This window comes from Vibrio sp. QJM3NY_15 (assembly GCF_057785995.1).
The window spans coordinates 2,191,519-2,249,189 of sequence record NZ_CM173517.1; the positions used below are offsets into that span (position 1 = coordinate 2,191,519).

A 57,671-nucleotide genomic window follows, 5' to 3' on the forward strand; every position below is an offset into this window, starting at 1 on the left:
TATCATATAAACAAGGGCTATTAATTAGCCCTTGTTGCATTGAGCCAAAGGCCATATCTCCCTTAAAATCGTCACATACCATCCAACGTATTTATCTAATCGACTGATATATAAGCAAAGTTAACTGGATAGACCATTAGAACGAAGTTAGTTAGCTATAATCCACCCCAGATTTGATGACTAATAGCGATACTATGTTTCTGACACCTTACTTTTCTACTGAAGACAATCAATTTCAATTCACTCGTGAACAGGCTAGCCACTTTGCTAAAAAAGTAGCCGCTGACTTCAACCCAATTCACGATGAAGACAACAAACGCTTCTGCGTGCCTGGCGATCTTTTGTTTGCAGTACTTCTGCAAAAAGAAGGTATCAGCCAAAAAATGCGTTTTGATTTTTCAGGTATGGTGGGTAACGGTATTGCGCTAAGCGTTGACAACAAGTGTGAGAAAGAAAGCTCACTGGTTGACGAGAAAGGCAAAGAGTACCTACACATGTCTTGTGAAGGTGAAAAGAGCCACGATCAAGCATTCATCGAACACGTAGTAACAAACTACGTTAAGTTCTCTGGTATGAACTTCCCACACATCATGGTTCCTCTTATGGAAGAGCAACAGATGATGATCAACTGCCAACGCCCTCTTGTAATTTACGAGAGCATGGAAGTTGAATTTACTCGTCTAGACCTGTCTCACCCAGAAGTTGAATTCTCAGGTGCGACTTTTGATGTTGAAGGCAAGCGTGGCATCGTGACACTGAACTTCGATTTCAGAGAAGACGGCGAAGTGGTAGGTAAAGGCGTGAAACGCATGGTAGCAAGTGGTCTTAAGCCATACGACCAAGCTTCTGTCGACGACCTAGTAAACCGCTTCAACGAACGTAAAGAGATGTTTCTAGCTCAGTTCGCAGCTGCCGCTTAATCAACATCCTTATTTACATATCTCGATGTAAATAAGCTCTAGAATAAGATCAATAAAGCCCAGCTTGATATCCTCAAGCTGGGCTTTTTAGTTTTTAACCATCAAATTATATTTGTACTGGTTACTTTTTGAACTTCAGTGCCGAAGGTAACTTTCGTACAATCAAACCACCGAAAAGGACGAGTAACCAATGCCAAGACAGTGAACCACCGCTGCCGCCGCCTGAGCTTTTTGCGTTCTGCGTGCCCTCAGACTTAGATATCTTTATCTCATCGGTATACGCAAAGTTTGTAATCGTAACTCTGTCGTCCCCATCAGAACCAAACCAATCTTTCACATATTTAATCATAAAACTATTATTAGTATCTCGAACCAACGGTAGGTTCACCGAGCCAGCAAGCTCACCCGATTCTTTGTCGAATTCTTCTCCGTTGAGATAGAACTTAACGTAATCATGATCCAGTTCAGACGATAATGTAATATCGAAAGAGACCGTACCTGTAGGGATACCCTCAACAACCAACATTGTCGATTCACTATTACCTATTGATGGAGAGACGATTGTTGCTCCTTCGATACCCCACGCTTGTGTGCTGTAGACACCACTGTTTGGTATGCTGACATAAGAGTTCACAGTATTCGTTACAGATCTCGCCCCTATAACTGAAGCCGTTGAAGTAACCGTGCCTAACAATAAATCAGTGTCAACATTAATACCAAATTCATGTTCACCTATTGAGTTTAGGTCGTAACTCACCACAACTTCACAGCTTTGCCCTGCTGTTAAAGTGCTACATCCGTTGTCCGTTATAACGGTGTCGTAATAAGGTACAGGAGAAACATGATTTACTTCGATATTTTGATCAGACTTGTTGGTAAATTCAAAAGTATGTGAGACAGGCGCCAATAATCTTGCACCTAGCATTTCCATTTGACGATAACTAAACCCCGCTTTCTGTTCATTAATCCAATCATCAAAGTAACTAATATTGGTATAGACTCCGTAAGCGTTGGCCTTTGCACAACCGTCACCCCAACTTACAATGCCCAGTTGCTCATATTTTCCATTTGTCGACAAAACGATTGGACCACCACTGTCACCCTGACAAGAGTCATAACCACCGTCCCTGTAACCCGCACAGAATGCATCACTGCCAACAACGCCATAGACACGACTACATTCATACTGATTAACTAAAGGAACATCCACCTGATACAGTTCACTCTTGGATAGGGAACCATCTGATGGGTCCTGATCTCCCCAACCCATTACCGTTAGCATCTGACCATCATTGAGGTTATCGCGAACGTAGCCATCAACGAGATTCACCACTGACTCCGATGGCTTATCTACAAGCTCGATAATCGCTATATCACTGTCGTTCGTTTTATAGTTATAGTATTGATGTAAATAAATATTCTCAACAGCGTATCTATGTTGTGCCGCTTGAGAAGCAGAAAGGTTGGATACGCCAATCACCACATCGAGATCTTCACGACCATTATCGTCCACGCAGTGAGCAGCAGTGAGGACATATCTCTCGCCAATGAAGCTCGCACCACAAAACTGACCGTCATAAGCGTTCACGTTTCTTGAGACTAGCGCAGCCATAAATGGCCAATTTCCTTGTGTTGCTTCTTTACCGTTTATAATTCGAGCTGAAACATCTGCCAACACCGACGTTGAAGACAGACTCACTACACAGACACCTAGCGACAACCATTTCGCCTGAACAATTTTCATTACCTAGCCTTTATTCATTTTAATAATGAAGCGCAGACTATTTTATAAGAAATCAATATGAAACCTAAAACACATTAATTTGTGATATAGATCAACCAAACGATAATGATTATTATCTAATTGCTTGATTGTATCTGAATGCACATCAGATCCAGCGTCTAACCTTTTGTTTGTAATCAACATATTCCGCACCGAATAATTGCTCTAGAGCGCGTTCTTCTGGCTTAATTTGGAACTGATTCATGTAAATTACGAATACAAAACTGAACAAAACACTGAATAAGTTTTGGAAGAAGTAGCCAAAGCAAAACAGTAGGATAAATAGCCCTAGATACATTGGGTTTCGCGTGTAGCCAAAGATTCCACTGTCAACGACAGCAGAGGCGGTTTCGACTTTGATCGGATTAACGGTGGTTTTCTGTTTACGAAACTCCCATATGCCTGATACTCCAATAACGCCACTCAATACAATCCCGATACCGAGCACAGCCATTCCATAAGGCAGTGTCAATGTTCCTTGGCTCAACTGCTGAGCACAGAAGTACGAGGCCATGAATACAATAATGAATAGTGCAACGGGTGGTATTTTTAACTCTAGAAATCTCATAGCTTTCCTTATTAACAATTCCATTGTTAGTTTAGAAAAAAGCCCAGCAATTGCTGGGCTAAATGTATTAAAGAATTTTTGCGAGCGCCTGTAATGGGTGGGCAAGCTTCTCACCCTCAAAACGCTTCACTTGGCTTCGACAGGAATAACCCGTCACTAAGCAACGCTCTTTCGGTAAGTCTTGCATCCTTGGCTTCCAACTTAGACCGTATATATCTTTCGACATTTGTAGCTTATCGACTTCGTGCCCGAAGGTGCCCGCCATGCCACAACAGCCGACAGGAACGCTGGTTAACGCAGCACCAAAGTGTTTGAAGATAGCGCCCCACTCTTTTTCAGCGTTCGGCATTTTGGTCTTCTCAGTACAGTGAGCGAACAAGTACCACATCTCTTCACTTGCGGAACGAGCCTCAAACTCACCCAACGATGGCATTAACCATTCATGCACAGTCAGTACATCAAAGTCTCCACGCTTGTCAGCCAAGATCTCAACGTATTCATCGCGGTAACAAAGTACAAGAGCAGGATCAACACCCACCAAAGGTATACCGATATCAGCAACCATTGACAAGAAATCCGATGTTGATTTCGCTTCACGCGCAAAACGACTTAAGAAGCCTTTAATGTGGAGTGCTTTACCATTTGGTTTAAATGGCAGTAATACCGGAGTTTTACCAAGCTTTTGAGCCAGAGTGACGAAGTCTTCAACTACCTCTGCATCATAGAAGCTAGTAAACGGGTCTTGAACGATCAACACGTGCTGTTTCTTCTGCTCAGAAGAGAGCCCTTCTAGATATTGAAGATCGAAGAGTTGCAGCTCTTTGCTCGCCAGACGATTTTTTAGCGTAGGCACCGACATCAATGGTGCATCGACATAACCGACCGTTTTAGCCGTTGCGGTTTGTATCCACTTTTGACCCAAGGCAGCGTTAACAACCTTTGGCGCTTTCGCCATTAACGGCAGCATGGTTTCAATGTTAGCGACTAAATAGTCTTTTGCTGGGCGTTGGTAACGTGAGTAATAGATATTCAAGAATCGAGAACGGAAACTCGGCACATCGACTTTAATCGGACACTGGCTCGCACACGCTTTACACGCAAGACAACCGTTCATCGCTTCGTGAACTTCATGCGAGAAATCGTATTCATGGCGTTTGTTCATTGTATTACGAACACGTTCCACCATGGTTTTAACCGGAGTATTGTCCTTCAGCGCTTCTTGCTCTAAATCGAGAATATCGACGCCTTGTTCCGTTAACTGACGCAACCACTCTCTCACTAAGCCTGCGCGGCCTTTTGGCGAATGACGACGATCAGCCGTGACTTTCATCGAAGGGCACATTGGCGAGCTAGTATCGTAGTTGAAGCACAAGCCGTTACCGTTACATTCCATCGCTTGTTTGAAGCTATCACGAACTTGTACGTCGATCTGACGGTCATAGAAGCCACGCTTAGTATCGGTGACTTTCACCAATTCAGCGTCACTTTCCAATGGCGTACAGATCTTGCCTGGGTTCATCTTGTTGTGCGGGTCAAACGCCGCTTTAACACGTCTTAACTCAGTAAACAGCTCTTCACCAAAGAAGTCAGGGCCATACTCAGAACGGAAACCTTTACCGTGCTCACCCCACATCAAGCCGCCGTATTTCGCCACCAGCTTAACCACTTCATCAGAGACTTCGTGCATCAGTGCTTCTTGCATCGGGTCACACAGATCAAGTGCCGGACGAACGTGTAATACGCCCGCATCAACGTGACCAAACATGCCGTAGTTCAACTGTTTTGAATCGAGTAATACTCTAAATTCAGAGATGAAATCCGCCAAGTTTTCTGGTGGTACACAGGTATCTTCAGCAAAAGCGACCGGCTTAGCTCGGCCTTTCGCCGCACCTAACAGACCCACCGCTTTTTTACGCATGTTGTAGATTCGGCCAATGCTCGCTAAATCGCTGCACACTTGGAAGCCAATCACACCCGCTTCTTCGGTTTCTACCATGCTTTCAAGCTGTGCAGTCAACGCTTGAACTTGTTGTTCAACTTCCGCTTCATCTTGGCCTGCAAACTCAACCATGTTGATGCCAAGCATCTCTTTATTTGGAACATCCATCAACAAATCGCTCACGGTGTGCCAAACGATGTCTTGCTTCGCTAGGTTCAATACTCTTGAATCCACCGTTTCTACAGACAGCGCTTTCGCTTCGACCATGAACGGCGCATTACGCAGCGCAGAATCAAACGTGTTGTATTTCACGTTAACCAATGTGCGCGCTTTCGGAATCGGCGTGAGGTTCAGCTTTGCTTCCGTAATGAATGCTAATGAACCCTCTGCGCCACATAGGACACGAGTCAGGTCAAAGCTGTCATCTTCTTCGTTGATCGCATTCTTCAGGTCGTAGCCTGTAAGGAAGCGGTTTAACGGAGGGAATTTATTGAGGATTTGAGCGCGCTTGTCTCGACAAACGGCTTCAGTTACTGCAAGTGCATGGTGAGCAAATTCACCTTCAGCAGGCAAACCGTGTGATAAATCGGATTCGAGACATGAACCATCTGCGAAGACGGCTTGCAATGACAACACATGATCAGAGGTTTTGCCGTATTTCAAAGACCCTTGGCCAGAAGCATCGGTATTGACCATGCCACCTAAGGTTGCTCGGTTACTAGTTGAAAGGTCGGGAGAGAAAAAGTAGCCGTAGGGACGCACAGCATCGTTCAATTGGTCTTTAACGACACCAGACTGAACTCTCACCCAGCCCTCTTTTTCGTTAATTTCAAGAACGTTATTCATGTGGCGTGACATGTCAACCACGACACCTTTCGTCAAGGATTGACCGTTGGTTCCGGTACCGCCACCACGAGGGGAAAAAGTCACTCGTTCGTAAGCAGACTGAGCACCCACTTTACCGATCAAAACAACATCGTTTGTTGTCTTGGGAAGAATGACCGCCTGCGGCAATTGCTGGTACACACTGTTATCAGTCGCCACGGCCAAACGGCTCGAATATTGAGACTCAATGTCGCCAGTAAAGCCCGCTATTTTTAGTTCATCTAAAAAGCGTACGACAACTGGATCGACATCAGCATTGAGTTGAAGTCTTGGTAACATTTGCTTCCTGCCCCTACTTCGCTGATCCTATCAGCATTGGGTTATCTGAGATTTTTAGTAATTTTCTTTGAATTTCGTCACTTTACTACTATTAAGATCATATAAAAAGATGATCAAATCAGAATCTGAATGCAAGAATGGAGAAATAGTCACTTTCGTCTTAATTCAGTCGCAATATACTGAATAACATTTTGTTTAAGACATCTCCATGAGCACATAACAATGAAAAAAAACAAAACAGTCACAACTGAAGATATTCTTCTTAAGCTATGCCAATCAGTATCAAGCGTACTCACTTCAGCGACGGCTTCTCAGGTGTCCTATTCAGCTATGGTGCAAAAGATTAACAAGACCAGTCTTAAACCAGATTTTGGTTGCTTCGTTTTATTTGACGGCGGCTTTTCTGGTCTTGTTGTAATTAATTTTACGTCTAAAGCGGCGCTAGAGATCTATACCAATTACATGCGTAACATGGGCATGCCAGAAGATGAGCTCGCGGTACTTCACACGTCTGACGAAGTGGGCGATGTTTTGGGCGAATTAATGAACCAGTTGGTTGGTGATTTCACGAACAAAATTCGTAAAGAACTGCAAACTAACATCACGCAGAACCAACCGAAAATGCTCGCACTGAACAAGCAAGTTAACCTTTCTGTTGATACTAACCTTGATCGTCCACAAGCTCGTCGTGTGACTTTCTCGACTGCAAACAACAACATCTTCTATCTTGAGCTTGCAATGGATAAGACAGAATTCATCCAATTGGAAGAATTTGAAATCGCTGAAGACGAATGTCCAGATAGCATTCTTGAAGCGACTCAGAAAAAAATGCAAGAAGCGAACAAACCAGCACAAAGCTCAGGTAACGATGCAGCAGCAGATCTACTCGATGAACTTGGGATCTAGTTTGCTAAAGCTCTAGCCATAATGACAAATTGTGTCACTAACGCCATCAATGCTCTTGATGGCGTTTTTTATTGCCCCTCTACATCGCCTTCCACACTTGCATCAGAGCCCTTTTAATACGATCCAAGCCAGTTTGGGCTTTCTGTTATCTGACAAAACATGTAAAATGTCGGACTTTTCAAAATTTGCGGTAATGATTAAGTAGTCGATGGATAAGAAAAAAGCCCTAAAGAAAATAGCCAAGTGTCTTGAGCTTGGAAATTCAGCGAACGTCAACGAAGCGGCCAATGCAATAAAGATGGCGCATAACTTGATGCTGAAATATGGTCTCGAGAAAGACGATATTGAATTTATCAAAATGGGGAAAACTCAATCCAGTCACCTGTTGCCGGCAAACATCAGCTCTACTCTGTTGCGCGTTATTCGTGGTATCAACACTAAGTTTGGCGTAGAAGCCGTGTTACTGAACCACAAAGGCCTTAAGCGTGTGGAATTCATTGGCGAAGCTGACCGCGCGATCTTCGCTGCCTTCGCTTTCGACATCATTTATCGTGAATTGAACGAGCATACTGGCCAATTCAGAAACAGCTTTGCAGGATCAGGGACAGGTTCACTCGAAGTCACTCGTCGCGTAAATTCTTACGTTTCTGGCTGGGTAGAAGGTGCGCTTGAAAAGTTGCCAACCATTACCCCGGACGACGAGTCAAACAACAAAATCAATAACTATATTGATAAAGAATTTGAAAATATTGACCGTGAAACCTTCAAACAACAACTAAGAGAAGCGATGAAAAACCTCACCGCAGACTACGAAGTTGGTTTGAAGAAAGGTCGCAAGTTGTCTGTTAATCGTCCAGTTGGCGGTGCCCAAGCAGTTAAAAAGATAACTAAATCATAGTGCCACTTTACATTGCTTCAGCGTATTGATAAAAACCATCATTAAGACTTACAGGACTAATTGTTGTCATTCGTTACTTATATGTTTGACAGAAGTACATGATGGAGAAATACGTTGAAAAAAATCACACTAGCCCTAGCGCTTACTGTCGCTTTAACGGGTTGTCAGGCAACTCAACGCCAAAACGCTACAACTGGCGAATCTGAGACTAACTCTGCAACTCAAGGCGCTCTAATTGGTGCAATCGCTGGTGCCGTTGCTGGTGCTGCTACTGGTGACAACTCTAAAGATCGTGGTAAACGCGCACTGATTGGTGCGGCAGGTGGTGCAGCTGTTGGCGGTGGTATTGGTTACTACTTTGACCGACAAGAAGCAGCACTTCGCGAAGAGCTAATGAACTCTGGCGTTCAAGTAGAGCGTGTTGGTGAGAACCAGCTTCTACTTCGTCTAGAAAACGGCATTGGCTTCGAATCAAGCTCTTACGCTTTAGAATCAAGCATTCACAACACACTTCGCGGTGTTGCTCGTATCTTAGTTGAATACCCAGACACGAGCCTAGTGATCGAAGGTCACACTGACAGCACTGGCAGCGAATCATCGAACCAAATCCTTTCTGAGCGTCGCGCTGAATCTGTTCGTGCATTCTTGATTTCTCAAGATGTCGCTGCAGGCCGTGCTATTGCTCGTGGTAACGGTGAACGCTACCCTCTATGTGACAACAACACGTCTCAAGGTCGTGCTTGTAACCGTCGCGTAGAAATTCAAATCTTGCCGCTGAAGTAGCACGATTAAAGCCCAGTTACCTTTATCTATTGAATTAACCACTATATAGTTGCTTGTCAGTCGTATGGCTTATTTTAAGCGTTACGACTTAACACTCAGCCACATAGCGTATTCATACTGATACATCGGCACTGGGCTTTTTTACGAGACTTATCTTTTGCTTATCTTATCCAACTTCTGGTCATCGTCACTTCTTAGAACTCTATTTCTAGCCCTAGTCTTTTCCACGATACAATTGTTCGCCCCACATTTCGTTCATGCGAAAAGCAGCAGTGAACTCTCATTGGATCCACAACCTCAAGACTCAACGTCTCAGTATCGATTAGCCCAATCGTATGAGCTGGGTGCTGACGTGCCTAAAAACATCGATGACGCATTCTATTGGTATTCGCAATCAGCGGACAGCGGCAATGCAGATGCGCAGTTTAGACTTGGCGAATGGTACTTGGCGGGAACAAGCGTGGAGCAAGATAACAAACTCGCCTTAGAATGGTTCATCAAAGCGGCATTGAAAGGTAACAAGCAAGCGCCTCTAGAAGTAGCCAAGATCTATGAGTCCTCACTTGATAAAGATCTACTGCAACCGTTAGATGCAGCGCAGCTATGGTATGAAGCAGCTTTAAAAAACAATCCTGATGCAGAAGATGGCTACAATCGCGTTCTGGAAGCACAGTTCAACCAACAGCGTGCCAAGCAAATCTCTTCGATTGAGCAGCTCAATGACAACGTCAGTGCAGAAGCCAATACAAATCCACCAACTACCTTCCCTTCGACACTAACTTCTAGAGACCAAGCGACACACTCTAATCTAACAAGCTCTGACTATATGATTGGCGCAGTGCTGGCCGTTTTGATTGCAATAGTGAGTATCAGCGCGATTCTGGTTATCTCGCGAAAGCGACAAGGCCTGAAATCTGGTGAGTTGAATCAGCAGCAACAGACACTTGAAGCACAACTTAGTGCGAAAGACTTCACCATTAAGCAGCAAAAGCGTCAGCTTCAAACCATCTACAACGAATTGAAGAAGCAGAAAAACAACAAAGGTCTGAATGCTTTGCAAGTGGCCTGTGCTCTCTTTGGCTACACACCTAGATCTATTCCTGACCAAAAAAGCATTAAGATTCGATACAAACAACTCTCTAAAATCTATCACCCTGACGGTCATGGATGTGACGAAGAAATGAAACGTTTGAACAATGCGCTAAAAACCATTTTACAAAATGTTACAAAACCGTAAACAACTACACATATTCATTTTCCAAGATCGCAAAGATACCGATTTTATTAGTGTTGCAATCGATCCCCCTCTCAAAAACGGGTAACAAACTATTAACTAATGGGTCTTACTTGTGTCATAATTTGCGCCGAAAATACACCTGACTTAAACAGGTGAGGAGAAAATATGTTCACAATAGAAGGCGTTTGTGATTGGTGCAAAAAGCCAAGCCTAGTAAAAAAGCACGACTACCTAGATGGTAAGTGTCATCATGCATGTAAAGAGTGCAATGATATTGCAACCATTGATGTTCGCCAGTTCAATATTGGTGAAATGGAAATGAGAACAAAACTCTCCCAAGCAACACTGAGATAAGTAACACCGTTGAAATATAAGAAAGCGCCTAAGGCGCTTTTTTTGTATCTGGGGTTTATCTTCTTATCTTCTTATCTTCTTATCTTCTTATCTTCTTATCTTCTTATCTTCTTATCTTCTTATCTTCTTATCTTCTATACAGGTATATACAGTACTTTTCTGAAAAAACCACTGTATACACCTGTATAGAAATCACATTTCTTCAATTTATGAGACAAAATATAAAAATCAGTCGAATTTAATTTAACAATAAGTATCAACAACTTAAACAGCACCCCCTTACTTACCTGCAATAAAACGACCAATAATCCCGCAAAAACCGCTTGATCTTATAAGCAACAAAAACTACTGTATACACATACAGCATGTATATAAGGACAGCAAAATGATTCAAGCACACGTTAAAGCCCAACACTCTAGCCCGCTAGTTCACTGCGCATTTACATCAGTTTCTCGTAAAAGCAAAAACTCAAACGAGGAAGCGTTGTTCGCAAGAATGGCGTTGCTGTCCAATCAACATCAATGGCTGCTGTTTACTGCTCAAACGCCAAGACCATCTGCTAAGCAGCTTAAGCAACACAATGTTTGCTGCGAGCGTGTTATCCATATGAAAGCGTCGAACCAAATGAATGAAGTAGAGACAGTCGAGAAAGCAATACGCTCAGGAAACGCAAGCGCAATCGTTGCGAGTACGTCGATCGACTCATTCAGCCAACAATACCTAAGAACGTTAGGCCAACGCTTTCAATGCGAAGTGTTCTTCATGGATGAAACTTCAGAGCGTATTCATTAAGCCAACCTCGCTTAACAATTTAACTCACAAACTTAAGTTAACGTAACAGCATAGCCCCAAAACACAGCCCAACAGACTGCCTTCCCCTGCCCTACAATTTGCCAATTTTCTAGCGAATAGTTAGGCGGGGGTTTTTATTTGATCAATAGATTTAGCAATCGTTTGCTTTTTATCTGGAAGCAAATAGTAGATTGGGTATAATGCCCGTCTAATCATGTGCACACCGCACTTCTCTGTATGACGTTTGATAAAAGATAGGAATGTCTAAATGAGCCTTGCTGATCAAGTTCTTGCCGTAAATGATGACCTACCAATCCGTACTGATAAACCTGTCCACAGTGGCAAGGTTCGTTCGGTCTACTGGTTAACTGAAGAAGATAGCCAACGACTAATTAAAGAGAAAGGCTACAATGTAGCGCCCGATGCGCCTTTAGCCATCATGGTGATCAGTGACCGTATCTCTGCGTTTGATTGTATTTGGCGTGGTGAAGGTAATCTTAAAGGTGTTCCAGGTAAGGGAGCGGCTCTGAATGCTATCTCTAACCACTGGTTCAAATTGTTTAAAGACAACGGCCTTGCTGACAGTCACATTCTTGATATCCCTCATCCATTCGTATGGATTGTACAAAAAGCTCGCCCAGTCATGATCGAAGCGATTTGTCGTCAATACATCACAGGCTCTATGTGGCGTGCATACGCGAACGGCGAACGTGAATTCTGCGGTATCGAGATGCCTGAAGGCCTTGAGAAAGACAAGAAATTACCTGAGCTACTGATCACGCCTTCGACAAAAGGGATTTTGAAAGGGATTCCTGGCGTTCCAGAAGCGGATGATGTGAACATCACTCGCAACAACATCGAAGACAACTTCGCAGCGTTCAACTTTACTCAAGCAAGTGACATTGCGCATTACGAGAAACTTCTAAAAGAAGGCTTCAACGTAATTAGCCAAGCGCTAGCAAAAGTCGATCAAACCTTTGTCGATACGAAATTTGAGTTCGGGTACGTGAACGATGCTCAAGGCAAAGAAAAGCTTATCTACATGGATGAAGTGGGTACGCCAGATTCATCTCGTATTTGGGATACTCAAGAGTACAGCAAGGGCAACATCGTTGAGAATTCTAAAGAAGGATTCCGCCAGTTCTTACTTAACTACTTCCCTGACGCGGATATTCTTTTGAACAAAGAACGCATGCCAGAACGTGAAGCATTAGCTCGTGACAATGAACTTCCTTTGGATGCATTGATGTCTCTTTCTCGTACTTACCTTGATATCGCATCGAAAATCACCGGTGGTGAGATTGTATTAAGCGACAATCCGAAGCAAGAAATCATTGATGTACTTCGTGCCGATTACGGACTAATTGATTAGTCGACTAATCACATACTAGAAAGCTAGCTAGTAAGCACAAATTTTAGATACTAAAAGGGCCTCAATATTGAGGCCCTTTTTACAATGTATATTTAATCAAAGCTTGATAGTGAACTCTTCACCAGAGTTATCTGCAATCACCAAATGACTACGCGATTCAATATAATCAATCTGCTCGTCTTCAAGCGAATATGGCATGACAACCTTGAGCTCATTGATCCCTTCTAGCTTGGCAAGCTTAAGCAAGGTAACAATGTTCGACTCATCACTTTTACGCGTCGACATTGATTTCAATGCCATTTGCCATAAGCGATCTTCCGGGCTGGCGAGCTCTTTAATGCTATCTCTCCAGACAGTACTGAATACTGGCGCAATAGTGGTGAGAGCTTCCAGAAAAGTCCATTTTTTACTGCATGAGGCGCCAAGAAATGTTGTGTAATCGAACTCTACACGCGTCTCTTCCTGTTTATCCATGATGTCCCCCGACACTTTGGCAACACAATATACTCAATATCTATCAACTCTTTCTTTATAGCAATAGGATATAGAAGAATGGTCTTTTATGACCTTTTGATTGGTTAAAAAGGCATATAAAAATCAAACTTGTAACATAAAAAACACTGAAAAATCATATATGCACCTATTTGATTAATATTTTAGAGATAAAACTTATCCATCTATTTTATGTCGATAATCCGACTCGCTTTCTTATATTGAATCCGCCAACCAGACCATGTTGGAAGCTCCCAACGCTTAGGCGATAGCTTTCGACTCCCCGACTGATAATGCACATGAATTAGCTTTCTTGCAGGGAAGTATTCAACATCAAGATGTAAGTCAGCAAGGCTCAATGCAAACGGGTATTTTTCCGCAAACTCTGGATATAGCCAAATTGGAATTCCATCAAACGGCATATCAGAATGTTCAAACATTTCCAACTCGCAGACATCCGTGACACCTAACACTTCAAGTTGTTCTATAAACCATAGCTCAAAGTTCATTTGGTCAATTTCTGGTCTGTATTGGACTTGTTCATCGAGCCCAAGTTTCACATACAGCTGCCAATGTTTGATTTCTTGAGTACGAGCTTGTGCAAAACCGGGAAGATGGGCGCCTTTTAACACAAGATCGACGATTGGCTTTAATGATAACTGACCTTCTGCCGCAGTAAGCTTGCTCGTAATCGTACGGCCTGCGTACACCAAAGCCATCTCAGTAAAGACGCCATCATCATTAACCACGGTTTCACCTTGTTGCCACTCTCCCATCTCCGCTTCAATCATAAGATCCAAAGGAATAGGTGCAGTGACCGTAGCTAAGGTCAGTGTTTGCTTAACGCCTCTTCCCGGCAAACTATGGGTATCAAGCACCAACATCGCTTGTGCATTGTCCGGGAAACGATTCTGACGACCGAGCACCACCTCTAACGTTCCATTAGCAAAGGCTTCTTTTCGTTTCAGTCTGCGTACGAACACCAGTTCTGGGTGAAGTTGAACAATAGTGTTAAGCAGTTCAATGCGTTGGAAACGTGACGCGACTTCTAGCTGAGGAAGCTCAAACACCTCCCGCATTTGCTTAGCCAGTCCTTGTGCTTCATTCAGTGCCTGTTGGTCGATGTCTAAATGCGGATATTCGCGACCACGCACAATCTGAATCAACAGGCTTAAATCACACCCTTCTTTCTCTTTTTGCGCTAGTGCTTCAAGATGTTCTGCATTGTTCGGTAACTGATACAAGCGAGCCGGAACGGACAGCGCCGCCGTGAGATCCACCATCGCTTCTTTAAGTGCTTTGGTTTTGATTCGCGTGACAATATCGGCATACAAAGCATCAATCGGCAGCGGGTAGAGCTTTTTGCCGTGCTCAGTGATTTGATGGTCGGTATTAATCGCTTCCATCATCAACAAGGTTTGTGTTGCGCTGTTTAACGACTTCTCGGGGATTGGATCAAGAAAATATAAGCTCTCGATCGAGTTGCCACAACATGCCGCGGCCAACATAGGTTCGGTTAATTCTTCGCGTTGCAGTTCGGGCGGTGTCACTAACTCCAACACTGCATGCTCACCATATAGACGCACACAAACACCATCCATCACCCTGCCCGCACGACCAGCTCGTTGCTTGGCACTGGCTCGTGATATGGATTTAAGCATCAGAGTCGTTCTACCGTTTCGTTGAACGGTGCGTCTTTCTAATCCTGAATCTATCACAACACCAATGTCAGGAATGGTTAACGAAGTTTCTGCCACGTTGGTGGCAAGAATGACTTTCCTCAAACTGTCGCCGTCGTTTTTAATTTCGATATTACGACCAGCGAGCGCCAAATCTCGCTCTTTATCACTGACCGATGCGTGCAGTTTCACCACTTGGATATCTGGATTCTTTGCCAAGGCTTGTTCGCATTGCACGATCTCTTTTTTACCTGGCAGAAAAACCAACATATCGCCAGAAGAAGCGATCAATTGATGATTCACTTCTTCGGCGATGCGCTGCTCTAGATGTCGAATATCAGGCAGTATTCTGGATTCGTTCGCTCGGTGTTCAATATCCACTTGATAGGTGCGACCTTCGCAGCTTATCCGACCCGCATTCAAATAGTGAGCGAGACGTTCCCCTTCGATGGTTGCAGACGTGATCACCAAGCGATGGCTCTCTTTTTGTTTCAGAATCGCCACCAGCAAATCGATATCCCAACGCCTTTCGTGAAATTCATCGACAACGATGACATCAAAGCCAGCAAGCCCATCTTCAGATAGCCAGCGCAACGCGATACCGGGAGTAACAAAAACAACATTGGTTTGCTCGTTGTATTCCGATTCAAGCTTAATCGCATAACCCACTTTACTACCAAGCTTCTCGCCCGATTGCTGTGCGAGATATTTAGCCAGTGAAGTACACGCGATACGCCTTGGTTCAACCACCAGAACTCGCCCGTGTTGGGAAGCCCAAATTGGTAAGCGCGTAGATTTACCTGATCCGGTTTCAGCCTCTACGACAAGGTGAGAATCAACGATTTGTTCGTGGAATACGTTTTGATAAGCATCGATGGGCAGTAATGACATAAAGAGGGAAAGTCGCAAAAAGTGTGAGCAAAGTATAACGAATTATGACGTTCAAATTCGATAAGTGTGGGACATGGGTAAGAATATCATTTTGTTTGCAAAGATCGGAGGGAAACTATTTACAATTGAATAACTAAACCGTTATCATTTTTCAGTTACCCTTTCTCCCATATTAGGCATCCAATGAACAACGATAAACGCCCTCTATATATCCCTTACGCTGGTCCTGCTCTACTAAGTACCCCTCTTCTAAACAAAGGCAGTGCATTCTCTGCTGAAGAACGTAGCTCTTTTAACCTTGAAGGTTTGTTACCGGAAACAACCGAAACAATCCAAGAGCAAGTTGGACGTGCGTACAAGCAATATTGTAACTTCGAAAGTGATATGGATAAGCATATCTACCTTCGTAACATCCAAGACACAAATGAAACGCTTTTTTATCGTTTAGTTCAAAACCACATTTCTGAAATGATGCCTATCATTTACACGCCTACAGTTGGCGCAGCATGTGAGAACTTCTCAAATATTTACCGTCGTGGCCGTGGTCTGTTTATCTCATACCCAAACCGCGACCGTATCGATGATCTACTGAATAATGCGACAAACCACAACGTTAAAGTTATCGTGGTTACGGATGGTGAGCGCATTCTTGGTTTGGGAGACCAAGGCATCGGTGGTATGGGTATTCCAATTGGTAAGCTAGCACTTTACACAGCTTGTGGCGGTATCAGCCCAGCTTACATGCTACCAATCGTGCTTGATGTGGGTACCAACAACCCTCAACGTCTTGCAGACCCAATGTACATGGGCTGGCGTCACCCTCGTATCACAGGTGCTGATTACGATGCATTCGTTGAAGAGTTCATCCAAGCGGTTCAACGCCGTTGGCCAGATGCTCTAGTTCAGTTCGAAGATTTCGCACAAAAGAACGCAATGCCATTGCTTGAGCGCTACAAAGATCGCATCTGTTGTTTCAACGATGATATCCAAGGTACAGCAGCAGTAACAGTTGGTTCTCTACTTGCAGCATGTAAAGCAGCAAACACCAAACTTTCAGACCAACGTATTACCTTCTTAGGTGCGGGTTCTGCTGGTTGTGGTATTGCTGAAGCCATCATTGCTCAAATGGTGTCTGAAGGTATCAGCGATGCACAAGCTCGCTCTCAAGTTTACATGGTTGACCGTTGGGGTCTGCTACAGGAAGGCATGCAAAACTTGCTTGATTTCCAACAGCGCCTAGTACAAACCAACGCGAACACCAAAGATTGGGAAAGCGACGGTACGGGTTTCTCTCTACTAGACGTTGTTCGTCATGCTAAACCAACCGTATTGGTTGGTGTATCTGGCGCACCGGGTCTGTTTAGCAAAGAAGTCATCAAAGAGATGAACCTTCACTGTGAACGTCCTATCGTATTCCCACTATCAAACCCAACAAGCCGTGTTGAAGCAACACCAAACGACATTATTCGTTGGACTGATGGCCAAGCATTGGTTGCGACAGGTAGCCCGTTTGAACCAGTAACTCATAACGGCACCACTTACCCAATCGCTCAGTGTAACAACAGCTACATCTTCCCTGGCATCGGCCTTGGTGTATTGGCTGTGAATGCTTCACGCATCACTGATGAAATGCTGATGGAATCAAGCCGTGCGCTTGCAACGTGTTCTCCACTAGCCATCAATGGTTCAGGTGCTCTACTTCCACCATTGGAAGAGATCCACACCGTGTCTAAAAAGATCGCTCTTGCTGTTGGTAAGAAAGCTATCGAACAAGGTGTTGCACTAGAGATCACTGAAGAAGCACTACAACAAGCGATTGACCAGCACTTCTGGCAGCCGGTTTACCGTCGTTACAAGCGTACTGCATTCTAATAAAACGTGCTGTACTTTGAATAAAGCGTACTGCGCTTGGAATAAAGAGCGTTAACTACTCTTATAAGAGCCTCTGCAACTGCAGGGGCTTTTTTCTTTACATTGTCTTGTCTTTTTAACTGATTTTTCTCATTTTTATTTGGTATTATCGAGCACTCAAAAAATTATGCTCATGCACAAAGGACCTTACCGAGAGTGAAATTCGATTCTCATATCTTTCGCAACTACTTACCTAAAGCTTGCAAGAAACTGCAAGGCTTTTTGTATGGCTCTTTCCTAGTCTTTCTGGTGGGCAGCGCTGCGGTTATTGCGATCGATTTTTGGGTTTCATGGCAGGCTAAAGATCGCATCATCTACGAAATCGATGAAGTACCTGAACGCGAAGTCGCCGTTGTGCTTGGCACCAGCAAATATTTAGGCAGAACACTCAACGATTATTATAAATATCGAATTGAGGCCGCAATTGAGCTTTTTGATCGTGAGAAGGTCAATCAATTCTTACTTAGTGGTGACAATGCTCATCGTTCTTACAATGAACCTTGGACGATGAAACGCGACCTATTGAGAGCGGGTGTCCCCGACGAGCGTATCAATCTGGATTATGCTGGCTTTCGAACTTTGGATTCCATTGTTCGTGCTAAAAAGATATTCGATACCGATAACTTCCTCATCATCACTCAAGAATTTCACTGTGAAAGAGCACTGTTTATCGCAAATTCTTATGATATTCATGCGCAATGTTTGGCGGTTTCCGGTCCAACTCATCACTCAGGCCTCTCAATACGTTTAAGAGAAGTTTTTGCACGAACCAAAGCGTTTCTTGATCTGTATATTATGGGCACGACACCCAAATTTTTAGGGCCTAAAGAACCGATTCAGCCGAACCCAAAACAAGAATCATCCCCGATTCCTAGCCCGATTGCAGACCCAGCAGATACCGATGTGTAGAAACCTACACATTTTAAATTTGTTGCCTCACACTTCCCCACTGTTACACAAAAACACACCAACACGCCTTTATTAACTTAAGTAACATTCTCCCAACAAAGTCTGACCCTACATCAAGCCATACACCTCGAAGCTTTTTACTTTGAGGACTGTATAACTTGAAAACAAGATTCCTCGAAAATAATAAGCACCACTCAATGAAGTTGGTGCACCAATAAAACGAGGATAAACAAAAGGAGCGTCTTATGACGGCACTTGTTACTACACTGAAACACTGGTTGTTTACCCGCAACAGCATGATATTAATCGGCAATTTCGCGTTATTTGCACTTTTGATCAATACCCTCCCGTTCGAAACACAAGTGAACACTGGCCTAAGTATTCTCGTGTTTGTTGCGATCTTATGGTTAACCGAGGCTATCCACGTCAGCATCACCGCTTTGCTCGTTCCCCTATTGGCTGTCTTGTTCGGTGTATTTAACACGCCCGCTGCTTTGGCAAACTTTTCCAACCCAATCATCTTCCTATTTATGGGTGGTTTTGCCCTTGCCGCCGCACTCAACAAGCAAGAGCTAGATAAAGCGATTGCTGACAAAGTGCTGATACTAGCGAAAGGTAAAATGTCAGTGGCGGTATTCATGCTATTTGGTGTGAGTGCTGGATTATCAATGTGGATTTCAAACACAGCGACCACCGCGATGATGCTGCCTCTTGTTCTCGGTATCATGAACAAAGTCGACCAAAGTGAAGACCGCAACACCTACGTATTCGTACTACTAGGTATCGCTTACTGTGCATCGATCGGTGGTATTGCAACCGTGGTAGGTAGCCCACCGAACGCAATCGCAGCTGCAGAAGTTGGCCTGAGTTTTACTGAATGGATGGCGCTTGGCCTACCGATCACGATGATCTTACTGCCAGTCGCGATGATTATTCTGTATGTGATGACTAAGCCAAAGCTTGACCACAAATTCGAGCTAGACCACGCTCCTGTTGAATGGACGAACAGCAAGAAAATCACACTGTCTATCTTCCTTCTAACGGTAACGCTTTGGATATTCGGTAAGCCAATCAATGCAATGATCGGCGGCTTCTCGAAGTTTGATAGCTTGGTTGCGATTGGCGCGATTGTACTGCTTGGCGCTTCTAGAGCGGTCGAGTGGAAAGATGTTGAGAAGACAACGGATTGGGGCGTATTAATCCTATTCGGTGGCGGTATCTGTTTAAGTAACATTCTGAAAGCGACCGGAACCAGCGTATTCCTTGCGCACTCTCTTAGTGGCTTTTTAGAAACAGCTGGCGTACTTCTTACAATTCTAGCGGTAGTAGCGTTCGTCGTATTCCTAACTGAATTCGCAAGTAACACAGCCAGTGCTGCACTGCTTGTCCCAGTCTTCGCAACCATTGCTGAAGCACTAGGTATGTCGCCAGTTATCTTGTCAGCTCTGATTGCTGTTGCTGCTTCTTGTGCCTTCATGCTGCCAGTTGCGACACCGCCGAATGCGATTGTCTTTGCTTCTGGTCACATCAAGCAGAAAGAGATGATGCGAATCGGTATGGTGTTGAACCTAGTTTGTATCTTAATACTGACACTGTTCGCTTGGATCTTCTGGTAAGCACGAACGCCTTATAGTTAGGCTCTACCTAAACTGGCTGCAGCTCCCCCGCTCAGCCAGAATAAAAATAAAACGCTTTTCCCTTTTGGTGGCCCCGCGTCACCTTTTTTGTTTTGGCTACTGGCGAAATAAAACAGCTCATCACTCTTCAGAACAACCTCATTAAATCGCACTGGGCACTAAGCGCGTCCAACCTAACAGCAGCATAGAAGCACACATAACCCAAACAACAGTGGCTAATGAGAGTGTCGACACCAAGTTATAGCGATAACTGAACACATAAACCGCGCCAAGATAAGCCGCGTATGGCACAAGCGAAAACAGCCCAAATAGCGCCGTTGTGCGTAACTCCACCATAGTTTGTTCAGTACCAACAATGTAATGAGCAATCAAAGCAAAGGTAGGAAACAACGGCACTAAGCCAGCGATGTAAAAGCTCTTACTCTTCGACAACAGCGCAATCAGTAAAACGGCAGCCGCACCAAGCAAGCATTTAAAAAACAGTGAGATCATTTCAATACGTTATCCAATAAACCAATAAACCAATAAACCAATAAACCAACAAAGGCTCTAGAGGGTAAACTCATATAGCGCCCATAAAAACGCCACACGTCACATATGCACGTGTGGCTTATAAAGTAATCGACACAATTATCAGATTAGTGACTCAAGATCACCTGATTTCGCCCAGAATGCTTCGCTTGATATAAGGCTTCATCAGCGCGTGCGATCGTCTCCGTCACCCTCTCTTGCTTCATTTCAGCAATGCCAATACTGCAAGTGAGCGAGTCGCCATGGATCCAAAGATGTTGGCTAACCAAAAGTCGAATCTTCTCAGCCTTTCTTTGCGCTTCACCCGCTTCGGTTTCAGGGCAAAAAACGATAAACTCTTCACCGCCCCAACGCACCAATTTATCTGTCGCGCTGATAGAACTGCCCACCACCATACTGAACTCACGCAAAATATGGTCGCCCATTTGGTGTCCGTATTTGTCGTTCACACTCTTAAAGTAATCAATATCTAAATACAGCATGCTCAGCTTTCCATGGCCCTGCTTCACATGCTGTGACTGCATCTTCAACCAATCACGAATCGCGTGACGGTTGAGTATTCCAGTCAACTCATCTCGGTGAGCCATTTCTGAAAACTCGAAGTTTTGTTCTCTCAATGCTCGATTGACGTTCTTCAAGTGATGATGTCTTTTCTCTGCAATCACCATACGCTTTCTTGATCGGTGCAACTCTGAAAGCAGGAACACTGTGCCCGTACCTACCCAAACAAACAGCAAGATCATAAACAAGCTTTCACCCGTGATATACGTGCCTTCGAACTCAATACTGCGTATGACAATTCGATGGTGACCAAGCTTCGCACCCGATGCCGTCGCGAATTCGACCATGTTGACGTTCGAATACTCAGGCGCGGAATGCTCCAACGCAATATCGTTATCGGCGAGCCACCATGTCATCACTTGTAAATTGTCGATCGGAATCTCAATAACTCCGCCATCCACGCCAGGCGAAAACTCCATACCGTTGTACTTATGCGTGTACTCGTCATCAGGAATTGAGTAAGCGGGATTATAGTTGCGTAGATACGTTCTTAAACGACCGCTTGAATCCGCTTCCGCATGATAATCAATATTCACTCTAAAGGTGTGGTACTGAGAAAGGTCAAGGCCAACCGTGATGTCTGGGTTAATACGAATCGATAGGCCGCAATAAGGCCACGGATACTCTGACTCTTTAAGCTCACAATCGAGAATATACTGCCCATTTTGATAGGATAATTGGGACGTACTGACGCCTCTATCGACTTGATCGCTGGTCGCAATAAATTCATATTGGTCGGGCGTAATTGCCGTGATCACACGATTTCCGCTCACACGGTAATACTGGACAATCGCCAGTGTCGTGATAACTAAAAAGATGACTATTTTATGGATCCACTTCACGTCTAAGCTTCCGGCTTAAGGTCCCTATAGTTGGGATTTCACGATAAAAATAAGTTAGGTAAATTAGTGATCTTAATGCCAATAATTTACTAAAAAACGTTATATCACGCCTGAACAAAATGTCATACCATAATTTTATCCGCGAATTATTCACGCCGAGAATCAAGTAATATTGCGTATAAAAACAGGCTCTATTTGTTATACTCATCGCATAATCATCGTTAACCGTAGCGCCTGCTGACAGAGCGTCCGAGTCGACGAAATAATAATCAAAATACAACGAGTAATGTCATGTCTTTATTAGCAAAAGGAACACTCAAGAAAATGAGTGCTTCGCTCGATGGTGCGGTTACCTACCGTTTACCTGTCGGTGAAGAGTTTGTAGAGCTAAACCCTCTGATTGGTAAAACCATCAACCTCACTCACACCGGTAATATTTTTTGCTGCTCGTGTGGCAAGAAAACCAAGAAAAGCTACTCTCAAGGCCACTGCTTTGTGTGCATGAGAAAGTTAGCAAGCTGCGACATGTGCATCATGAAGCCAGAAACTTGCCACTACGATGAAGGCACGTGTCGTGAGCCTGAATGGGGCGAAGCGAACTGCATGGTTGATCACTTCGTTTACCTGTCGAACACATCAAGCCTTAAAGTGGGTATCACTCGTCATACTCAAATCCCGACTCGCTGGATTGACCAAGGTGCCACTCAAGGCCTACCAATCTTGAAAGTGAAAACTCGTCAGATCTCTGGCCTGATTGAAGTTGAGTTAGCGAAACATATTGCTGACAAAACTAACTGGCGCACCCTGCTAAAAGGCGATGGCGACGATATGGAGTTGGTAGAAAAAGCCAAAGAACTTTTGCCATTGGTTGAGGATAAAATCCAAGAGATCAAAGCGAAGTTTGGTGACGATGCTATCGAGATACTAAGTGAGAACATCACGTCACTCAGCTACCCAGTTGAACAGCACCCAGTGAAGATTGTCTCGCACAACTTTGATAAGAACCCAGAGGTGACAGGTGTACTTCAAGGCATTAAAGGCCAATACCTAATCCTAGATACGGGTGTGATTAACATCCGTAAATTTGGCTCTTACGAAGTTGAAGTGTCTGCATAATTTGTAGAGCTTAAGCGTTTCTCATAGTGAGAACAGCTTAGCTAATAGCCAAAACTAACAATGCCCTGAAGCGAACACTTCAGGGCATTTTCGTTAAGAAATGTCTTCATTTTGAAACATTAATTCGAGGAATTAATGCGCAACCACATCGCCACACACGCGATTCTTGCCAGCCGCTTTCGCTCGGTAAAGAGATTGGTCAGTTAGGTTAACCAGCGCGTCGATAGAAACAGTGCCCTCGCAAGCTCGACTATCACTCACTCCGATACTCACGCTCACATTAAAACGAACTTGCTCATCAATCTTAAATTCGGTTTGATTAAACTGTTGGCGAATCAGATCAGCGACTTGATGAGAAACTTGAGGTGACGCGTTAGGGATAAATACAATGAATTCTTCACCGCCCCATCGACCCGTTACACCACCCGCTTTCTCGACATTACGCTTGGTAATATTAGCCAAAGCGCAAATAACCTCGTCACCCACCATATGCCCGTAAGTATCATTGATCGATTTGAAGTCATCGATATCCAACAACATACATGCGAGATGAGTGCCTGAAGCAAGATGCTCCCGTAACCATTCATAAATGGCTCTTCGGTTAAGCAAATCAGTCATTTCATCGTAATTCGCTTGGTGAACCAACCGCTTTTCCAGCATCACTTTTTGAGTCACGTCTTCAAGCACAACCTGAACGGCTGGCTGATCTTTCCAAGTAATCGCATTGTCGTAAATATTAAAAAACCGATGAACACCGTCGAACCCAATATTTTCAACCACCGTGCTCGTACCCGACAGTTCACCAGACACAATCGCTTGATAGTGCTTATAAATGCCATCTGTATTTTGCTGTGGCACCAACTCAAGAATGGATTCCAACGCTAAGACTTGCTCGATGGAAGATCCACCTTGCAGTTTGACCCACGATTGATTGACCATCAACGGCTTAAAGTCTCGGTGAACCAAGATGCCCTGCCCTGATTGCATGATCATATCGTGGTACATCTGGTCTTGCTCACGCACCACATTTTGCAGCTGAATCGCAGGAGAAAGATCGATGACGGTTACTTGCAGTGCAGGCCTGCCTTGCCACTCAGTGACATGGTCAATAGAGAACACCGTAAACTCTCTGCCATTGCGATCAATATTGGTATAGGTATGAACCTGAGGGTCTCGTTGACCACCGACGGTTTCTAGATAATTCTTATAGGCCGCAACATGAAAATCTTCTGGAATGAGATCCAGAAAGCTATCAATATTAGACAGTAGTTCTTCGGGGGATGAGTACCCATAGATGCGAGCATAATTAGCGTCAACACTAACTACATTCATATCTTGAATAGTTATTACACCGTACGTGGATTCAAAATTTATTGAAGACATGGCCAACTCCGCACTCTCGCTATACTCTTCAAACTGGAGCATAACAACAAATCCTGCCAACGCTTCCACACAATCTATCACGCGTTAGGGACATTAATATTTCCTGTAGTATATCGTACTGTTGCGGGCTTCTCTACAATTCAATCACTAGCACGAGTCAACAAAAGTAGACAAGTCTCTCAATCCTATTGTTCGCGTCAGAAAACAGAAAAAGATAACCTATATCTATGTAACTATTATCTTTTTCTAATTTTGGTTTTAAATTGAACGACGTAAGCCGTTCGTTACTCATTCCAATCGGAAAAATAAGCGACTAAGAAGTCGATAGCCAGCCTTGCTCTTTGTGGAAGAAAGCGACGGTTCTGGTATACGATCCAACTGCTTGTACCTGCTCCCCAATATTCTTCTAGCACTGGAACAAGCTTTCCATTGGCAAGACCGCCATTGAAGCTGCTTTTGGGAAGATAAACAATGCCAAGCCCTTCTTCACAAGCTTTAAGTACCGCACTCGAGTTATTGCTTTTCCAACGCCCATGCACGCGCACCGCATTTAACGGTTTTCCGTCTTTCTCAAACAACCACTGATCACTGTTGGCAATAATACAGCTGTGCAACTTCAACTGTTCAGGCTGTGTTGGAGAACCGAATTGTTCGATGTAGTTCTGACTCGCGGCCGCTGCCATTGGGCGATCCACCAGCTTCCTTGCCACCAAACCCGAATCATCAAGTCGACCATAGCGAATCGCGAAATCAATACCATCTTCGATGAAGTTAACCATATTGGTATTGAAGTTCATTTCGATAGTCAGATCAGGGTGGTCTTTCGCAAATTCCATCAGCGCCGCGGCAACATGATTTTCAGCAAACGCACCCGCAGCACTCACACGCAAAGTACCACTCAGCTGAGCTTGTTGAGATGTGACTTGTTCATTCGCCTGTTGCAGCCCAATAACCAGATCTTTGCATTGCTGATAATAGGTATGCCCAGACTCAGTCAAACTCACCATACGAGTGGATCGAGCCAGTAAAGCCACACCCACCCGCTCTTCTAATCTCGATACTTGGCGACTGACATGGCTGGTACTGCACCCCAGTTGTTTCGCGGCCGCAGAAAAGCCGTGACACTCGGCTACCGCAACAAATTCATTAATACCTTCAAAGCTATCCATACTTCACCTGTTTACATCTAACGAGTTCACATCCGACTAATTCACATCCACTATTGCTATATAGCAATAATGTTTTGCCTACACAGCATATTATCACTCAAATGGTTTACTACTAGTATTACAGGTAACGAAACAGCGGTATCTAAATCAAAACAACGACGCTGAAACCAAACAAACGTGCTCAAAGGAACGAATCATGAAAAAAATACTAATCCCAGTAACTAACCACGCAACATTAGGCGATACAGACCAAGCGAACGGTACTTACGCTCCAGAACTGACTCATGCACTGAAAGAGATCATTGCTGCGGGTTTTGAGTACGACATCGCGTCTATCAAGGGTGGTAAAGGTCCACTGTATGGAACCGATATTGAAGGTGATTCAGTAAACGCAGAGATCTTGGCGGACGATGACTTCCAGAACCGTATTAACAACACAATTCCTGTAAGCCAAATTAACGTAGAAAGCTACGATGCCATCTTCTACCCAGGTGGATTCGGCCTACTTTCTGACTTAGCAACCGACGAGCAATTCGCAACGATTGCAGCTAAACATTATGAAGATGGCGGTGTGATCGCATCAGTATGTCACGGCCCAGCAGCACTGCTTCCGATTGTTCTGAGCAATGGCGAGAAGCTATTAAGCTCTAAATCGGTGACTGGCTTTACTCGTGAAGAAGAGATCGACTTTGGCACCATCAATGACATTCCGTTCTTATTGGAAGAGTCTCTTGCTCGTAGCGCAGCGCGTTTCAACAAGGTTCAACCTTGGCATGAGCTTGTGATTGTTGATGAGCGAGTGATTACCGGTCAGAACCCAACCAGTGCGCACGCAGTAGGTGCAGCTCTAGTTAAGCAGCTGTCTTAGTTCAATCACGGACTTTTCGATTAGCGATTAGCGATTAGCGATTAGCGGCTTTAGCCTTAATAGACTTTGCTAAACAAATATAAGTTAATGAAACAAAAAGAGCACACTTCCCACTCAATATTATTGAGAGAAGTATGCTCTTTTCTAATTCTGTAGCTATTAAGTGCTAGTGACTTCTTGCTAATTACTTCTGCTAGTGGCTTCGCAAGATCCCTTCAAGCACATTGAACAACAAGTCGATCTCTTCAATCGAGTTGTAATGCATACAACCAATACGCACCACGCCCTGCTCTTCAATACCCAACTGCTTCACCAGTCCTAATGCGTAGAAGTGACCATTCCACACACAGATATTATGCTCACCCAGCTTCTTAGCGATGAACTCTGGAGAATGGTTTTCAAACGTAACGGCAAAGGTTGGCGTTCTTAGATTCGAGTCAAACTCGGTTTTTCCGTAAAGCTTTGCCCCTTCAAGATCGGACAAGCGTTTCAGGAAGTACTCACTGAGTTGGCTTTCATGCTTATTATACAGCGCGTAGCTTTGCTCTAAACGAGAACGCAATGAATCGGCGGGATCGCCTAACTGCGCCAAGTAATCTACCGCCGCAATCACACCGGCAAGGCCTTCAAAACTTTGCGTGCCAGTCTCAAATCGACCTGGGCCGATATTGGTTGCAGGCTCTACCTTGTAAGGTTTTAGAGTATGAAGCCATTGAGGCGCAACATAAGCAATGCCAACATGCGGGCCGAAGAACTTATACGCTGAACACGCTAAGAAATCACAATTCAATTGCTGAACATCGATCAAATGGTGTGGCGCGTAATGCACGGCATCGACATAAACCTGCGCACCATGCTGATGTGCAAGCTCGATCACTTTTGCCATGTCGACAATAGAGCCCGTCGTATTCGAGGCAAACGTCACCGCGACAAGCTTGGTTTTCTCGTTAAGTAGCGATTCAAAATGTGCCATATCCAAACTGCAATCCGACTCGTCTACGCGAACTTGGCGAACAATCGCGCCTTTGTCGTCTGCCGCTTGCTGCCAGCTCGATACATTTGAGTAATGGTCTAACGCAGTGACGATAACTTCATCGCCCTCTTTCCAATCGCGGCTGATCGCTCGGCTTAGTTGGAAGGTCAGCGATGTCATATTCGCACCGAACACAACGTTGCCAGAAGACTCCGCATTAAGCAGTGCTTGCGCCGCTTCTCGCGCTTGCTGCATTAAGCTTGTGGTCTTTTGGCTAGAAAAATAGTGGCCGCCTAGGTTTGAATTGAAATGGCCTAGGTATTCGGTCATCGAAGCTAAAACATTTTCTGGCACCTGAGATCCACCCGGACCATCAAAAAAGGTCACAGGCTTACCGTTATGATATTGGCCTAAAGCACTAAACTGTTGGCGTACATCATTAAGAGTGAAGGACATTGCGCGCATCCTTAGCCGTTAGAACAAACACATCCATATAGCCCATCTTATCGTGGTCTATGGTACGAATCGGCTGTGCATTATGCCAAAGCTTACTGTCTGCCAGCATCGCAACCTCACCATCGCCTAATACTTTTCTAAAGAATGGCGCTTCATGTGAGTCTTGGTACAACATGATTTCGCCACCCACAATGTTATGTCGGTTCACACCAATTAAAGCGATGTGGTCAAAACCATCTTGGTGAACCCCTTCAGGAGCAACCTGTGTTTCTTCAAAAATAGCGGCAATACGAATTTGATGGATTTCGATTTCTTGCCCGTCTTCAAGTCCGTTGGTTTCAATAAACAGTTCACACATTTCTTGCATGCCTTCACTGCTTAGAATATTCGCTTCAATCGGCTCGAACTGACGAACAACGTCACCTTGAAAGTGATTAATGTTTTCAGACTGAACAAAGTTATGTTTGTCTTGCTCAACGACTTGTCCATTACTGAATTGAACCACCGAGTACCTTCTCAATCGAAACTGACCATCCGCATGCTCTGTGCTTGGAAGCTTAGAGAATGATGGTGACAACTCCTCAACCGCGTGGTTACTGAGGTTGGTAATATGTAGGGTATTTTCGTGAGCATGTAACATCATCGACTCCTTAATGATTGTTAATTAACTTTCGATATTTAACGTTTTGTTTACATAAAGGATACTTGAAGATCTTGTCAAATCAACATTAAACAATCATTTATCCCGTCAGATTTAATAATTCAGACACTAAATCTAACTTAAAAATCAAAACCAGTGTATAACACCAGAATAAAAGATGACCAACTCTTAAAACTAGCACACTCCACTAGCTAGTTATAAATCCCTACAAATTTAAATTTAACGATATTATTAACTAACAAACTATGTTTCATATTGTGTCAGCCCTTTCGCTTCAATACGCCAGCCTCCTTACCTGAGTTCAGGCATCACGTTCACCATCATTAATTTCTATGCTTTTGCACAATGAAATACGACCTATCTATCAGTTGCCAAGCTATTGATTATTTACACAACAAACTGAAATTGGTTAATTTATGAGTAAGCCAGAAACCAAACGCCTTTGCTTGCGCGTCTGGAACAGGTCGAGTTCGGGGGGAACTCGGCCGCCCTCAAATCAATTTGCTTCCTTTCAGGTCGTGGCTTCACTGTCCTTTCTCGTAATAAGCTTTTATCTAGAGTCTTGATGGCCTGAAGTGTGCTAGCGCTAGGTGCCCCCCTTTCTCTGACAGTTTGTTGAATAAGTTAGTTTTGCCTATACAAGCAACGTATTTAAACAAGTAGGATCACAGTAGTTAGTGAAATGTCCACTCAGGCTGGATCAGAGCACTACGGAACAATGTCATTGATAACGCATCACAGACCAGAGTCGCGGTCATTCTGGTGTTCATTGAGCAACCAACTGCTTGCCGTGAGTACAAGTCGATAACAACGGCTAAATACATCCCACCTTCACTTGTCGCTAGATAGGTAATATCTCCAGCCCATTTTTGGTTCGGTGCTGTCGCATTAGAGTCTTGCTCAAGCAAGTTCGGCGCAACAGGAAGCCGATGCTTGCTGTCTGCCGTACATTTGAACTTACGTGCGACAGCAGCGACACCGACTTTGTCTGCTAACTTAAGCGTTTCGACTTTAAATTCAGGAGTATGTTTGATTCGTGTTTTCTTAGTTGTCATTGTTCACCTCATTAGTGATTGTACTCACTTAACTCAGTGTCCAAATTCTGGTGCGAATCCAAGGATATGGTCGTTTTAATTCGCCAAGAAGGTGATAAGTCAGCACAAACAATTCAAATCAAATCAAATCAAATCAAGCACTACATAAGCTCAGAAAAATTGACGGATAAAGCTTTACTAGAGAGTACGCGAGCACACTGGAGCATTGAAAATCAGATGCACTGGAGATTAGACGTTGGTTTTTAAGCAAATGAGTGTCGAATACGTCGAGAGCAAGCTGGTGAGAACTTAGCTGTTTTAAGGCATATTGCTTTAAACCTGCTGACGGAAGAAACCAGTTTAAAAGCTGGGATAAAAAGAAAGTAGAAAAAAGCGAACCGTAGCAACAGCAACCTTTCTCGAGTCCTTGCAGGGCAAGGTGCTTCGTAATCTTGCCCTATTTACTAGGCACTAAAGAATCCTCTTCCTATATAGATATTCTGCATAGCTATGTTTTTTGTTTTAGTTATAAAAACTGTCTCGCGTAGCTCATCAGAAATTGAGTTTTGGCAAATTCACTAAGACTTAATAATCAGTCTTTAGAAATAGATAACGCACTATATAGCTGGCTATAAAACGGTGATAAAAAGTAGATAAACTAATGATAAAAGAGCAAAGCGAATTAACTCTAACCACTTGTTATAAAGGTAAAATTTAATAATTAGTTTTTGATTACCCTTAATTTATAACAATGTGTAGATGTTTCATTAGTATTTGTCTCACACCTACTCAATGAGAGAAACAACATGACAAATAAACTACTTAACCTTTCTATTGTAACGCTTGTAGCATTTTCTACATTTGCTCAAGCAGCAAATGATGACATTTTAGATACAGCATCCACAACAGCAGAAATACAGGTTGAGTCAACGATTACTTGTGCCGATTTTTTAGAACTAGACCAAGAAATTATCCCTATCAGCGTTAACTATTTAATGGGTTGGGATTCAGAAACACAAAGTATTGATACTCATAAAGTTGAAGATTTTGACACTATCGATATCACTCAGATTGTGGAAATTTGTGAACAAGAACCAACGGCTTTAGCGGTAGAAGTTATTGAACAACAAACCGCAAAAACAAACGCAAAAAAAATTGAAAAAGCACTGTAGGACTAAATAATGAACTCAAATAAAACAATCGCTATCGCACATACTCATGCTGACGCAGAGCATTTAGTCACTCAGTTAGCAAAGCAGGGTTTCCCTATTGATAAAATGTCGATTATCGGCAAAGGCTATGAAACGGAAGAGCATGCTACGGGCTTCTACAACATTGGTGACCGAGTCAAATCTTGGGGTAAAACCGGCGGTCTATGGGGCGGTATCTGGGGAGCGCTTGTTGGTTCTGGTCTTTTTTGGTTGCCGGGTGTTGGTGCTGTACTTGCTGCAGGTCCATTTGTTGCCACGTTAGCAGGGGCAGTTGAAGGGGCAGTCATCACTGGTGGGTTCTCAGCATTGGGCGGTGCCTTAGCGAGTGTTGGAATTCCAAAAGACAGCATTATTAAATATGAAGCTGCAATAAAAACAGATAAGTACCTAGTCATGCTTGATGGTACTGAACAGCAATTGCTTGATGCTCAGGTGTTTATTGAAGATCACCCTGGCAGTTCAATTTAATTAATACACTACTTTAGCTTATGTTTTTGAATACTCACACTGCAACTAGGTGTGAGTATTCAACTGAATAGCCAGTAGATAAAGGTTCTTTTAATATACGAAAGCAATTTTTATTTTTCGAATAGCTTTTGATGACTAAAGGTAACATCATGGGCTGTGGAACGACCACTAATTTACTTTTCATTCAAAAGTTTGTATTAAATTCTTGTAATCGATGTCTCCGTATTTACCTGATTGGTAGTCCTTATATGCGGTGACAATTTTCGTTGCTGTTAATAATAAAATGGTCTCTTCAAACTTCGGGCATTTTGTATCTGATCTACCACATAAACCTTAGACATCAAATTAATCGACTTTCCATATCTATATTTATTCATAAGTCGCTAATATTCAATTTTCCAAAACTCATTTATGTCCAAAAGCAAGCTTCAGAACCCGTAATTCGTCTGCACCCACTACACCATACAAGCATCTTCAAGGTCGATTTCAAAATCAACGGGTGGCAGGTTTACTAAATGCTTGTTCGTTGCATTCAGTAGTTCGACTTTCGCGGGCTTCCCTACTTCGTTTGTGTAGATAGTCGCTAGATAAAGCTTGTCTGAACGGTGGAACGCATCGTGAAAGCTCACTTCTTTGTTTAGCAAACTGGTTAGCAATGGTTTGGTTACCGGAATGTAAGCCCACTTAATGCATTGGCCGTTGTCGTAGTCCCCACTCCAATACACCATAAACCTTTGAGTGTTTTCATTCTTAACCGAAAAGCACTTCGGCCCTAAGACGTCTTGATACACTTCCAGTAGTTCCAATTTACCTAGCTGTGTGCCTGTTGGGAGTAAGTTCATCGCTCGTTCCTCATCTTTCTAACGTTGCCTATCAAACCTTGCCTATAATCTTATAGTTAAACACTGTTTTTATATACAGTTATTTGGATGTATTTTGATATGCCCGTTCGAAATCGAAAAGACGGCAGCAACAATCCATGAAGAAGACGGTGGGTTCGCCGATCTTTAAGCCACGAAAACGTTTGTCTCCATTAAGTTCTAACGTATAACGATTAATTACACTTCAGCCCTTGTTTAACCTTTTATTGCCTCCATATTTTCCATACAATCCTAAGCGATTATAAAATAAAACAAATTCAATTTCGGAGTCCTCATGAGCGACGTAAAGCACTGTAATTTATTGATTCTTGGTTCTGGCCCTGCTGGCTATACAGCTGCAGTTTACGCTGCTCGTGCAAACCTAAATCCAGTACTGGTTACCGGTATGCAGCAAGGTGGTCAGCTTACAACCACAACAGAAGTAGAAAACTGGCCGGGTGACGCTGAAGGTTTAACGGGCCCTGCTCTAATGGATCGCATGAAAGAGCACGCAGAGCGCTTTGAAACAGAGATCCTGTTCGACCACATTAACGAAGTAGACCTATCTAACCGCCCTTTCCGTCTTAAAGGCGATTCTGGCGAGTACACGTGTGATGCATTGATCATCTCAACAGGCGCATCGGCTAAGTACTTAGGTTTAGAGTCTGAAGAAGCATTCAAAGGCCGTGGCGTTTCTGCTTGTGCAACGTGTGATGGTTTCTTCTACCGCAACCAGAAAGTGGCGGTAGTTGGTGGTGGTAACACGGCTGTTGAAGAAGCACTTTACCTATCTAACATCGCATCTGAAGTTCACCTAGTTCACCGCCGTGACACGTTCCGCGCTGAAAAGATCCTAGTAAAACGTTTAATGGACAAAGTAGAGAACGGCAACATTGTTCTTCACACTGACCGCACGCTAGATGAAGTTCTAGGCGACGACATGGGCGTAACCGGCGTTCGCATTAAAGATACTCAGTCTGATAAGACAGAAGATATCGAAGTAATGGGCGCATTCATTGCTATCGGTCACCAACCAAACACTGAAATATTCAAAGGCCAAGTCGACATGAAAGATGATTACATCATTGTTCAGTCAGGTCTTGAAGGTAACGCGACACAAACCAGCATCCCTGGCGCATTCGCTGCGGGTGACGTAATGGACCACAACTACCGCCAAGCAATCACTTCTGCTGGTACAGGTTGTATGGCTGCACTGGATGCTGAACGCTTCCTAGATGGCCTTAACGATAAGTAAATCTGAGATTGCAGATTTGATTATCGGTGCTCTCGCCTCAGTAGATGCAGGGCGTCATCACATTTTGTTGTAAATCCCTAGAGCCCAGTGGTATATCCACTGGGCTTTCTTTTGTATACTAGCCGCCCTCAACAAATAATAATTATCATTAAGCCTTCATAATGGATAAGAAAAAACAACGCAGCTTGAACAAGTGGCTTAAGCAACAGAGTAAGTTAGCGAAACGCTGGCTTATGATTGCGATTAGCCTTGGCGTACTTTCAAGCGTGTTCTTAATTGCTCAAGCAGCTCTTCTCGCCTCTATTCTTCACCAGCTGATCATCGAAAATGTCGATAAATCTGAACTGGTTGGTCATTTCGCAGGCTTGGCATTATCGGTCGTTGGCCGTGCTGGCTGTACATGGGGACGTGAAATCGCAGGTTATCGCTGTGGTGAACAGATCCGTGTCTACATAAGGCAACTCATCCTAGATAAGTTACGCGAGTTAGGCCCTGCTTATATCAAAGGCAAACCTGCCGGTACGTGGGCAACCCTGTTGCTAGAACAAGTAGAAGACATGCAAGATTTCTTCTCTCGTTACCTACCTCAGATGTCTCTGTCGGTAATGATTCCATTCATTATTTTGGTTGTGGTGTTCCCAGTAAACTGGGCAGCAGGACTGATCTTCTTGATTACTGCTCCACTGGTGCCGATGTTCATGGCACTTGTTGGTATGAAAGCGGCCGATGCAAACCGTAAAAACTTCAAAGCGCTGCAGCGTCTTTCAGGTCACTTTTACGACCGTTTGCAGTCGATGACAACCATTCGTCTATTTGACCGCACCAACGCTGAAACAGAGGTACTGAAAGGTGCATCTGAAGTGTTCAGAACGCGTACCATGGATGTGTTGAAAATCGCTTTCTTGTCTTCTGCGGTACTTGAGTTCTTCACGTCTATCTCTATCGCGATGACGGCGGTTTACTTTGGTTTCACTTACATCGGTGAGCTTAACTTCGGCCACTACGGCGCAGGCATTACGCTATTCGCAGGTTTGTTTATCCTTATCTTAGCGCCAGAGTTTTACCAACCTCTGCGTGACTTAGGTACTTTTTACCACGCGAAGCAACAAGCGGTTGGTGCAGCTGAAAGTATTGTCGAGTTCTTAGAAACAGACATCACTAAGGTTAAATCAGGCGACACTCAACTCGATTCAGCTCAAGGCATCAATATTGAAACTACCGACCTAAAAGTGTTAAGCCCTGAAGGTGTTCAATTAGTCGGTCCTATCTCGTTCGCACTTAACACTCGCCAATCAACTGCGTTAGTTGGCCCAAGCGGTGCGGGTAAAACGAGTTTGATCAATGCTATTCTTGGTTTCATGCCTTATGAAGGAAGCTTGAAAATCAATGGCATTGAATTGCGTGACCTCGACTTAGCCTCTTGGCGTAAAACGATTAGTTGGGTTGGTCAAAACCCATTACTACTGCACGGCAGCATTCGTGACAACGTCACTCTAGGTAAGCATGATATTGCTGACCAAGTTGTCGAAAATGCTCTTGAGCAATCATTTGCTAGCGAGTTCGTTAACGAGCACGGCTTGGATTACATGATTTCTGATCGCTCTGGCGGCCTGTCTGTTGGTCAATCTCAGCGTTTAGCTTTGGCTCGCGCAATGATTCAAGACGGTCAGTTCTGGTTATTAGATGAACCAACAGCCAGCCTAGATACTCGTAGCGAACAGTTAGTGATGAAAGGCATCAATAGCAACATTGAAAGCCGCACTGCCCTACTTGTGACGCACCAACTCGCTCCTCTTAAATCGGTCGATAATATTCTGGTTATGCGCGATGGTGGTCTGGTTGAACAAGGTCATTACTCTCAGCTTTCGACTGCGGGTGGTTTGTTTGAAGAGATGCTGAACGCGAACTTAGCTCAACAAGATAATAAGGGTAATTTAGATGCGTGATTTACTGCCTTACCTGAAACTCTATAAAAAGCATTGGTTTGGCCTATCGCTAGGCATGCTATTGGCTTTTGCTACTCTGTCGGCTTCTATCGGCTTGTTAACGCTATCGGGTTGGTTTATTTCAGCTTCTGCGGTTGCAGGCCTTACGATTGCGCGTGAAACCTTCAACTACATGCTACCGGGTGGCGGTGTACGTGGTTTGGCAATGAGCCGTACTGCGGGTCGTTGGGGTGAACGTGTTGTCAGCCATAATGCAACATTCAAACTGTTAACTGATTTACGTATCTTCTTCTTCAAGAAGCTGGCTCCACTGATCCCAGGTCGTATCTCAAACCTTCGTGATGCTGACCTTCTCAACCGTTTGGTTGCTGATGTAGACGCCATGGATCACGTGTACTTACGTTTAGTAAGCCCAGTGACGGTTGGTGTGTTCGGGATTTTCTTCCTGACTCTGTTCTTGATGTGGTTTGATAGCTCGCTTGGTTTGATCTTGGGTTCTATCCTTCTGATCATGCTGTTGGTTTGGCCAATCTTGTTCTACAAGCTGGGTAAGCGTAACGGCGGTGAACTGACACAGAACAAAGCTGATCTTCGTGTGACTACGCTAGATTGGATTGAAGGCTACAGCGAACTGACTCTGTTCGGTGCAGAAGAACGTTACCGTAATGCGATTCTAGAAACACAGCAGAAGCTGATGGCGAATCAGTTTGTGAATGCCAACCTAACCGGTATGGCTTCAGCTGCACTGATGCTGTTCAACGGTTTGACGCTTGTTCTTATGCTTTGGCTTGCGGCTGACGGTGTGGGTGGCAATGCACCAGACCCGTTCATCGCGCTAATGGCGTTCGCTACTATGGCAAGTTTTGAACTGCTGATGCCTATCGCAGGCGCGTTCCAGCATTTAGGTCAAACTCTGTCTTCTGCTCGTCGCTTGAACGAAGTGATTCTGTCGGAACCTGAAGTTCAGTTTGCTGAAGAGAAACTCGACATCAACAAGCCGCTTGATATTACGTTCTCAAACGTGACGTTTAACTACCCTGACTCTGAGCGCAGTGTTCTGAATGCTGTCGACCTAACGATCCCTGCCACGAACAAGGTTGCGATTGTTGGTCAAACGGGTTCTGGTAAATCGACTCTGATTCAGCTTCTGACTCGCTACTGGGATCCTAAAAAGGGCTATATCTCAATCGCGGGCATTGAACTGACACAGTGGAACGAATCGCAACTTCGTGAATCAATCAGTGTAGTTAGCCAACGTGTCGACATTCTAAATGGCACTTTGCGTGACAACTTGTTGATTGCAAGACCAGAAGCAACCGATGATCACTTAGCGAATATCCTAAAAGACGTTGGCCTAGAAAAGCTGCTTGAGAATAATGCACTTGATAGCTGGTTAGGTGACGGTGGTCGTCAACTGTCTGGTGGTGAGAAGCGCCGTATTGGTATAGCACGTGCCATTCTTCATGATGCCCCTATCCTGCTTCTAGATGAGCCAACAGAAGGCTTAGATAAGCAAACAGAACACAGCATCATGGCACTGTTCGAGAAGCACTTTGAAGGCAAAACTGTTATCTTCATTACGCACCGTTTGATTGGTCTGGAGTCGATGGATTCTATCGTTCTGATTGAACAAGGCGAGATTGTTGAAAACGGCTCTCATGAGAAACTGTTAAACGAAGCAGGACGTTATTTCCAACTTCGTCAGGCAATCTAGTTAGCCTGCTTTCACAGCTTAAGTAAATTATTCAAAGCCCGAGTTTATACTCGGGCTTTTTATTGCCCGTCAACTTTGATTTTCTCTGAACACCGCAATCCATCAATCCGAATTTATAACTCTCATTCGGTTATTGATATCGGAGTTAATGCCCAAAGCGACATTTAAAATCATAAGGTTTGGCGAAGAAGGCGAAGGGTAAAATAAGAATGATTACTCAAGCTTATTCGTTGGGTATGACTTGGGAAAATCTAAATAATAGCCTTGGTAGTAATCTGCACCGTATCGAGCTGCCGTTTTGAGGTTGTCGCTGTTTTCGATACCTTCGAATATGACTTTAATGCCTTGTAAACTCGTGATTGTATTGAGCTCTGCAAGTAGGTTGTTTTCTGTCAATTCGTTCAGGCCAAATTCAATCAACATTTCCCGACTTACTTTGATGTAGTTAGGTTGTACCACCGCCATACGGCTATAGCCTGACCAACCTGTTCCAAAATCGTCTAACGCGAAAGATATACCTATGCTCTTTAGATAGGCCGTACCTTTATGTAAGCTTTCAATATCCGCCAGAGGACAATAATCCTCTACGATTTCAACAACAATCTGACTAAAGTCCACTTGCTCTTGTTTGATCAATGGAAGGTACAGATTGTCTAAGTCTTGCTCATGTGCGAAATATTTGAAGAAACAGGGAGTCAGATTCAGAAATAATTTGGTTTCTCGATCATAAATATTCGAGTTTCTAAAATTCCTCAAATGCATAATGTTCAGGAAAAACTTGAATCTAAACTCCGCCTTTTCGCCAAAGTCTTCGAGTATCTTGAAAAACTTTTTTATGTCGACGCGCTCTCCTTGCATCTCAATACGGCAAAGCGCTTCGTACCCAAACACCGTCTGACTGTCGTGATTGATGGATTGAAATACGCTGTGTACTTGATATCCAAGCACTGTCATCTCATATCGATGGTTGTCTGTGTTCCACTCAAGCATAGGGCGATCTCACTTAGGTTGATTTGTGTTACACAACAACTTCATCGAATCCAATAATATCGCTTCCGCTTCTTCTAACTCCATATTTTGAGCAAACACCACTTCCGCCGCTACCAACTCTTTAATGTGATCCATCAAGGTTTGTCGATCGCCCTCAGAGATGTTTTTGCTGCGTAGGTTACACAATCGAATCAACAGGCTTATCACATCCAACCCTTGTGATTCGACACAAGCTAGTTGTTTATACTCTTCAATACCATCCAAGGTATTCGTAACACATTCTTTAGAAACGACTTTCATTCCTACTCCAAAACAAGCAACGCTACTGATTATCCCTCTAACTAGTGATCTTCTATCCATGAATTAGCCGTTTATACTACGTAGACAAAACCTAAATCACCTCATGCAAAAATAACGAAAAACACACCAAATCTACATTCCACATATTTTTCAAACGAACCTGATTTTTGATGGCTAAAACTAGGAAAAAAAATAGAATCGACGGCAAATAGGTTAAGCGCAATAACGACGACAATAATTAATTTTTGAGAAATAGAATGGATAACGATAATTCACTAGTAATTAATGACGAGTTACATATCAACCTAAGCGATCGTTCAATCACCAATATAGAAAACAACACCTTAATCAAATTAAGGCCAAAACCTTTTCTTGTTTTACTTTATCTAGATACTCATCGTGGCCGTTGTATTAGTAAGGATGAACTTTTTTCCGAGTGTTGGAATGGTGCTATCGTATCCGATCAATCACTCACGAATACAATCAGTACACTAAGGAAAGCACTCAATACGATTGGAATCGTCAATATTAAGCTGACAACCGTCAGTAAAGCTGGCTATTTACTGGAAGATACAACCACGGATGAACAAGCCGATGAGTTAGATAAGCTCAGAATAGAAAATCACGACTCGGCTGATTGCCAAACTCTAGAATTACAGTTCTCCGAAAAGCAGAATGCTAACAAAGACGTTTCTCCCGAACGCGACAAAAAGTATGCGCGCCTAAAAAAGTTAATGATGTTAATGCTCGGCATTACCTCTCTATCGTTAATAAGAGGTTGTTACAACACGAACAGCATTGACAAGAGCATGAATCAACGTTCGGTATCAACCGAGAACATTTCATACAACCTTGTCGATTATACTGAAACCATAGATCTTGAAACTATTGAGGGAATAATAAGATTAAACTCATACAAAAACTGCAAGGCTAGCCATATTGATATCACGATAACTCAAAACAAAAATGGCATCTTCGAAACGGATTTTTCGATCATCTACAAAAATAAAGCGCGTAACTATTTACAGTCATACAAGGTAAGGAGTGACAGCTCCGAAGTTCGTATCGTACAGCTATCGAGAATACTTAGCTTATGTAAGCTCTCGTTTTAAATAGGTGTAATTTCTTCCTTATCCATTGATATAAAAGAATTAAATATTTTAGTTTGGTTTTCATTATCTATTTATTTGAACAAAACCTTAAGAATCTAGCTAGAGTGCGCTCGGCTTAAACACAGGGCCGAATCAAACAAATTCAAGAGACTAAACATGAAAAAAACGCTAACTACGCTAGCTGCACTAATGCTTACAATGACAATGGCAACAACAGTTACCGCTGCGGACTACCTAACCACCAGCGAGACGGCTCCGACAGGCAAAGACAACACACTGACCCTGTTCCACGACACAACACTCAATCTAGTTGGTAACAATTTGGCTGTGGGTGATGATCTACCTTCGGTCACATTGATGACTAACCAGAATCAACCATACGACACCACGGCAAAAACCGACAAAGTTCGTATCTTTAGCGTTTTAGCATCCGTTGATACACCGGTATGTGACCAGCAAGCACAGGATCTGTCTAAGTTTGTAGAAGCGAACCCTGCATTAACAAATAACATTGAATTCATCGGCTTAAGTGCAGATACAACGTTCGCTCTAGATCGATTCAAGACAGAGAAAGGCATTACCGACAAACTCACTTTGCTTTCAGATGCAAAAGACCACGTATTTGGATTTGAGTCAGGCACGCAAATCAGCGAACTTGGCTTACTTGCTCGTACTACTTTCGTTGTCGACAAAAACAACAAAATTATTCACATTCAGCGAGTTCCGGAACTCACTATGGTTCCAGACCTGAACAAAGCAGTTGAAGTAGCGAAAGAGCACTTTTAAACACTGCTCTTCAGTGGGCTGGCTGAGGCTGGCCCACTTAACCCTCTCTAGAGCAAAACATCGAACAATCGATAGAGGCAATCAATTATCACGAGTTCATTTGTAAGCATTATCAATACACAACTTACAAAAGCTTACTAAGAGGCAATACCATTTCTTGTAACATGCAGGCTTTATTGCTTGCAGATAACTTGGTTCCCTATGGTATACAAACTCACTATTCCAACTCTTGTTCTGACTACGATGCTCACTGCGTGCGGTGGTGGCAGTAGCGGTGGCAAGACCGCTAACGCCTCAAAGGGTGTCATCGACGCATCAAGCGCAAGCTCCGTTGTTACCTTAGGGAGCAACTATTCTCTGCACTTGAGTGTTAAGTCGATTACCCCAGGTACGGACAAAAACGTGAACATTGATATTACTCAGTATGGTAATACACAGAAAGCGAGCGGCAGTTTCGCGCAAGTTCACGGCATTCCTGAGCGTAATTATAAAACCCAAAGCGATGCAGATATCACCTTCTCTGTAACGGCAACAAACTCAGCGGGTAAAACATTCGACGTTGAAAATTTCAGTATCTACTACGAAGACTTTAGATCAACAACAACACCTGAAGACCTTGCTATTGCTGAAGTTGAGAACAATATAAACAACGTTGTTTTATGGCAAAACACAGATACGATAACTATCGATGACGACTTTATTGACGCCAACAGTTCAATTAAATTTAATATAACAACTCAAAGGCCAATGAACCTCTACGTTCGAGTTGGTAGCACTTTGAGCAATGGCATTCAATTTGTTCCAACAAAAAGCTCCTATAAGCGAATTGTCAGTGTTGATTGCTCAACGATTTCAGATACCACTGACAAGTTGCTCAAGAATGTCATGCAACAGCAGACTTGTGTAGAAGCTCATGGCTATAAAATCCCATTGTTAATTGAAGACAAATCTGCAAACAATTCGGAAGCAAAGGTCGCGCATGTTAAGAACATCATGCAGTATTACCTTGATAGCTTCCCCGCTGAAGTGACTAAGGCAATTTACGACAGTAAAGCAGCGATGGCATTCCTATCAGATGAACACTGGGAAAGAAGAGTTGGTGACTTCTTAGAAGAAAATTATCGCTTCCAAGATCTGTTCGCGACTGAAACTACAGACACGACAACAGGCGAGAACAAGCCGGACTTGGCAATGAAAAGAGACGCCGCGTTTGAAGAAATCATCCACTTTGTACACGATTACGGTGTGATGAATTTAGCGGTTCAGTCACCTTCATCAAAATGGGGCGTGATGCAAAAAGAGTTAGATGAACTGAATGAGAAAGCGATTCTTTCGGGCTCTTACTTTCCTAACGGCCAAGACTCGACGATTGTTGAAGCTGATCTAGACGCAGAGTCGTACGACCAAGAATACCTAGCCTACTCTCTTTATGCCTACTACGACCTCAACTTTAAGGGTTACAACGCGCAAGAGTTAAGCTCAGCAACATTCGCAGAGCTACAAGCGAACGACCCTGCGATGGTTAAATTTATGGAGCAGTACTTCCCTACTCGCGCAGCACTTAAAGCTAAATTCCCAGGCTACCCGAACAACTAGTTTGGCAGCTTAAGGCTCTAACGAGCACGCACAAAAAAGCCGAATGTGATTATCACATTCGGCTTTTAAATTACCTGTTAGCGCTTACAGCTTGAAGCGGCTAATTTCGCTTTCTAGCTCGTGAGACAGTTCAGACAGCTGCGCTGCTTGCTCTGCCGCTTGGTGTGCTTCGTCAGCCAACTCGTTAGACACGTCACGGATTCCCTCAGTGTTACGAGTAATCTCAGACGTTACTGACGCTTGCTCTTCTGCAGCAGAAGCAATCTGTGTTGCCATATCGCTAATGCGTTCAACGGCAGCATGAATTTGCGTTAGGCTTGCAGCCGCTGAGTTTGCGTCATCAACACTGGTTTCAGCAAGCGTACGGCTATCATTCATGATGTTAACCGCTTTGCCTGTTGTACCTTGAAGTAATTCGATAGTTTGTTGAATCTCTTGCGTTGAGCCGTGTGTACGTTGGCTCAGAACACGAACTTCATCAGCAACAACCGCAAAGCCACGACCTTGTTCACCCGCACGTGCTGCTTCAATAGCGGCGTTTAGTGCAAGTAGGTTCGTTTGTTCAGCGATACCTTGAATGTTCGACAAGATAGCATTGATGCTGTTGCCGTGCTCTTCAAGTTCTAGAATCACGTTTGTTGCGATTTGAACTTCTTGAGCCAAGTTTTGGATTGAGCTTTGAGTCTGTGTCACTTGACCAGTACCGTGCTCACACGCACCAACCGCTTCAGATGAGTTCTGAGCTGTGTGGTCAGCGTTACCCGCGATTTCTTGTGTTGCTGCAGCCATTTCGTTAACAGCTGTCGCTACCATGTTGATTTCGTCTTGTTGCATCTGAATGCGAGCACTACGCTCTTCAGCTTGTGATGCCGTTTGACGCGCTTGGTTACCCAACGCAGCAGACACTTCACTTAGCTTAATAACCATAGTGTGCATGTTGCCCACGAAACGGTTGAAGTTTGCAGCAAGCTGACCAATCTCGTCATCGCTCTTAGGCTCAAGACGTTGAGTAAGGTCACCTTCACCTGAAGCAATTTCTTCAAGTGCAGCAGAAACACGGTTTAGGTCGCGGAATAGGAAGCTCACTAACCAAGAAACCAATACGATCACGATAAGCGTAATTACAACAGCCGTCATGATTAGCTGAGTAAGCAGTGTTGAGTGATTCGCTTCTTCAGTCGCTCGGTCCATCTGAACCGCGAAGATCCAGTTAGTGTTAGGAACTTTAGTGAAGTAAAGCAGCTTCTCAGCGCCACGCTCTTTGATGATCTCGATGCTACCAGTACGCACTGCGTTCTCAATGATAGGCATAGAGATGTCATTTGAAAGCTGGCTTACCGGCTTAAGGCTCAATGCTGAATCTGGGTGTGCTAGGAATGTGCCGTCAGAGGCATCAATTAGCATCGCGTTTGCATTGTCACCAACATCTAGGCTGATTACATCGTTCACCAATTGATCGATAAGTACATCTGCACCCACTACACCAACAAGTTTGCCGTTATGACGCACAGGTTCTGCAATTGTTACTAGCAATGCTTTAGTGATCGCATCTTGGTAAGCAGTCGTGATGATTTGCTTACCCGCTGCGTTTGCTTCTTGGTACCAAGGACGTTGACGAGGATCGTAACCTGCGCGATTACGTTCAGGATGTGAACGGTACATTCCGCCTTCTGGAGTACCTAAAAAGATATCGTCAAAACCGCCCGCTACACGAGCTTGTTTAAGGAAAGGAACAACATCATCCTCTCGTGAAAAGTCATTAAATGCTGATGCGATATCGGTACGGATATCAATCCAGTTTTTAATACCTTCAGATGCTGCTTCTGATACGCTTTCAGCTCGTAGGTATACGCCATTACGAGTCTGTTCAAATAATTGGTTTGCTGACAACCAAGTCAACGCTGTAGCCATAACGACAACAGCAGATAGGCTAGCACCTATCAACTTCTGCTTTAGTGTTAGTTTCATGTCAAAGTTTCACGAGTGGTGGGAAATCTCGCGAGATACTACCCAATATCAGTATTAAATTCGAGCGATTTCACAATTTAATATTGGAATAAATTTTTATGTAAACCATGGCCTTAGCTTATGCCAATTCCTTGGCTTTTCGCCAAATTCACGGCGCTATTAAGTGTATGGTTATTAGGAAACATGTCAGCTTCAATACGGTAAAATAGGTATTGGAATAGATAGAAAAATAGATGTAAAAAAGGCAGGAGAGTTTCCTCACCTGCCTTCTTATTATTTAGCATTCGACCGTCTATAAATCGCGGTCAATTTTAGCGTTTTTCTGTACGCATACCCATTAGCAAGCTCACACACATCAGTAATAGAATGATGGTGAACGGCAATGCTGTCGAGATAGCACCTGCTTGCAGAGCTTGTACTGCTTCTGTACCGCCAACCCACAATAGAGCCACAGCGATCGCACCTTCAAGGAACGCCCAGAACACACGTTGAGGCACTGGCGTATCAACTTTACCACCCGCGGTGATGCTGTCGATTACTAGAGAGCCTGAGTCAGACGATGTAATGAAGAATACTAGAACCAAGATAACCGCAATGATTGATAGCAGCGTACCGAACGGCAGAGCATCAAACATTTGGAACATCGCTAGTGATACATCAGTCAAACCATCTTGACCAAGGATACCCACATTATTCACGATTTGATCAATCGCCATGCCACCAAATACTGACATCCAAATGATAGTAACCGTCGTTGGAACAATCAGAACCGCTGTGATGAATTCACGAACAGTACGACCTTTAGAAACACGAGCGATAAACATACCTACGAATGGAGACCATGAGATCCACCAAGCCCAGTAGAATACAGTCCAACCATGCATCCACGTTTCATCTTCACGACCGTGAGGGTTACTTAGTGGAATGATGTTTTCAATGTATGCCATCAATGTTGTTGGGATAGAACCTAAAGTCACCGCATAGCCGATTAGAGCCACTAAGATAAGCAGTAGGAAAGCAACCAACATGTTGATGTTACTGATAACTTTAACGCCACCATCAATACCGCGAAGTACTGATACAACCGCTAATAAGGTTACTACGGTAATAACAACAACTTGTAGCCCTAAGCCAGCCTCGATTCCAAAGACATGTTGGATACCACTTGCTGCTTGTTGCGCACCTAAGCCCAGCGACGTCGCCAAACCAAACAGAGTTGCAAGAACCGCTAGAATATCAACAATGTGACCAGCCCAACCCCACGCTCTATCACCCAAAATTGGGTAGAAAATAGAACGAATAGAAAGAGGCAAACCTTTATTGTAAGAGAAGAAAGCAAGTGACAACGCTACAACACCATAAATAGCCCAAGGGTGTAGACCCCAGTGATACATGGTTGCACCCAATGCCAGTTTTGCAGCTTCTGGTGTGTTTGGTTCAACGCCTAACGGGGTTTCAAACCAACCAGTGAAGTAAGCAGCGGGTTCCGCCACACTCCAGAACATTAGGCCGATACCCATACCTGCGGCAAACAACATCGATAGCCAAGACATGAATGAGTAATCTACGGTTGCATCAACGCCACCAAGGCGGATTTTACCGTATGGCGAAACAATCAGGCCTAAACAGAAAATAACAAAAATGTTACCAGACCAGATGAACAACCAATCAAACGAGTTGATGATTTGGCCTTTAACACCATCAAGTGCTGCTTTTGCTGATGCGGTATCTGTAATAAGAATACCGATCAAAAACAAAGTAATTAGGCCTGCGCTAATACCAAATACAGGGTTATGAACATCAAAGCCCCATTTTTGGACGTTATCTTGACCGACAGTGTAATCCGTACTGTCGATACTGTATTTATCTATACCTTTAGTCATTATCCCTCTCTACGGAATACTAATACGGTCTGTTGACCTCATATCCCTTACTTACCTGCGACTTAATCACAAACTCGAACATACGATCCAAGTAGTACAAGCTGTTGTCACATAATTCAAATACTTGGATGTCTGAAGTTTAGCAGGTTAACTTATTGTTTTCAGTAAACCAGAATCGGTTCGATGAGTTTTCAAGCAAAATTCACGTAATTACTCAAATTACTGACGAAAAAAAGGCCGACTCTGTCGACCTTTATTTGGAAAATACTTTTAGCTCAAAGCATTTTGCTGCTTAACCAATTGATTTTCTGTCCGTAAACCTAACAATAAGCTTAGGCACATAAGCAATAAAATGAATGCAAATGGTAACGCCATTGATACCGTTCCGGCTTGTAGTGCTTGGATGGATTCAGTACCGCCAACCCAAAGTAAAACCGCGGCAATCGCGCCGCCCATCAACGCCCAAAATACACGCTGTGGCACCGGTGCATCGACTTTACCACCAGAGGTAATGCTATCGATAACTAACGAACCTGAATCCGAAGAAGTGATGAAGAACACCATAATCAGACCAATCGAAACGACTGAAAGCACAGAGCTCATTGGCAGCGCATCATAAGTGTGGAATAGAGAAAGCGTAATATCTTGCAGACCATTGATCCCAATCTCACCAACCTTGTTCGCCACTTGATCAATCGCGATACCACCAAAAATAGCCATCCAGATGATGATTACTGTCGTTGGGATGAACAGTACAGCAACGATGAACTCACGAATCGTACGACCTTTAGAGATACGAGCGATAAACATACCAACGAACGGTGACCAAGACATCCACCAAGCCCAGTAGAATACCGTCCAACCCTGCATCCAAGTTTCATCATCACGACCATGAGGATTACTTAAAGGAATAAAGTTTTCGATATAGCCCATCAATGCCGTTGGAATGGCTTTAATACCTGCCATGCCACCAGCGATGGTCACGAAGATTAGCAAGCCCAAAGCAACCAACATGTTGACGTTACTTAGAACCTTTACACCGCCGTTAATGCCGCGAACCACTGACATTGTTGCTAAGAAAGTGACCACTGCGATAACAATCAGCTGCATACCGATACCACCATCGGTACCAAACACATGGTTAATACCACTGGTAGCTTGTTGTGCGCCTAAACCAAGTGATGTTGCAAGGCCAAAAAGCGTTGCAAGTACAGCCACGATATCAACGATATGACCAAACCAACCCCAAGTTCTGTCGCCTAAGATCGGGTAGAAAATAGAACGAATTGAAAGCGGTAAGCCTTTATTGAAGGTGAAAAAAGCGAGGGCTAGAGCAACAACGGCGTAAATAGCCCAGCCGTGAAGACCCCAGTTGTAGATAGTTGCACCGAGCGCCAACTTAGCCGCTTCAGGAGAATAAGCTTCAACACCGAGTGGCGTTTCATACCAGCCCGTGAAGTAAGCCACTGGCTCTGCAACACCCCAGAACATCAAACCAATACCCATTCCCGCGGCGAATAACATCGACATCCAAGATAGGTTGGAGTGCTCTGCTTTGGCATCATTGCCACCAATACGTATTTTGCCATACGGGGAGACAATGAGGGCAAAACAGAAAATAACAAAGATGTTTGCTGCCCACATGAAGAAACCATCGAAGTTACCGATGACTTTCCATTTAATTCCATCAAGTGCTGATTTTGCGGTTTCAGGGTCTGCGACTAAAAGTGCGACTAGGAAGAGAATAATCGCTCCAGCGCTGATTCCAAATACTGGGTTATGAACATCAAACCCCCATTTCTGAACGTTATCTTGTCCTACTGTATAATCGGTATTATCAATACTATACCTATCTTTTACAGGCTCCATGCTTCCTCTCTAATTTGTAGCGCACAGTTTGCAACATTGCATTCGGCGCTTAAATTTCGAAAAGAAGAATATCAACCTGTCGCAAAAATACTAAAAAAACCTCCAAAAAGTAGGCGTAAATGGCAAAGTTAGTAATTAAATTACACTTTTCATGTAATTTAGCGTAAGATCAGTCTACAAGCCCCAAATTGATAGCATACTTAGCCAATTCTGCAGTTGAGTGAATATCAAGCTTATGCTTAATGTTTTGTCTGTGTGTTTCTACCGTTCGGTAACTGATATTTAACCCCTTCGCGATCTCTTTACTGCTCTCCCCTTTTGCCACCAATTTCAACACCGCTTCTTCACGTCTGCTCAATGGATTCTTGACAGATTGAGTCGGAGTAATCGGTTGAGTAAACAAATTCTGCGTCACTTTTTCACAGAAATAGGTCGAGCCTTGATTGACCGTTTTGATCGCCTGCACCATTTTTTCAGCGGAAATCTCTTTCAACATATAGCCGACTGCGCCCGACTGCATCACCTTCATGATGTATTCACGGTTGTTATGCATGGTCAGCATCAGCACCTTCGCATCAGGGTCTTCTTCTTTAATCAGGTGGGTTGCGTCAATGCCGTTCATAATAGGCATGCTAATATCCATCAACACCACATCGGGCCTTAAAGACTTAACAACCTCTACCGCTTCTAAACCATTACTGGCGGTACCTATCACACAAATATCTGGCTCGAGTTCCAATCTCGCCATAAAGCCATCCAGTACCACTTGGTGATCGTCAGCGATCACAACTCGAATAACTTCACTCATTCATTAATCCCTCTAGTGTCAGTAACACTGTAATTTCCGTTCCGAGGCCAATCTCACTCATCAGTTCAAAATCACCACCGATGAACTCCACTCGCTCTCTCATATTACGCAGACCAATCCCTCGTTTTTCCATCGCTTTATAAGTGTTGAAACCGACACCGTCGTCTTGGATCAGCAGTTGCAATACATTGCCAATTTGCTGCGCGATAACCGTCACTTTGGTCGCTTGTGCGTGCTTTTCTATGTTGTTCAAAGATTCTTGCACGACTCGATACAAGGTCGTTGCGGCTTCTGATTTGAGCTTGCCGGGTTGAGTGCTGAACAAAGTCTCGACCTCAATACCCGAGTGCGCCTGAAAATCCAACAACAACGAAGATAATGCCGCTTCTAAGCCGATATCATCCAGTGAACTTGGTCGAAGTTGATGGGAGATGTGCCTCACCTCTTCAATCGCTCGCATCAGCGAATGCTGAGACTTATTCAAGTGCGCTTTGAGATCTTCATTTTGTAACTTATTACCAAGCAGTTCTAAATGGCAACGACTTGATACTAATAATTGATTAATACCGTCATGTAGCTCTCGCGCTAAATGCTTCTTCTCGTCTTCTTGAAACATCACCGTTTTATGGGCGAGCTCTTTCAAATTATTATCCGCGATTCGATGCTCGTGCATGTTGATGGCTAAGGTCAACACGATGATCACCGCCACGGTCACGCTTAAAATGACCACAATGGAAAAGAACGTAGTTTCAATATTCTTGTTGATCGCAGCCTGCATCGAAGCCACTTCTTGATGTACGTCTTCAATATACAACCCCGTGCCAATCATCCAATCCCAACGTTCTAACCAAGCCGCATAGCTCAGCTTAGAGACCACTTCGCCGGTTGAAGGCTTTTGCCACAGGTATTGGTGAAATCCTCCTCCGGTTTGCGCTTCCTTCAACAACGCTTCAATTAGAAAGTCGCCATCTTCATCTTGCAGTTGAAGTAGGTTTTGCCCTATCAACTCTGGCTGGATTGGATGAACCAAATTGGTTCCGTGGCGATCATACGCAAAGAAGTAACCGTCAGAGCCATACCTAAGTTTAGACAATATGGTTCTAACTTCTCTTTTGGCTTGGGCTTCTTGGATATCGGGATCGTTGTAGATATGTTCGATGGCATCAAATGCGAGATCGACAGTGTCTTTGAGGGCGTTTTCACGCGACTTGATTAAGCTGTCTCTGAAGATCTCGACCTCTTTCGCACCCAACGTCTTGGTTTGATGCAACGAGATCCAACTAATACTCGCCGTTACTAGCAGCAACGGGAGTAGCGTCAGCAAAATCAGCTTAGCTTTTAGAGGCATTCCTTTCCCTCACAAAAAACGGCTTACTGAACATCAATAAGCCGTTTTACTTTATCAATTTATAGATAGCCGTTGAAACATATCATTCACATTCTAGGCTTCACTCACATTCCATAGAAAGATGGGAAAGCGAGAAGTGATCCAAGTACGAGGATTTGAATCAGAATGAACGGCATCACGCCTCGGTAGATGTCCTTTGTGGTGACGCCTTTCGGTGCTACCCCTTTCAAATAGAACAAACTGAAACCAAATGGCGGTGTTAAGAATGAGGTTTGCAGGTTCATTGCAATAAGGATAGCAAACCAAGTCATGTTGATACCCATCAACTCAGCCACTGGCGCAATGATCGGGACGATGATGAAACAAATCTCTACGAAGTCGATGAAGAAACCCAGAATCAAAATAACCAACATGGTGATGATCAAGAAGCCCCACTTCTCACCTGGTAGCTGCAACATCCACTCTTCAACTAGATAATCACCACCGGTATAAGTAAACGCCATCGAGAATGCCGTCGCACCAAGTAGGATAGCAAAGACCATCGCAGTCACTTTAACTGTCTCTTTCGACGCAGCAAACACCATCGACCAACTAAATTGACCGTATAACAGTGCAAGAACCAATGCACCTGCACCACCTAGCGCTGCCGACTCGGTCGGAGTTGCCACACCAGCAAAGATAGAACCTAATACAACAATGATCAGCGCTAAAGGTGGAAGAATCGCTTTAAGCGCGTTAAACACTTCTTGCTTACGGCTAATGGAGTCATCACGCTCAATAGGTTGGGCCGATTCAGGGTTCAGTTTTGCGTATATCAAGATATAAACAATGTAAGCACCCACTAGCATTACGCCCGGCCAAATTGCCGCTTGGAACAAATCCCCAACAGGTACACCCAATACATCACCCAATAAAATCAAGACGATGGATGGCGGAATGATTTGCCCTAACGTGCCAGAAGCACAGATGGTGCCGCAGGCTAAGCCTTTGTCGTAGTTATACTTGAGCATAACAGGCAGAGAGATAAGCCCCATTGCCACTACTGAAGCACCCACTACACCCGTTGATGCGGCAAGTAGTGAGCCCACTAGCACGGTCGAGATAGCAATACCACCTCGAACACCACCAAACAATCGCCCCATTGACTCAAGCAACTGCTCAGCAAGCTTGGTCTTTTGTAGAACAAGCCCCATGAAAACGAACAATGGAACGGCCATCAGCACCGTATTTTCCATGATCGATTGAATTCGATATGGCATGAAGGCGAACATTTCGATGCCCTCAGCCCAAACGCCAAAGATTAACGCGATACCACCAAAGGTGAACGCAACCGGGAAGCCAAGTAAAAGTGCAAACAAGGCTACGAAAAACATTACTATTCCAATCATGTTCAGCCTCTACTTATTCTTTGTATGAGTATTGTTTGCATGGATAAGGTGCGGATTAAAGATCTTGTTCAGTGAATGCAGGATTAAACCGACGCCACTGAGTGCCATTAAGAAGAACGACAGCGGGATCATCGCTTTAATGATCCATCGGTAAGGAAGGCCTCCGGGATCGCCCGACGTTTCACCGAGGTTATAACTTTCTTTCGCAACATCGATTCCAAACCAAGCAACCAGCAAACAGAAAGGAAGCAGGAAGACAACGGTGCCTATTAGATCAATGATCGCTTGTGCCTTGAAGCTGAGTTGTTCGTAAAAAACATCAACTCGCACGTGACCACCGGCTTTGATGGCATAAGGAACACCTAACAAGAATACGGCTGAGAAAAGGTGCCATTCCATCTCTTGGAAGGCGATAGACACATCGTTAAAGGCGTATCGCATCACAACGTCATACACAACGTTCGCAACAAGAAGGATAAACAACATACTGGAAAGCCATCCCAGTGCGTCACCGATACGATTAAATAGGCGTTCAATATAAATTAGACTTCGCATTCCCGACTCCATGGAATTTGAAAAGACATCGCGCTATAGAGTTAGTTCAGCTAAAACAATTAGCGCTAACAAGATGTACGACGTAGAAAGGGTTCTTAGACGTATTACAGGATTTATCCTGCTTAATTATTATGGTTAAAATGAACCCGCTGCTTATCTGCTTATCTGCTTATCTGCATAGATACTTAGATGCTTAAGCCCTTAAGCACAAGCTATGTAACAGTGCTTTTGCTTTGGGTTCATTTAACTTTTAGGTCAACCGCTGTCGACTATTTCGCTTGGCTATTTAAATAAGCTCTGTGTGAAATATCCGTCCATGAGCGCACTTGCTCTAGGTAGCTTGCTTGTGAAGCTTGGATCTCTTTTGCCAGTGCATCTTTCTCAGCATGTGCCGCAAGTAGGCGATCGTTCGCTTCTTTCAGTGCCGACATGACTTCTGGCGGGAAATCTTTCACTTGAACGTCTGGGTATTCTGTTTTCATTGAAACCCAGTTTTTGCCGCTTTCATGCGTTGCTTGTGTATACATGTCGTAAGCCGCTGTACGCATTGCAACACGCAAGATTTCTTGTAGGTCTTCAGGCAGTTTGTTCCACGTGCGTTTGTTCACTAAGAATTGAAGCTCTGAACCCGGCTCATGCCAACCTGTGTAGTAGTACGGTGCGATTTTGTGGAAGCCCATTCGTAAATCAAGAGATGGACCCACCCACTCTAGTGCATCGATCGTACGACGCTCTAAAGACGTGTAAAGCTCACCTGGGGCAATATTGGTAGGTTTGGCGCCTAGCTCCGCTAGAATCTCGCCAGCAAAGCCTGGGATACGCATTTTCAGACCTTGTAGGTCTTCCACGCTGTTGATCTCTTTTTGAAACCAACCACCCATCTGGATATCCGTGTTACCACCAGGGAACGACATCAAGTTATGTGGAGAGTAAACCTGCTCCATCAACTCCATACCACCACCGTGATAGAACCACGCGTATTGTTCTGCTGGCGTCATACCGAAAGGCATAGAAGTGAAGTAAAGAGTGTTTGGAACTTTACCTTTCCAGTAGTAAGAGCCAGAGTGACCCATGTCGTATTGACCAGACTTAACCATGTCAAAAACGCCTAGAGGGGCTTTGTGTTTGTTTGCTGAATCGATTCTGATTTGAAGTCGACCATTCGACATCTTCTCAGCCATCGCTGCCATGTTCTTAGTTGCATCACCGAAAACTGGGAAGTTTGGTCCCCACGTTTCTGCAAGCTTTAAACGGTAAACCTTATCAGCGGCTGTAGCACCAGTAGCGACCAAAGCTAAACAAGCCGCAGCGGTTACTGCAACGTTTTTAAAAACTCGTGTAAGGGAGTTAGAAATGAGACTCATGTTCACGTCCTTTGTTGGGTTAACACTCTTTCTATGAGCATTTTTTATGATTCAACATAAGAGTGCACCGTGATGAGGCAACAAGATATCAGGGAGAGCACGCACGCATGGCGTGAGCAAAGTTACGTATTAGACCAAAGGATTACGTAGAACTACGTAGGAGATGATTGAGAAATGTCGATTTTAAAGGACTTAGACCATTCACTGGGAGAATGCTTGTTGATAAATACCTAAGTATTAATAATTAAACATCGTTAACAATTGATTGCCATTTCGTGATGGAGACCTATTTCATCATGCACCAAATATGCACCCAAGCGCATTTAATCTATAAAAATCAAGGTTTCAGAGAATCAGACGCCCTACTTTGGGGCTTGGTAAATATTGGAATGAAGAAGCTGGAAACTAGAGAAGAAAAAGAAGAAAGAAGATGTAATCAAGACCACGAACTAAAAGGCACAAGATGAAGTATTTACCGTCAACCACACATCAAACATCAGACATAAAAAAAGCCTCGATAATCGAGGCTTAAAAACTTTAACGAAGCGAATGTAATCCCGCGGGATTAGATAGCTTTGTAGATAACCTTGTTACCTGCAAGTTGCTCTTTCGCTACTAGGTTTTCTTCAAGAAGTTTTTTCAATGCGCCTGTTGCCCATGAAGCTGCTTTCGCGTCTTCTTGACCAGCTGCTAGGCCGATACCTTTAGGGTTAATGCCTTCAGCATTGCTAACAACGATGTCTAGAACTTGTTGTTGCTTAGGAGTCAGTGCTACTGCAACTTCTTTTGTTGCTGCTACTGCTTTCTCTACCGCTGGTTTTGCTGCTACAGTTTTTTCTGCTACAACTTTCTCTGCGACAGGCTTCGCTTTTTTCGGCGTTGCCACTGCTTTAACTACAGCCGCTTTAGTGCGTTTCTGCAGTTTAGCCTGCACCTTACGCTTATGAGCAAGTCTCATTGAATATTTCTCCAGTTCACTGCTCTTTTCGCAGTGGTGAAAATTTGAAGCGCGATTTATACCAAAAAACGGGAGCTATTTGTAGAGTGAAGCGTCGAAAGTCGACGAAAAATACCGATATTGTCTACTACCGTCTATTATTTAAACATAGACTTATCAATTTAGGGTCATATACACTGGTTATCCATCCAGACAAAAATATGAAAACTTGGTGTTGCCTATGGACACTCGTCACCTTACAAATTTCTCTTTGCCTGCATTTACGCAATCATATCGAATTATTGCCATCATTTTAGGATTCGCTTGTCTAATCATGGCGTTATACATTGATAACTCAAAATTACTGATCGTGGGTGCATTTTGTATTAGTGCGCTTTTGGGCACGGGCTATTATTTGATGCTGCGTAGTAGAGTGATGTTCACGCTCACCCCCACTCACTTTCAGCAGCATTTTTATAAAGGTGGATGGGTTTTAAAGTGGAGCAATATTGAAAAGATTGGCCTGTGTACTTACGAACAAGAGGGGTGGCATCAACCTCTCCCTTGGGTGGGCATTAAAATGAAAGATTACTCACCCTACCTTGACTCTATCTGCCCCAAAATAACCTGCGAATTATTGCTGAGCCAGCGAGCACTGTTGTACCTAGGAGCGAAGCAAGCAGGTAAAGAATCAAACTTTGAAGATATGGTGCTCGACTCATCGCATTACCATGCACGTTGCACAGAAAGCGGCTGTGTTGAATTGAGCCAGTATAAAGAGTCAGAGAATATCGACGACGATAACGTCAGTGATTACCAGCCACAGACTGCCCTTGATTCAGCCATTGAATCGAACACTCAAAACGCGTTGATTAAAGATTATTCAGGATTACAGGCGATGCTTGCCAACAGAATGAAATATCAAAGAGGATTTCACGGCTACGATATTTTCATATCAACCCATGATATGAATATCAGTGGAGAGGAGTTTATTGGACTGGCTCGACGCTACTTGGCAGCGGCTGAGCGTCTTTCTGATTAAAAATAAACAAGCTTAGAAGTAAACTCGCTCGCAATAAAAAAGCCTAGCTTTCATAAGAAAAGCTAAGCTTCATTTTCAATCGTTCTTCTATTAAATCAGAGACCTAGTACAGAGGCATTTCATCCGCTACGAATGGGTTTGATGCGCGCTCACGACCAAATGTAGACTCAGGACCATGACCCGGTACGAATGTCACGTCACTGCCTAGTGGCCAAAGCTTAGTCTTGATTGAAGAGATAAGCGTGTTGAAATCACCTTGAGGGAAATCCGTACGACCAATAGCACCGTTAAATAAAACATCACCAACAAACGCCATGCGCGCTTGCTCGCTGAACAATACAACGTGACCTGGAGTATGACCTGGCGTGTGAATCACATCGATAACTTGATTACCAAAAGTGACTTTGTCGCCCTCTTCTAACCATGTGTTTGGTTCAAAAGCTTTGCACAGTGGGAAACCAAACATCTGGCTTTGGTTCTCTAAACCTTGAAGCCAAAAGTTGTCTGCCTTATGTGGGCCAACAATGTTCACGTTCAAGATTTCAGCAAGTGGCACTGTTCCGCCCACATGATCTAGGTGACCGTGAGTCAATACCAAGTTCACCACTTTAACACCTAACTCTTCGATGATAGCAGCCAGTTGCTGAACATCACCGCCCGGATCGACAACGATGCCTTCCATTGTCTCATCACACCACACAATTGAGCAGTTTTGAGAAAACGAGGTAACAGGGACAACTTGATACTTAAGAGACATATACAAACCTTAGAGGGCAAACTGAAATTTGGGCAAACTATGACATTGGATGTTTACTTTGACAAGTACCAAGCATTCGCTCGCAAATTCAGCTTAACACTACCAACTGCGTACTGGACCAGTATCAATATGGATAAAGTTGCTACGTGCATAATAACCGACACCACCCGCGTTCAGGCTTTTGGCTACGTCTCTTAATTCTTTTAGGTTAACACCATCAATACGGAAATCGATCGCTTTACCTAACATGTGGTAGCTCTTCTTGGCTACGCCACTCGACTTTGAGCGCAGTGCTTCATTGGTCGCTGGAGAACGGTAACCAGAGATGATTTGAACTTCTTTTTGAATACCCAGTACATTTTGAATCTGAGTGATCTGATCAAACAGGTTCTTATCCATTGGATGAATCTCATTGCGGCGGAAGTCACGGCAAAGCTTACTTAGACGAGCCATTTCATCACCAACATAGTTAGTGCCATCGAAATAACAGGTCTCTAATCGTTCACCGGTGTGAAGGTTGTTCATGCTAATCGTTCTTGGTTGATCAGGGTATGAAGCAAAAGCGATGGAAGGAGTGATTGAGGCGACAACAGCGGTACCACCAGCGTAAGTCAGAAACTGACGGCGTGAAAATAAACTTTGAGACATACAGCAAAAAAACCAATTAGATCGAACGAAAAATGCACGATACATAATGGAAATTGCTGCGTCAACGTACAAAAACCGCCCAAAAGGTTAGTATTTGTAACCTTTGCACGGTTAGTTATTGATCCACATTATAATTTTATCAATAGAAGCTTAGTTGTCATTTTTTGGTCAAGATCACCCTTATTGGCTTCACTGATAATTAACCACCCTCTTTATCATATTGGTAGATGTCACCACGATACTGTATGCCCCCTTCTTCAAACAGAACGGTTTGATAGATGATATGCACGGGGATTCGCTTCTTGAGGCGAACCTTAGTATTAGGAGCAAGGTCGTTACTTTGGTTAGGGACTTTCCTTACCTTGGTGGCAAACAACAATTCAGCCAATTCCTCTGCATGTTCGACACGTATACAACCTGAACTATAAGCTCGGAAGTCATCATTAAACAGGCCTTTACTTGGTGTATCGTGCAGGTAGATGGCGCGCTTATTAGGTGTGTTGAACTTGTACAATCCTAGTGCATTACGTGAGCCCGCCTGTTGACGCATTCGATATGGGAACGAATTGAAATTGATGGTTTGCCAATCGATATCTGTGGTGTCGACGGTTTCCATGGTGCGCCAACCGTCAATCACTTGAAAGTTGTGTGTTTCTAGGTAGCTTTCGTCCGCTTTTACTTTAGGCAAGATGTCTTTCACCATGATTTTCCATGGTACGTTCCAAGTCGGATTTAGGATGACCGAATCTAGGTTTATCTCTAAAAGCGGTGTTTTTCGCGACTTTCTACCCACGACGACTTTGGATTCAAAGACCTCTTCACCATCTTCCCAATACTTCATATCAAAACTAGGGACATTTACTACGATGAGTGAGTCTCTGTCTCGTGGCCATAAACGAACACGTTCAGCATTCAGAGCCAATGACGTCAATCGATCATCAAAGCTCATGTTGATCCATTTGATCGTATTTGGCCCGACGATCCCATCTGCCGTAAGGCCGTGCATATGTTGGAAGGATTTAATGGCTGTTTGCAG

Annotated in this window: 48 protein-coding genes and 1 pseudogene (1 of these 49 running past the window's edge); 22 read left to right on the top strand and 27 right to left on the bottom strand. The window is 43.8% G+C overall.

What is annotated here, in order from left to right:
• The first annotated feature begins 194 nt into the window (after positions 1 to 194).
• Positions 195 to 920, top strand: coding sequence for a DUF3581 domain-containing protein (locus AC3CKG_RS09790; protein ID WP_065111155.1), 726 nt, complete (start codon positions 195 to 197; stop codon positions 918 to 920).
• A gap of 121 nt (positions 921 to 1,041) precedes the next feature.
• Here the strand turns inward: AC3CKG_RS09790 and AC3CKG_RS09795 are convergent, their stop codons facing one another.
• From AC3CKG_RS09795 to ydiJ, 3 genes are all read right to left on the bottom strand, one after another.
• Positions 1,042 to 2,658, bottom strand: a complete 1,617-nt coding sequence (locus AC3CKG_RS09795) for a trypsin-like serine protease (RefSeq protein ID WP_488529245.1) — start codon at positions 2,656 to 2,658, stop codon at positions 1,042 to 1,044.
• A gap of 151 nt (positions 2,659 to 2,809) precedes the next feature.
• Positions 2,810 to 3,271 (bottom strand): methyltransferase family protein, encoded by a 462-nt coding sequence (locus AC3CKG_RS09800; protein WP_102351061.1) that lies wholly within the window; start codon positions 3,269 to 3,271, stop codon positions 2,810 to 2,812.
• Between the two features lie 67 nt (positions 3,272 to 3,338).
• Positions 3,339 to 6,374 (bottom strand): D-2-hydroxyglutarate dehydrogenase YdiJ, encoded by a 3,036-nt coding sequence (gene ydiJ / locus AC3CKG_RS09805; RefSeq protein WP_488528273.1) that lies wholly within the window; start codon positions 6,372 to 6,374, stop codon positions 3,339 to 3,341.
• A gap of 222 nt (positions 6,375 to 6,596) precedes the next feature.
• On the opposite strand from ydiJ, the gene AC3CKG_RS09810 reads away from it, so the two are divergent.
• From AC3CKG_RS09810 to AC3CKG_RS09840, 7 genes are all read left to right on the top strand, one after another.
• A complete protein-coding gene (locus tag AC3CKG_RS09810; RefSeq protein WP_017106717.1) occupies positions 6,597 to 7,280 on the top strand; it encodes a DUF3334 family protein in 684 nt (227 codons plus the stop codon).
• A gap of 208 nt (positions 7,281 to 7,488) precedes the next feature.
• The gene (locus tag AC3CKG_RS09815) at positions 7,489 to 8,178 is read left to right on the top strand and encodes a DUF2786 domain-containing protein (RefSeq protein ID WP_029223537.1); all 690 of its coding nucleotides are present in this window, start codon (positions 7,489 to 7,491) and stop codon (positions 8,176 to 8,178) included.
• Positions 8,179 to 8,292: 114 nt separating this feature from the next.
• The gene (locus tag AC3CKG_RS09820) at positions 8,293 to 8,961 is read left to right on the top strand and encodes a YiaD family glycine zipper/OmpA-like lipoprotein (RefSeq protein ID WP_065111151.1); all 669 of its coding nucleotides are present in this window, start codon (positions 8,293 to 8,295) and stop codon (positions 8,959 to 8,961) included.
• Between the two features lie 157 nt (positions 8,962 to 9,118).
• Complete coding sequence (locus AC3CKG_RS09825) at positions 9,119 to 10,198, top strand: tetratricopeptide repeat protein (protein ID WP_488528274.1); 1,080 nt, start codon at positions 9,119 to 9,121, stop codon at positions 10,196 to 10,198.
• Positions 10,199 to 10,363: 165 nt separating this feature from the next.
• A complete protein-coding gene (locus tag AC3CKG_RS09830) occupies positions 10,364 to 10,552 on the top strand; it encodes a hypothetical protein (RefSeq protein ID WP_017078672.1) in 189 nt (62 codons plus the stop codon).
• A gap of 385 nt (positions 10,553 to 10,937) precedes the next feature.
• Positions 10,938 to 11,345, top strand: a complete 408-nt coding sequence (locus AC3CKG_RS09835) for a SulA-like leucine-rich domain-containing protein (protein WP_102311473.1) — start codon at positions 10,938 to 10,940, stop codon at positions 11,343 to 11,345.
• Positions 11,346 to 11,613: 268 nt separating this feature from the next.
• Entirely contained in the window at positions 11,614 to 12,717 is a 1,104-nt protein-coding gene (locus AC3CKG_RS09840; RefSeq protein WP_488528275.1) for a phosphoribosylaminoimidazolesuccinocarboxamide synthase, read from the top strand.
• Positions 12,718 to 12,813: 96 nt separating this feature from the next.
• On the opposite strand, the gene AC3CKG_RS09845 is transcribed toward AC3CKG_RS09840, so the two are convergent.
• On the bottom strand, positions 12,814 to 13,191 hold the full coding sequence (locus tag AC3CKG_RS09845; RefSeq protein WP_017110913.1) for a hypothetical protein: 378 nt from the start codon (positions 13,189 to 13,191) through the stop codon (positions 12,814 to 12,816).
• Positions 13,192 to 13,394: 203 nt separating this feature from the next.
• A complete protein-coding gene (locus AC3CKG_RS09850; RefSeq protein WP_488528276.1) occupies positions 13,395 to 15,779 on the bottom strand; it encodes a helicase-related protein in 2,385 nt (794 codons plus the stop codon).
• Positions 15,780 to 15,962: 183 nt separating this feature from the next.
• On the opposite strand from AC3CKG_RS09850, the gene AC3CKG_RS09855 reads away from it, so the two are divergent.
• From AC3CKG_RS09855 to AC3CKG_RS09865, 3 genes are all read left to right on the top strand, one after another.
• Positions 15,963 to 17,651, top strand: coding sequence for an NAD-dependent malic enzyme (locus AC3CKG_RS09855; protein WP_017110915.1), 1,689 nt, complete (start codon positions 15,963 to 15,965; stop codon positions 17,649 to 17,651).
• 195 nt (positions 17,652 to 17,846) lie between these two features.
• Positions 17,847 to 18,599, top strand: a complete 753-nt coding sequence (locus AC3CKG_RS09860; protein WP_065111147.1) for a SanA/YdcF family protein — start codon at positions 17,847 to 17,849, stop codon at positions 18,597 to 18,599.
• A gap of 245 nt (positions 18,600 to 18,844) precedes the next feature.
• Positions 18,845 to 20,215 carry an SLC13 family permease gene (locus tag AC3CKG_RS09865; protein ID WP_017110916.1) on the top strand — a complete coding sequence of 457 codons (1,371 nt, stop codon included), beginning with the start codon at positions 18,845 to 18,847 and terminating at the stop codon, positions 20,213 to 20,215.
• A 162-nt stretch (positions 20,216 to 20,377) separates the two neighbouring features.
• Here the strand turns inward: AC3CKG_RS09865 and AC3CKG_RS09870 are convergent, their stop codons facing one another.
• Positions 20,378 to 20,728, bottom strand: coding sequence for a GlpM family protein (locus tag AC3CKG_RS09870; protein ID WP_017106708.1), 351 nt, complete (start codon positions 20,726 to 20,728; stop codon positions 20,378 to 20,380).
• Positions 20,729 to 20,874: 146 nt separating this feature from the next.
• Complete coding sequence (locus tag AC3CKG_RS09875; protein WP_065111145.1) at positions 20,875 to 22,170, bottom strand: GGDEF domain-containing protein; 1,296 nt, start codon at positions 22,168 to 22,170, stop codon at positions 20,875 to 20,877.
• Positions 22,171 to 22,461: 291 nt separating this feature from the next.
• On the opposite strand from AC3CKG_RS09875, the gene AC3CKG_RS09880 reads away from it, so the two are divergent.
• A complete protein-coding gene (locus tag AC3CKG_RS09880; protein ID WP_017110918.1) occupies positions 22,462 to 23,286 on the top strand; it encodes a DUF2797 domain-containing protein in 825 nt (274 codons plus the stop codon).
• 132 nt (positions 23,287 to 23,418) lie between these two features.
• Here the strand turns inward: AC3CKG_RS09880 and AC3CKG_RS09885 are convergent, their stop codons facing one another.
• Both AC3CKG_RS09885 and AC3CKG_RS09890 read right to left on the bottom strand, forming a co-directional pair.
• On the bottom strand, positions 23,419 to 24,711 hold the full coding sequence (locus AC3CKG_RS09885; RefSeq protein WP_102314992.1) for a sensor domain-containing diguanylate cyclase: 1,293 nt from the start codon (positions 24,709 to 24,711) through the stop codon (positions 23,419 to 23,421).
• A gap of 242 nt (positions 24,712 to 24,953) precedes the next feature.
• Positions 24,954 to 25,838: a LysR family transcriptional regulator gene (locus AC3CKG_RS09890; RefSeq protein ID WP_102278048.1), complete on the bottom strand. Its 885-nt coding sequence runs from the start codon at positions 25,836 to 25,838 to the stop codon at positions 24,954 to 24,956.
• A gap of 196 nt (positions 25,839 to 26,034) precedes the next feature.
• On the opposite strand from AC3CKG_RS09890, the gene AC3CKG_RS09895 reads away from it, so the two are divergent.
• Positions 26,035 to 26,706 (top strand): type 1 glutamine amidotransferase domain-containing protein, encoded by a 672-nt coding sequence (locus tag AC3CKG_RS09895; RefSeq protein ID WP_102486484.1) that lies wholly within the window; start codon positions 26,035 to 26,037, stop codon positions 26,704 to 26,706.
• Between the two features lie 193 nt (positions 26,707 to 26,899).
• Here AC3CKG_RS09895 and AC3CKG_RS09900 read toward each other — a convergent pair whose 3' ends face one another.
• The 3 genes and pseudogenes from AC3CKG_RS09900 to AC3CKG_RS09910 form a co-directional block, all read right to left on the bottom strand.
• Positions 26,900 to 28,135 (bottom strand): cysteine desulfurase-like protein, encoded by a 1,236-nt coding sequence (locus tag AC3CKG_RS09900; protein ID WP_017078680.1) that lies wholly within the window; start codon positions 28,133 to 28,135, stop codon positions 26,900 to 26,902.
• Positions 28,119 to 28,775, bottom strand: coding sequence for a 2OG-Fe dioxygenase family protein (locus tag AC3CKG_RS09905; RefSeq protein WP_488529246.1), 657 nt, complete (start codon positions 28,773 to 28,775; stop codon positions 28,119 to 28,121). The genes AC3CKG_RS09900 and AC3CKG_RS09905 overlap by 17 nt, the downstream gene beginning before the upstream one ends.
• A gap of 731 nt (positions 28,776 to 29,506) precedes the next feature.
• Positions 29,507 to 29,770: pseudogene (locus tag AC3CKG_RS09910) on the bottom strand (DDE-type integrase/transposase/recombinase); the annotation flags it as partial.
• An 866-nt stretch (positions 29,771 to 30,636) separates the two neighbouring features.
• On the opposite strand from AC3CKG_RS09910, the gene AC3CKG_RS09915 reads away from it, so the two are divergent.
• Positions 30,637 to 31,002: an HdeA/HdeB family chaperone gene (locus AC3CKG_RS09915; protein ID WP_065111139.1), complete on the top strand. Its 366-nt coding sequence runs from the start codon at positions 30,637 to 30,639 to the stop codon at positions 31,000 to 31,002.
• A 9-nt stretch (positions 31,003 to 31,011) separates the two neighbouring features.
• A complete protein-coding gene (locus AC3CKG_RS09920; protein WP_017110936.1) occupies positions 31,012 to 31,509 on the top strand; it encodes a DUF1269 domain-containing protein in 498 nt (165 codons plus the stop codon).
• Between the two features lie 455 nt (positions 31,510 to 31,964).
• Here the strand turns inward: AC3CKG_RS09920 and AC3CKG_RS09925 are convergent, their stop codons facing one another.
• Entirely contained in the window at positions 31,965 to 32,351 is a 387-nt protein-coding gene (locus AC3CKG_RS09925; protein ID WP_488528277.1) for a DUF6575 domain-containing protein, read from the bottom strand.
• Between the two features lie 313 nt (positions 32,352 to 32,664).
• Here AC3CKG_RS09925 and trxB point away from each other — a divergent pair, with 313 nt between their 5' ends.
• From trxB to cydC, 3 genes are all read left to right on the top strand, one after another.
• Positions 32,665 to 33,624, top strand: a complete 960-nt coding sequence (trxB, locus tag AC3CKG_RS09930) for a thioredoxin-disulfide reductase (RefSeq protein WP_488528278.1) — start codon at positions 32,665 to 32,667, stop codon at positions 33,622 to 33,624.
• A 161-nt stretch (positions 33,625 to 33,785) separates the two neighbouring features.
• Positions 33,786 to 35,570, top strand: a complete 1,785-nt coding sequence (cydD, locus tag AC3CKG_RS09935) for a heme ABC transporter permease/ATP-binding protein CydD (RefSeq protein ID WP_488528279.1) — start codon at positions 33,786 to 33,788, stop codon at positions 35,568 to 35,570.
• Complete coding sequence (cydC, locus tag AC3CKG_RS09940; protein WP_102544017.1) at positions 35,563 to 37,284, top strand: heme ABC transporter ATP-binding protein/permease CydC; 1,722 nt, start codon at positions 35,563 to 35,565, stop codon at positions 37,282 to 37,284. Before cydD ends, cydC begins: the two co-directional genes overlap by 8 nt.
• Before the next feature lie 213 nt (positions 37,285 to 37,497).
• Here cydC and AC3CKG_RS09945 read toward each other — a convergent pair whose 3' ends face one another.
• On the bottom strand, positions 37,498 to 38,274 hold the full coding sequence (locus AC3CKG_RS09945; RefSeq protein ID WP_488528280.1) for an EAL domain-containing protein: 777 nt from the start codon (positions 38,272 to 38,274) through the stop codon (positions 37,498 to 37,500).
• 9 nt (positions 38,275 to 38,283) lie between these two features.
• The gene (locus AC3CKG_RS09950; RefSeq protein ID WP_065111134.1) at positions 38,284 to 38,574 is read right to left on the bottom strand and encodes a hypothetical protein; all 291 of its coding nucleotides are present in this window, start codon (positions 38,572 to 38,574) and stop codon (positions 38,284 to 38,286) included.
• Positions 38,575 to 38,831: 257 nt separating this feature from the next.
• On the opposite strand from AC3CKG_RS09950, the gene AC3CKG_RS09955 reads away from it, so the two are divergent.
• From AC3CKG_RS09955 to AC3CKG_RS09965, 3 genes are all read left to right on the top strand, one after another.
• Positions 38,832 to 39,686 carry a winged helix-turn-helix domain-containing protein gene (locus AC3CKG_RS09955; protein WP_488528281.1) on the top strand — a complete coding sequence of 285 codons (855 nt, stop codon included), beginning with the start codon at positions 38,832 to 38,834 and terminating at the stop codon, positions 39,684 to 39,686.
• A gap of 156 nt (positions 39,687 to 39,842) precedes the next feature.
• A complete protein-coding gene (locus tag AC3CKG_RS09960; RefSeq protein ID WP_488528282.1) occupies positions 39,843 to 40,472 on the top strand; it encodes a redoxin family protein in 630 nt (209 codons plus the stop codon).
• A gap of 201 nt (positions 40,473 to 40,673) precedes the next feature.
• Positions 40,674 to 42,068 (top strand): hypothetical protein, encoded by a 1,395-nt coding sequence (locus AC3CKG_RS09965; RefSeq protein ID WP_488528283.1) that lies wholly within the window; start codon positions 40,674 to 40,676, stop codon positions 42,066 to 42,068.
• 84 nt (positions 42,069 to 42,152) lie between these two features.
• On the opposite strand, the gene AC3CKG_RS09970 is transcribed toward AC3CKG_RS09965, so the two are convergent.
• The 9 genes from AC3CKG_RS09970 to AC3CKG_RS10010 all read right to left on the bottom strand — a co-directional run bounded on the left by AC3CKG_RS09970 (position 42,153) and on the right by AC3CKG_RS10010 (position 54,209).
• Positions 42,153 to 44,036 carry a methyl-accepting chemotaxis protein gene (locus tag AC3CKG_RS09970; RefSeq protein WP_017110946.1) on the bottom strand — a complete coding sequence of 628 codons (1,884 nt, stop codon included), beginning with the start codon at positions 44,034 to 44,036 and terminating at the stop codon, positions 42,153 to 42,155.
• Between the two features lie 311 nt (positions 44,037 to 44,347).
• Positions 44,348 to 45,919 (bottom strand): BCCT family transporter, encoded by a 1,572-nt coding sequence (locus AC3CKG_RS09975; RefSeq protein ID WP_488528284.1) that lies wholly within the window; start codon positions 45,917 to 45,919, stop codon positions 44,348 to 44,350.
• A gap of 270 nt (positions 45,920 to 46,189) precedes the next feature.
• Positions 46,190 to 47,788 (bottom strand): BCCT family transporter, encoded by a 1,599-nt coding sequence (locus AC3CKG_RS09980; RefSeq protein ID WP_076669847.1) that lies wholly within the window; start codon positions 47,786 to 47,788, stop codon positions 46,190 to 46,192.
• A gap of 169 nt (positions 47,789 to 47,957) precedes the next feature.
• Complete coding sequence (locus tag AC3CKG_RS09985) at positions 47,958 to 48,596, bottom strand: response regulator transcription factor (RefSeq protein WP_017110950.1); 639 nt, start codon at positions 48,594 to 48,596, stop codon at positions 47,958 to 47,960.
• Entirely contained in the window at positions 48,589 to 49,944 is a 1,356-nt protein-coding gene (locus tag AC3CKG_RS09990) for a cache domain-containing protein (RefSeq protein ID WP_017110951.1), read from the bottom strand. Before AC3CKG_RS09990 ends, AC3CKG_RS09985 begins: the two co-directional genes overlap by 8 nt.
• 104 nt (positions 49,945 to 50,048) lie before the next feature.
• On the bottom strand, positions 50,049 to 51,332 hold the full coding sequence (locus AC3CKG_RS09995; RefSeq protein WP_017078694.1) for a TRAP transporter large permease: 1,284 nt from the start codon (positions 51,330 to 51,332) through the stop codon (positions 50,049 to 50,051).
• 9 nt (positions 51,333 to 51,341) lie between these two features.
• Positions 51,342 to 51,887 carry a TRAP transporter small permease subunit gene (locus AC3CKG_RS10000; protein ID WP_032500429.1) on the bottom strand — a complete coding sequence of 182 codons (546 nt, stop codon included), beginning with the start codon at positions 51,885 to 51,887 and terminating at the stop codon, positions 51,342 to 51,344.
• A gap of 269 nt (positions 51,888 to 52,156) precedes the next feature.
• Positions 52,157 to 53,251 carry a TRAP transporter substrate-binding protein gene (locus tag AC3CKG_RS10005; RefSeq protein WP_029223544.1) on the bottom strand — a complete coding sequence of 365 codons (1,095 nt, stop codon included), beginning with the start codon at positions 53,249 to 53,251 and terminating at the stop codon, positions 52,157 to 52,159.
• A gap of 565 nt (positions 53,252 to 53,816) precedes the next feature.
• Positions 53,817 to 54,209, bottom strand: coding sequence for a hypothetical protein (locus AC3CKG_RS10010; RefSeq protein WP_004733388.1), 393 nt, complete (start codon positions 54,207 to 54,209; stop codon positions 53,817 to 53,819).
• Between the two features lie 220 nt (positions 54,210 to 54,429).
• Here AC3CKG_RS10010 and AC3CKG_RS10015 point away from each other — a divergent pair, with 220 nt between their 5' ends.
• Positions 54,430 to 55,230 carry a DUF2982 domain-containing protein gene (locus tag AC3CKG_RS10015; protein WP_488528285.1) on the top strand — a complete coding sequence of 267 codons (801 nt, stop codon included), beginning with the start codon at positions 54,430 to 54,432 and terminating at the stop codon, positions 55,228 to 55,230.
• 103 nt (positions 55,231 to 55,333) lie between these two features.
• Here AC3CKG_RS10015 and AC3CKG_RS10020 read toward each other — a convergent pair whose 3' ends face one another.
• The 3 genes from AC3CKG_RS10020 to AC3CKG_RS10030 all read right to left on the bottom strand — a co-directional run.
• Positions 55,334 to 55,987 (bottom strand): MBL fold metallo-hydrolase, encoded by a 654-nt coding sequence (locus AC3CKG_RS10020; RefSeq protein ID WP_076678904.1) that lies wholly within the window; start codon positions 55,985 to 55,987, stop codon positions 55,334 to 55,336.
• 99 nt (positions 55,988 to 56,086) lie between these two features.
• Positions 56,087 to 56,635 (bottom strand): peptidoglycan L,D-endopeptidase MepK, encoded by a 549-nt coding sequence (mepK, locus tag AC3CKG_RS10025; RefSeq protein ID WP_004733385.1) that lies wholly within the window; start codon positions 56,633 to 56,635, stop codon positions 56,087 to 56,089.
• Positions 56,636 to 56,834: 199 nt separating this feature from the next.
• On the bottom strand, positions 56,835 to 57,671 hold the 3' portion of the coding sequence (locus AC3CKG_RS10030; RefSeq protein WP_488528286.1) for a L,D-transpeptidase family protein. Its footprint extends 702 nt past the window's final position; the window shows 837 of its 1,539 coding nt (coding positions 703-1,539); its start codon lies off the right edge, out of view; its stop codon occupies positions 56,835 to 56,837.

Excerpts from the sequence above, each read along its gene's own strand:
- AC3CKG_RS09845 (WP_017110913.1), bottom strand. The coding sequence starts at position 13,191 with ATGGATAAACAGGAAGAGACGCGTGTAGAGTTCGATTACACAACATTT.
- AC3CKG_RS09960 (WP_488528282.1), top strand. The coding sequence starts at position 39,843 with ATGAAAAAAACGCTAACTACGCTAGCTGCACTAATGCTTACAATGACA.
- AC3CKG_RS10000 (WP_032500429.1), bottom strand. The coding sequence starts at position 51,887 with ATGCGAAGTCTAATTTATATTGAACGCCTATTTAATCGTATCGGTGAC.
- cydC (WP_102544017.1), top strand. The coding sequence starts at position 35,563 with ATGCGTGATTTACTGCCTTACCTGAAACTCTATAAAAAGCATTGGTTT.
- AC3CKG_RS09995 (WP_017078694.1), bottom strand. The coding sequence starts at position 51,332 with ATGATTGGAATAGTAATGTTTTTCGTAGCCTTGTTTGCACTTTTACTT.
- AC3CKG_RS09975 (WP_488528284.1), bottom strand. The coding sequence starts at position 45,919 with ATGACTAAAGGTATAGATAAATACAGTATCGACAGTACGGATTACACT.
- AC3CKG_RS10005 (WP_029223544.1), bottom strand. The coding sequence starts at position 53,251 with ATGAGTCTCATTTCTAACTCCCTTACACGAGTTTTTAAAAACGTTGCA.
- AC3CKG_RS09830 (WP_017078672.1), top strand. The coding sequence starts at position 10,364 with ATGTTCACAATAGAAGGCGTTTGTGATTGGTGCAAAAAGCCAAGCCTA.
- AC3CKG_RS09890 (WP_102278048.1), bottom strand. The coding sequence starts at position 25,838 with ATGGATAGCTTTGAAGGTATTAATGAATTTGTTGCGGTAGCCGAGTGT.
- AC3CKG_RS09895 (WP_102486484.1), top strand. The coding sequence starts at position 26,035 with ATGAAAAAAATACTAATCCCAGTAACTAACCACGCAACATTAGGCGAT.
- AC3CKG_RS09850 (WP_488528276.1), bottom strand. The coding sequence starts at position 15,779 with ATGTCATTACTGCCCATCGATGCTTATCAAAACGTATTCCACGAACAA.
- mepK (WP_004733385.1), bottom strand. The coding sequence starts at position 56,635 with ATGTCTCAAAGTTTATTTTCACGCCGTCAGTTTCTGACTTACGCTGGT.
- AC3CKG_RS09865 (WP_017110916.1), top strand. The coding sequence starts at position 18,845 with ATGACGGCACTTGTTACTACACTGAAACACTGGTTGTTTACCCGCAAC.
- AC3CKG_RS09835 (WP_102311473.1), top strand. The coding sequence starts at position 10,938 with ATGATTCAAGCACACGTTAAAGCCCAACACTCTAGCCCGCTAGTTCAC.
- AC3CKG_RS09810 (WP_017106717.1), top strand. The coding sequence starts at position 6,597 with ATGAAAAAAAACAAAACAGTCACAACTGAAGATATTCTTCTTAAGCTA.
- AC3CKG_RS09920 (WP_017110936.1), top strand. The coding sequence starts at position 31,012 with ATGAACTCAAATAAAACAATCGCTATCGCACATACTCATGCTGACGCA.
- AC3CKG_RS09855 (WP_017110915.1), top strand. The coding sequence starts at position 15,963 with ATGAACAACGATAAACGCCCTCTATATATCCCTTACGCTGGTCCTGCT.
- AC3CKG_RS09870 (WP_017106708.1), bottom strand. The coding sequence starts at position 20,728 with ATGATCTCACTGTTTTTTAAATGCTTGCTTGGTGCGGCTGCCGTTTTA.
- AC3CKG_RS09800 (WP_102351061.1), bottom strand. The coding sequence starts at position 3,271 with ATGAGATTTCTAGAGTTAAAAATACCACCCGTTGCACTATTCATTATT.
- AC3CKG_RS10015 (WP_488528285.1), top strand. The coding sequence starts at position 54,430 with ATGGACACTCGTCACCTTACAAATTTCTCTTTGCCTGCATTTACGCAA.
- AC3CKG_RS09980 (WP_076669847.1), bottom strand. The coding sequence starts at position 47,788 with ATGGAGCCTGTAAAAGATAGGTATAGTATTGATAATACCGATTATACA.
- AC3CKG_RS09915 (WP_065111139.1), top strand. The coding sequence starts at position 30,637 with ATGACAAATAAACTACTTAACCTTTCTATTGTAACGCTTGTAGCATTT.
- cydD (WP_488528279.1), top strand. The coding sequence starts at position 33,786 with ATGGATAAGAAAAAACAACGCAGCTTGAACAAGTGGCTTAAGCAACAG.
- AC3CKG_RS09790 (WP_065111155.1), top strand. The coding sequence starts at position 195 with ATGTTTCTGACACCTTACTTTTCTACTGAAGACAATCAATTTCAATTC.
- AC3CKG_RS09945 (WP_488528280.1), bottom strand. The coding sequence starts at position 38,274 with ATGCTTGAGTGGAACACAGACAACCATCGATATGAGATGACAGTGCTT.
- AC3CKG_RS09965 (WP_488528283.1), top strand. The coding sequence starts at position 40,674 with ATGGTATACAAACTCACTATTCCAACTCTTGTTCTGACTACGATGCTC.
- AC3CKG_RS09970 (WP_017110946.1), bottom strand. The coding sequence starts at position 44,036 with ATGAAACTAACACTAAAGCAGAAGTTGATAGGTGCTAGCCTATCTGCT.
- AC3CKG_RS09880 (WP_017110918.1), top strand. The coding sequence starts at position 22,462 with ATGTCTTTATTAGCAAAAGGAACACTCAAGAAAATGAGTGCTTCGCTC.
- ydiJ (WP_488528273.1), bottom strand. The coding sequence starts at position 6,374 with ATGTTACCAAGACTTCAACTCAATGCTGATGTCGATCCAGTTGTCGTA.
- AC3CKG_RS09985 (WP_017110950.1), bottom strand. The coding sequence starts at position 48,596 with ATGAGTGAAGTTATTCGAGTTGTGATCGCTGACGATCACCAAGTGGTA.
- AC3CKG_RS09840 (WP_488528275.1), top strand. The coding sequence starts at position 11,614 with ATGAGCCTTGCTGATCAAGTTCTTGCCGTAAATGATGACCTACCAATC.
- AC3CKG_RS09950 (WP_065111134.1), bottom strand. The coding sequence starts at position 38,574 with ATGAAAGTCGTTTCTAAAGAATGTGTTACGAATACCTTGGATGGTATT.
- AC3CKG_RS09925 (WP_488528277.1), bottom strand. The coding sequence starts at position 32,351 with ATGAACTTACTCCCAACAGGCACACAGCTAGGTAAATTGGAACTACTG.
- AC3CKG_RS09885 (WP_102314992.1), bottom strand. The coding sequence starts at position 24,711 with ATGCTCCAGTTTGAAGAGTATAGCGAGAGTGCGGAGTTGGCCATGTCT.
- AC3CKG_RS09900 (WP_017078680.1), bottom strand. The coding sequence starts at position 28,135 with ATGTCCTTCACTCTTAATGATGTACGCCAACAGTTTAGTGCTTTAGGC.
- AC3CKG_RS09905 (WP_488529246.1), bottom strand. The coding sequence starts at position 28,775 with ATGTTACATGCTCACGAAAATACCCTACATATTACCAACCTCAGTAAC.
- AC3CKG_RS09815 (WP_029223537.1), top strand. The coding sequence starts at position 7,489 with ATGGATAAGAAAAAAGCCCTAAAGAAAATAGCCAAGTGTCTTGAGCTT.
- AC3CKG_RS10010 (WP_004733388.1), bottom strand. The coding sequence starts at position 54,209 with ATGAGACTTGCTCATAAGCGTAAGGTGCAGGCTAAACTGCAGAAACGC.
- AC3CKG_RS09990 (WP_017110951.1), bottom strand. The coding sequence starts at position 49,944 with ATGCCTCTAAAAGCTAAGCTGATTTTGCTGACGCTACTCCCGTTGCTG.
- AC3CKG_RS10020 (WP_076678904.1), bottom strand. The coding sequence starts at position 55,987 with ATGTCTCTTAAGTATCAAGTTGTCCCTGTTACCTCGTTTTCTCAAAAC.
- AC3CKG_RS09955 (WP_488528281.1), top strand. The coding sequence starts at position 38,832 with ATGGATAACGATAATTCACTAGTAATTAATGACGAGTTACATATCAAC.
- trxB (WP_488528278.1), top strand. The coding sequence starts at position 32,665 with ATGAGCGACGTAAAGCACTGTAATTTATTGATTCTTGGTTCTGGCCCT.